General features: G+C 70.6%; 41 protein-coding genes (1 of these 41 running past the window's edge). 27 read left to right on the top strand and 14 right to left on the bottom strand.

Annotated features, from left to right (window positions below; translation table 11 throughout):
• The 3 genes from EIZ44_RS09045 to EIZ44_RS09035 all read left to right on the top strand — a co-directional run.
• Positions 1-4,211, top strand: the 3' end of a protein-coding gene (locus tag EIZ44_RS09045; protein ID WP_134728256.1) for a non-ribosomal peptide synthetase. Its footprint begins 8,011 nt before the window's first position; the window shows 4,211 of its 12,222 coding nt (coding positions 8,012-12,222); its start codon lies off the left edge, out of view; the stop codon is at positions 4,209-4,211.
• Positions 4,212-4,237: 26 nt separating this feature from the next.
• A complete protein-coding gene (locus EIZ44_RS09040; RefSeq protein WP_167754055.1) occupies positions 4,238-8,803 on the top strand; it encodes a non-ribosomal peptide synthetase in 4,566 nt (1,521 codons plus the stop codon).
• A gap of 118 nt (positions 8,804-8,921) precedes the next feature.
• The gene (locus tag EIZ44_RS09035; RefSeq protein WP_134728254.1) at positions 8,922-13,262 is read left to right on the top strand and encodes a non-ribosomal peptide synthetase; all 4,341 of its coding nucleotides are present in this window, start codon (positions 8,922-8,924) and stop codon (positions 13,260-13,262) included.
• A 45-nt stretch (positions 13,263-13,307) separates the two neighbouring features.
• Here the strand turns inward: EIZ44_RS09035 and EIZ44_RS09030 are convergent, their stop codons facing one another.
• Positions 13,308-13,595 (bottom strand): response regulator, encoded by a 288-nt coding sequence (locus tag EIZ44_RS09030; RefSeq protein ID WP_134662803.1) that lies wholly within the window; start codon positions 13,593-13,595, stop codon positions 13,308-13,310.
• Between the two features lie 1,247 nt (positions 13,596-14,842).
• On the opposite strand from EIZ44_RS09030, the gene EIZ44_RS09025 reads away from it, so the two are divergent.
• Positions 14,843-14,971, top strand: a complete 129-nt coding sequence (locus EIZ44_RS09025) for a DUF1905 domain-containing protein (RefSeq protein ID WP_205673097.1) — start codon at positions 14,843-14,845, stop codon at positions 14,969-14,971.
• A gap of 205 nt (positions 14,972-15,176) precedes the next feature.
• Here EIZ44_RS09025 and EIZ44_RS09020 read toward each other — a convergent pair whose 3' ends face one another.
• From EIZ44_RS09020 to EIZ44_RS09000, 5 genes are all read right to left on the bottom strand, one after another.
• Positions 15,177-15,953: a hypothetical protein gene (locus EIZ44_RS09020; RefSeq protein WP_134728253.1), complete on the bottom strand. Its 777-nt coding sequence runs from the start codon at positions 15,951-15,953 to the stop codon at positions 15,177-15,179.
• Between the two features lie 7 nt (positions 15,954-15,960).
• Positions 15,961-16,233, bottom strand: a complete 273-nt coding sequence (locus tag EIZ44_RS09015) for an acyl carrier protein (protein WP_134728252.1) — start codon at positions 16,231-16,233, stop codon at positions 15,961-15,963.
• Positions 16,234-16,256: 23 nt separating this feature from the next.
• On the bottom strand, positions 16,257-17,960 hold the full coding sequence (locus EIZ44_RS09010; protein WP_134728251.1) for a fatty acyl-AMP ligase: 1,704 nt from the start codon (positions 17,958-17,960) through the stop codon (positions 16,257-16,259).
• A 71-nt stretch (positions 17,961-18,031) separates the two neighbouring features.
• Complete coding sequence (locus tag EIZ44_RS09005; protein WP_037806263.1) at positions 18,032-18,826, bottom strand: hypothetical protein; 795 nt, start codon at positions 18,824-18,826, stop codon at positions 18,032-18,034.
• 614 nt (positions 18,827-19,440) lie between these two features.
• Complete coding sequence (locus EIZ44_RS09000; RefSeq protein WP_134728250.1) at positions 19,441-23,820, bottom strand: RHS repeat-associated core domain-containing protein; 4,380 nt, start codon at positions 23,818-23,820, stop codon at positions 19,441-19,443.
• Positions 23,821-24,082: 262 nt separating this feature from the next.
• Between EIZ44_RS09000 and EIZ44_RS08995 the strand changes: the two genes are divergently transcribed.
• From EIZ44_RS08995 to EIZ44_RS08985, 3 genes are all read left to right on the top strand, one after another.
• Complete coding sequence (locus EIZ44_RS08995; RefSeq protein ID WP_134728249.1) at positions 24,083-24,907, top strand: DUF4097 family beta strand repeat-containing protein; 825 nt, start codon at positions 24,083-24,085, stop codon at positions 24,905-24,907.
• Positions 24,908-24,936: 29 nt separating this feature from the next.
• Complete coding sequence (locus EIZ44_RS08990; protein WP_134728248.1) at positions 24,937-28,002, top strand: ATP-binding protein; 3,066 nt, start codon at positions 24,937-24,939, stop codon at positions 28,000-28,002.
• An 82-nt stretch (positions 28,003-28,084) separates the two neighbouring features.
• On the top strand, positions 28,085-29,299 hold the full coding sequence (locus tag EIZ44_RS08985) for a cytochrome P450 (RefSeq protein ID WP_134728247.1): 1,215 nt from the start codon (positions 28,085-28,087) through the stop codon (positions 29,297-29,299).
• A 31-nt stretch (positions 29,300-29,330) separates the two neighbouring features.
• Here EIZ44_RS08985 and EIZ44_RS08980 read toward each other — a convergent pair whose 3' ends face one another.
• From EIZ44_RS08980 to EIZ44_RS08960, 5 genes are all read right to left on the bottom strand, one after another.
• Positions 29,331-29,930 (bottom strand): TetR/AcrR family transcriptional regulator, encoded by a 600-nt coding sequence (locus EIZ44_RS08980; protein ID WP_134728246.1) that lies wholly within the window; start codon positions 29,928-29,930, stop codon positions 29,331-29,333.
• A gap of 29 nt (positions 29,931-29,959) precedes the next feature.
• Complete coding sequence (locus EIZ44_RS08975) at positions 29,960-31,057, bottom strand: hypothetical protein (protein ID WP_134728245.1); 1,098 nt, start codon at positions 31,055-31,057, stop codon at positions 29,960-29,962.
• A complete protein-coding gene (locus tag EIZ44_RS08970) occupies positions 31,054-32,514 on the bottom strand; it encodes an FAD-dependent oxidoreductase (RefSeq protein ID WP_134728244.1) in 1,461 nt (486 codons plus the stop codon). Before EIZ44_RS08970 ends, EIZ44_RS08975 begins: the two co-directional genes overlap by 4 nt.
• 95 nt (positions 32,515-32,609) lie before the next feature.
• Positions 32,610-33,818 (bottom strand): metal-dependent hydrolase family protein, encoded by a 1,209-nt coding sequence (locus EIZ44_RS08965; protein WP_134728243.1) that lies wholly within the window; start codon positions 33,816-33,818, stop codon positions 32,610-32,612.
• Entirely contained in the window at positions 33,815-35,317 is a 1,503-nt protein-coding gene (locus EIZ44_RS08960) for a peptide MFS transporter (RefSeq protein WP_134728242.1), read from the bottom strand. Before EIZ44_RS08960 ends, EIZ44_RS08965 begins: the two co-directional genes overlap by 4 nt.
• Before the next feature lie 180 nt (positions 35,318-35,497).
• Here EIZ44_RS08960 and EIZ44_RS08955 point away from each other — a divergent pair, with 180 nt between their 5' ends.
• Positions 35,498-36,436 (top strand): Lrp/AsnC family transcriptional regulator, encoded by a 939-nt coding sequence (locus tag EIZ44_RS08955; protein ID WP_134728241.1) that lies wholly within the window; start codon positions 35,498-35,500, stop codon positions 36,434-36,436.
• A 47-nt stretch (positions 36,437-36,483) separates the two neighbouring features.
• Here the strand turns inward: EIZ44_RS08955 and EIZ44_RS08950 are convergent, their stop codons facing one another.
• The gene (locus EIZ44_RS08950) at positions 36,484-37,935 is read right to left on the bottom strand and encodes an amidase (protein WP_037806280.1); all 1,452 of its coding nucleotides are present in this window, start codon (positions 37,933-37,935) and stop codon (positions 36,484-36,486) included.
• Between the two features lie 57 nt (positions 37,936-37,992).
• Positions 37,993-38,670 carry a GntR family transcriptional regulator gene (locus EIZ44_RS08945; RefSeq protein ID WP_134728240.1) on the bottom strand — a complete coding sequence of 226 codons (678 nt, stop codon included), beginning with the start codon at positions 38,668-38,670 and terminating at the stop codon, positions 37,993-37,995.
• A 227-nt stretch (positions 38,671-38,897) separates the two neighbouring features.
• Here EIZ44_RS08945 and EIZ44_RS08940 point away from each other — a divergent pair, with 227 nt between their 5' ends.
• The 15 genes from EIZ44_RS08940 (at position 38,898) to EIZ44_RS08870 (ending at position 52,941) form a co-directional block, all read left to right on the top strand.
• The gene (locus EIZ44_RS08940) at positions 38,898-40,067 is read left to right on the top strand and encodes an acyl-CoA dehydrogenase family protein (RefSeq protein WP_037806283.1); all 1,170 of its coding nucleotides are present in this window, start codon (positions 38,898-38,900) and stop codon (positions 40,065-40,067) included.
• On the top strand, positions 40,064-40,891 hold the full coding sequence (locus tag EIZ44_RS08935; protein WP_037806285.1) for an HpcH/HpaI aldolase/citrate lyase family protein: 828 nt from the start codon (positions 40,064-40,066) through the stop codon (positions 40,889-40,891). The genes EIZ44_RS08940 and EIZ44_RS08935 overlap by 4 nt, the downstream gene beginning before the upstream one ends.
• On the top strand, positions 40,888-42,036 hold the full coding sequence (locus EIZ44_RS08930; protein WP_134728239.1) for an acyl-CoA dehydrogenase family protein: 1,149 nt from the start codon (positions 40,888-40,890) through the stop codon (positions 42,034-42,036). The genes EIZ44_RS08935 and EIZ44_RS08930 overlap by 4 nt, the downstream gene beginning before the upstream one ends.
• A gap of 9 nt (positions 42,037-42,045) precedes the next feature.
• Positions 42,046-42,780: a 3-oxoacyl-ACP reductase FabG gene (gene fabG / locus EIZ44_RS08925; RefSeq protein ID WP_134662822.1), complete on the top strand. Its 735-nt coding sequence runs from the start codon at positions 42,046-42,048 to the stop codon at positions 42,778-42,780.
• A complete protein-coding gene (locus tag EIZ44_RS08920; protein WP_134728238.1) occupies positions 42,777-43,643 on the top strand; it encodes an HTD2 family dehydratase in 867 nt (288 codons plus the stop codon). The genes fabG and EIZ44_RS08920 overlap by 4 nt, the downstream gene beginning before the upstream one ends.
• Positions 43,636-44,850: an acetyl-CoA C-acetyltransferase gene (locus EIZ44_RS08915; protein ID WP_134728237.1), complete on the top strand. Its 1,215-nt coding sequence runs from the start codon at positions 43,636-43,638 to the stop codon at positions 44,848-44,850. Before EIZ44_RS08920 ends, EIZ44_RS08915 begins: the two co-directional genes overlap by 8 nt.
• Positions 44,847-45,299 carry a MaoC family dehydratase gene (locus EIZ44_RS08910; protein ID WP_134728236.1) on the top strand — a complete coding sequence of 151 codons (453 nt, stop codon included), beginning with the start codon at positions 44,847-44,849 and terminating at the stop codon, positions 45,297-45,299. Before EIZ44_RS08915 ends, EIZ44_RS08910 begins: the two co-directional genes overlap by 4 nt.
• A complete protein-coding gene (locus EIZ44_RS08905) occupies positions 45,299-46,987 on the top strand; it encodes a CoA-transferase (protein ID WP_134728235.1) in 1,689 nt (562 codons plus the stop codon). Before EIZ44_RS08910 ends, EIZ44_RS08905 begins: the two co-directional genes overlap by 1 nt.
• Entirely contained in the window at positions 46,984-47,796 is an 813-nt protein-coding gene (locus EIZ44_RS08900; protein WP_037806292.1) for an enoyl-CoA hydratase/isomerase family protein, read from the top strand. Before EIZ44_RS08905 ends, EIZ44_RS08900 begins: the two co-directional genes overlap by 4 nt.
• A complete protein-coding gene (locus EIZ44_RS08895) occupies positions 47,793-48,941 on the top strand; it encodes a CoA transferase (protein WP_134728234.1) in 1,149 nt (382 codons plus the stop codon). The genes EIZ44_RS08900 and EIZ44_RS08895 overlap by 4 nt, the downstream gene beginning before the upstream one ends.
• A gap of 110 nt (positions 48,942-49,051) precedes the next feature.
• The gene (locus tag EIZ44_RS08890; protein ID WP_037806294.1) at positions 49,052-49,273 is read left to right on the top strand and encodes a DUF6480 family protein; all 222 of its coding nucleotides are present in this window, start codon (positions 49,052-49,054) and stop codon (positions 49,271-49,273) included.
• A gap of 57 nt (positions 49,274-49,330) precedes the next feature.
• Complete coding sequence (cpt, locus tag EIZ44_RS08885; RefSeq protein ID WP_240691252.1) at positions 49,331-49,864, top strand: chloramphenicol phosphotransferase CPT; 534 nt, start codon at positions 49,331-49,333, stop codon at positions 49,862-49,864.
• A gap of 68 nt (positions 49,865-49,932) precedes the next feature.
• A complete protein-coding gene (locus tag EIZ44_RS08880) occupies positions 49,933-51,363 on the top strand; it encodes an MFS transporter (RefSeq protein ID WP_240691251.1) in 1,431 nt (476 codons plus the stop codon).
• A complete protein-coding gene (locus EIZ44_RS08875; RefSeq protein WP_134728233.1) occupies positions 51,360-52,577 on the top strand; it encodes an AI-2E family transporter in 1,218 nt (405 codons plus the stop codon). The genes EIZ44_RS08880 and EIZ44_RS08875 overlap by 4 nt, the downstream gene beginning before the upstream one ends.
• Positions 52,558-52,941 (top strand): hypothetical protein, encoded by a 384-nt coding sequence (locus EIZ44_RS08870; protein WP_037806296.1) that lies wholly within the window; start codon positions 52,558-52,560, stop codon positions 52,939-52,941. The genes EIZ44_RS08875 and EIZ44_RS08870 overlap by 20 nt, the downstream gene beginning before the upstream one ends.
• On the opposite strand, the gene EIZ44_RS08865 is transcribed toward EIZ44_RS08870, so the two are convergent.
• Positions 52,938-53,696 carry an IclR family transcriptional regulator gene (locus EIZ44_RS08865; protein ID WP_134728232.1) on the bottom strand — a complete coding sequence of 253 codons (759 nt, stop codon included), beginning with the start codon at positions 53,694-53,696 and terminating at the stop codon, positions 52,938-52,940. The genes EIZ44_RS08870 and EIZ44_RS08865 overlap by 4 nt on opposite strands.
• A 66-nt stretch (positions 53,697-53,762) precedes the next feature.
• Between EIZ44_RS08865 and EIZ44_RS08860 the strand changes: the two genes are divergently transcribed.
• From EIZ44_RS08860 to EIZ44_RS08845, 4 genes are read left to right on the top strand one after another with little or no spacing between them, the layout of a single operon-like run.
• A complete protein-coding gene (locus EIZ44_RS08860; protein WP_134728231.1) occupies positions 53,763-54,905 on the top strand; it encodes a cupin domain-containing protein in 1,143 nt (380 codons plus the stop codon).
• Positions 54,902-55,732, top strand: coding sequence for a fumarylacetoacetate hydrolase family protein (locus EIZ44_RS08855; protein ID WP_134728230.1), 831 nt, complete (start codon positions 54,902-54,904; stop codon positions 55,730-55,732). The genes EIZ44_RS08860 and EIZ44_RS08855 overlap by 4 nt, the downstream gene beginning before the upstream one ends.
• Entirely contained in the window at positions 55,732-56,334 is a 603-nt protein-coding gene (locus EIZ44_RS08850) for a maleylpyruvate isomerase family mycothiol-dependent enzyme (RefSeq protein WP_134728229.1), read from the top strand. The genes EIZ44_RS08855 and EIZ44_RS08850 overlap by 1 nt, the downstream gene beginning before the upstream one ends.
• 9 nt (positions 56,335-56,343) lie before the next feature.
• Entirely contained in the window at positions 56,344-57,570 is a 1,227-nt protein-coding gene (locus EIZ44_RS08845) for an FAD-dependent oxidoreductase (protein ID WP_205673084.1), read from the top strand.
• Positions 57,571-57,671: the final 101 nt, after the last annotated feature.

The raw sequence follows: 57,671 nt of genomic DNA, 5'->3' as shown, positions 1-57,671 counted from the left end.
TCACCCTGCTCCGGCTGGCCGACGAGGAGTGGGAACTGGTCTGGACCCATCACCACCTGTTGCTGGACGGCTGGTCGATGCCGCTGGTCGTGCGCGAGCTGTTCGGCTGGTACGAAGCGCTCGACGACGACGGCGCCCCGGCGATTCCGGCCGCTCCCGCCCGCCCGTACCGGGACTACATCGCGTGGCTGCGGGACCAGGACCCGGCGGAGGAGTTCTGGCGCGCACGGCTCGGCGGCTTCGCCGCCGCCACTCCGCTTCCGGCGCGCACACCCGGCAGGACCGGGGACGGGTACCGCACCGCGGAGATCCGCCTTCCCGAGGACGCGACCGAACGACTGCGGCAGTTCACCCGCGACCTGGGCATCACGACCAGCACACTGGTGAACGCCGTCTGGGCGGTGCTGCTCGGCCGGCACAGCGGGGAGGAAGACGTCGTGTTCGGCGTGACGGTCGCCGGCCGCCCGCCGGAACTGCCCGGCGTCGAGTCGATCGTCGGCCTGTTCATCAACACGCTGCCCGCGCGCGTCCGCCTGCCCCGGCGGCAGCCGGTCGGCGAGTGGCTGCGAGAGCTGCACCAAGACCTGCTGGAAATGCAGAGCAACGCCTACAGCCCGTTGGTGCGGATGCAGGCCTGCAGCGCGGTGCCGCGCGGCAGCAGCCTGTTCGAAAGCATCGTCGTGTTCGAGAACTACCCGGTGGACGAAGCCGCGGGCCAAGCCCTCACCGGGGTCGAAGCACGCCAGGTGCACGCCGTCGAGCAGACCGACTATCCGCTGACCTTCAGCTCCGCTCCCGGCCCGCGGCTGCTGCTGTCGCTGCTCTACGACAACGGCCGCTACAGCGCGGATGCGGCCGAAGAGCTGCTCGCCCAGCTGCGGCACCTGCTGGCCGAGTTCGCGAAACACCCCGGTCGACCGGTCGGCCAAGTGTCCATTTTGGACGACAACGCGCACTGGGCCGTGCTGTCCCAAGGAATTTCCCCGGTCTCCCCGGCGTCCGAGGAGCGTCCGCTGCACCGGCTGGCCGAGGAGCACGCCGAGCGCACGCCGGATGCGGTCGCGGTGGTCGCCGACGACCGGCAGCTCACCTATCGTGCGCTGAACGCACGCGCGAATCAGCTGGCCCGGGTGCTGCGGCGGCACGGCGTCGGTCCGGAGACGCGGGTCGGGCTGCTGCTCGACCGCTCCCCCGGCCTGCTGGTCGGGTTGCTGGCGGTGCTCAAAGCCGGCGGCGCGTACGTGCCGCTCGACCCGGACGCGCCTGCGGACCGGAATCACCGGCTGATCGCCGACGCCGGAATCCGGCTGCTGGTGTCCGACCAGGACCTGAGCGATGCGCCCGTGCCGGCGATCTCGGTCAGCTCCGGCGGTTCCGAGTCCGCGGAGAACCTTCCCGGCACGACCTTGCCGGACAGCCTGGCCTACGTCGTGCACACCTCCGGTTCGACCGGACGTCCGAAGGGCGTGCAGGTCAGCCACCGCAACCTGAGCGCCGCCGCGGCCGCCTGGCGCACTGCGTACGCGCTGTCCGAAGAGGATCGGCACCTGCAGATGGCGGGCGTGACGTTCGACGTGTTCACCGGCGACGTCACGCGCGCGCTGAGTTCAGGCGCGGCTCTCGTGTTGTGCCCGCGCGAGTTGCTGCTCGACCCGGCCACGCTGGCCCGGCTCCTGGACGAGCAGCAGATCACCGCGGCCGAGTTCGTGCCAGTGGTGCTCCGGTACGCAGTGGAGGCCGTGCAGTCGTCCGGCGGCCGGTTGCCCGCACTGCGGTTGCTGGTGTCCGGCGCGGACGCTTGGCCGGCGCGCGACCGCGCGGCCGCCGCGCGGATCGGCGGCGAGCACACCCGTGTCATCAACTCCTACGGCGTCACCGAAGCCACTGTCGACAGCACGTGTTTCGACGGCGAGCTCACCGAGGCCGGCGACGCGCTCGTCCCGGTCGGCCGTCCGCTCGGCGCTACCAGGGTGTACGTACTGGACCGGTCCGGCGCGCCGGCGCCGCTCGGCGCGCCCGGCGAACTCCACCTCGGCGGACCGCAGGTGGCCCGCGGGTACGCGGGTCTGCCCGGCCTGACCGCTGAGCGGTTCGTGCCCGATCCGTGGGGCGGTCCGGGCGACCGGCTCTACCGCACCGGCGACCGGGCCCGCTGGCGCCCTGACGGCGAACTGGAGTTCCTCGGCCGTCTCGACGAGCAGGTGAAGCTGCGCGGCGTGCGGATCGAACCAGGCGAGGTGGAGGCGGCGCTCGCCGCGCATCCGGCCGTGCGCGCCGCGGCCGTCGCGGTCCGGGCCGATGCTCGCGGGGAACCCCGGTTGGCCGGTTACGTCGTCGCGGACCGCGACGACGCTCTGCTGGCGGAAGTCCGGGCGACGGCTGCGCGACTGCTGCCCGCGTCGATGATGCCCTCCGTTCTCGTGGTTCTGGACGCCTTGCCCCTGACCGCGAACGGAAAGCTCGACCGGTCCGCGTTGCCTGCCCCGGAGGCGCCCGAAGCCACCGAGGATTACGACCCCCCGGAAACAACCGCCGAACGCGCGATCGCCGAGGTCTGGGCGAAAGTGCTCGGCGTGCCGCGAGTGTCAGCGACCGACAGCTTCTTCGCCCTCGGCGGCGATTCGATCGTCAGCCTTCAGGTCGTGGCCCGGACCCGCGCCGCAGGCTGGGCCGTCAGCCCGAAGCAGGTGTTCGACCACCAGACTGTCCGGGCGCTGGCGGCGGTCGCGGTCCCGGCCTCGCCCGCGTCGCACGCCGAGCAAGGCGTGGTGACCGGCTCGCTACCGCTCACTCCGGTCCAGGCGACGTTCTTCGCCGAACAGCACCCGGCCCCGCACCACTACAACCAAGCGGTGCTGCTCCGTGCGCGCGGTCCGATCGACACCGAAGCCCTCGAACGGGCGTTGCGCCTGGTGGTCCGGCACCACGACGCGTTGCGGATGCGATTCCGGCGCACCGAAGACGGCTGGGCGCCAGAGCAGGCCGGGCTGTCCGGACTGCCGGCGCGACTGCTCACCGTGGAAGACCTCGCCGCGGCCGACGATCCCGCCGCGGCGGTCGAGGCCCGCGCCGCCGCCGCGCAGCGCACCCTCGACCTCGACGCCGGGCTGCTTCTGCGCGCGGTGTGGTTCGACCTCGGCACCGACCGTCCCGGCCGGTTGCTGCTCGCGGTGCACCACCTCGCGATCGACGGCGTCTCGTGGCGAATCCTGCTGGAGGACTTGGCCCACGCGTACATCCGGGAACGCGACGGGGCCCCGGTCGAGCTGCCGCCCAAGACCACGGCGTTCCGGGACTGGGCGCAGGCGCTCGCCGAACACGCGCACAGCGACGAGGTCGGCGCGCAGACCGGCCACTGGCTCTCCGTCGCGCGAGCAGGGGCCGAATCCGGTCTCCCGCTGGACCTGCTGCCCGAGGCGGACGAGGGTCTGGAGGACGTCAACACCCGGGCCCAGCTGGCCGCGGTGACCCGCGAACTGGACGAGGAAACGACCCGGCTCCTGCTGCACGAGGTGCCCCCGGCATACCGGGCCCGGATCGACGAGGTGCTGGTGACCGCGGTCAGCTCCGCGATCGCGAGCTGGGCGGGCGAGCCCTCGGTGCTGGTGGACCTGGAAGGCCACGGGCGCGAGGATTTCGGGGCCGCGCTGGACGTCTCCCGCACCGTCGGGTGGTTCACGAGCGTCTACCCGGTCCTGCTGACGCCCGATCCGCACGACCCGGCGGCCGCGCTGCGGCACGTCGGGCAGCGGATGCGTGAGGTGCCGCAACGCGGCCTCGGCTACGGCCTGATCCGCCATTCGCGCACCGGGGACCCCGCCGCGGCGCAACTGGCGGACCTGCCGTCCGCGGCGGTCTGCTTCAACTACCTCGGACGGCTGGACGCCGGATTCGGCGGGGCCGGGCCGTGGGAGCCGGCCGCCGAACCGGAAGGTCCGGGCCAGGACGCCCGCGCGCCCCGGCCGTACCTGCTGGAGGTCGACGCCATGGTGCTTTCCGGGCGGTTGCGGTTCACCTGGTCCTACAGCGACCGCCTGCACACCGAGGCGACCGCCGCCGGGCTCGCCGACCGCTGCGCCGCCCTGCTGCGGACCCTGGTCGAGCGCCGCCGCGACGCGGAGGCGGCGGGCTGGCCGGCCCCCGACGTGACCGGGGTCGCTTTAGCCCCCGGCGAGCTGGACGACCTGCTCGCCGGTTTCCGGACGCCATGACGATCTCCCCAGGAGCGCCGCCAGCGATGCCCGAGCAGACGACCGTCGAGAGCATTCACCCGCTGTCCCCGCTGCAGCAGGGCATGTTGTTCCACGCCCTCTACTCCCCGCACGACGACGTCTACGTCGAGCAGTTCAGCTGCCGCTTCGACGGGCCGCTGGACGTGCCGGCGTTCCGCGCCGCCTGGACGGGCGTCGTGGCTCGGCATCCAGCGTTGCGCACGTCGTTCCACTCCCTCGAAGGCGAGCAGCCGGTGCAGGCGGTGCACCGCGCCTTCGAGCTGCCGTGGACCGAACACGACTGGCGGACCGTCGAACTCGCTCCGGACCGCCTGCCTGAGTTCCTCGCCGCGGACCGGGCGGCGGGCATCGACCCGGCCGCGCCGCCGCTCCACCGGTTCTCGCTGCTGCGGGTGGCCGACGAGGCGTACGTGTTCGTGTGGACGCACCACCACCTGCTCCTGGACGGCTGGTCCATGCCGCTGGTGCTGAGCGAATTGGCCGCGAGGTACGCGGCGCTGCGCCGCGGCGAGGACGCCGACCTCCCGCCGGTGCGGCCCTATCAGGACTACCTGACCTGGCTGGCCGAGCAGAATCAGGCGAAAACCGAGGAGTTCTGGCGCACTCGCCTCAGCGGGTTCGCCACCGCCACCCCGTTGCCGCTGCGCGCCGCGGAAGCGGTGCCGGCTCAAGGATTTCTCTCCGTCGAAGAAGTGTTTTCCGAGGAGTCGACGGCGAAGCGGATCGCAACCGCACAGGCCGGCGGGCTCACCATCGGCACCGTCGTACAAGCAGCGTGGTCCTTGGTGCTCGCCCGGTTCAGCGGCGTCTCGGACGTCGTGCACGGCGCCACGACTTCCGGTCGTCCGCCGGAACTGCCGGGCGTGGAAGACATCGTGGGCATGTTCATCAACACGCTTCCCGTACGCACCCGGGTCGAGGGCCGGCGGCCGGTCCTGGAATGGCTGCGCGAAACACAGGCGGACTTCGCCGCCGCACGCGGGCACGAGCACATCTCCCTGGTGCGTGCGCAAGGCTGCAGCGATGTGCCGCGCGGCGAGCCGCTGTTCGACAGCCTCGTCGTGGTCGAGAACTTCCCGATCACCGCCGCGGCGGACAACGCTTTCGACGGCGTCGCGGTCACCTCGGTCCAGGCCACCGAACAGACCAGCTACCCGCTGACGGTCGTTGCGCTGCCGGGGCGTTCGTTGCGGTTGCGGCTGCTGTGCGACCGGCGCTGGTACACCGAAGAGACCGCCCGCGCGGTCGTCGGCGCGCTGCGCGCCGCGGTGACGGGCCTCCTCGAAAACCTGGACCGATGCGTGAACGACGTGCCGATCATGTCCGACGACGCAGCAGCGGCACTGGTCCGGAAGTGGAACGCAACCCGCGACGACTACCCGCGCGACCACAGCGTGCCCGCTCTGGTCGCGGAACAAACTGCACGCACCCCCGACGCCGTAGCGGTCGTGCACGGCGAACAGCACCTCACCTACCGCGCGCTGGCCGCCCGCGTCGCCCGCCTGACTGGCGCGTTGCGCGCGCTGGGCGTCACGCCGGGTTCCTGCGTGGGCGTCTTTCTCGAGCGCTCCCCCGAACTGATCACCGCATTGCTCGGCACTCTCCGTGCCGGTGCGGCGTACGTCCCGCTCGCTCCTTCCTACCCGGCACAGCGCCTGGCGTTCATGGCTGAGGACAGCGGAACCTCCGTCGTTCTCACCGTAAAAGCGTTGCAGCACAACGTTCCAGACGGAGTGCGCACCCTGCTCCTGGACGATCCCCGAACCTGGCCGACCGGCGACGAAGCGGCGGTCACGGCAACCGCGAATGCGCCCGCGTACGTGATGTACACGTCCGGTTCCACCGGAACTCCCAAGGGCGTCACAGTCCCCCACCGGGCGATCGTCCGGCTCGTCCGCGACACCGATTACGTTTCGCTGCGAGCCGACGACCGGATCGCCTTCGCGGCTACCACCGCCTTCGACGCGGCGACCTTCGAGCTGTGGGGAGCCTTGCTGTCCGGTGCCGCAGCGGTGGTCGTGGCGAAACAGCAGGCACTGGACCCGGTCGGCTACGCGGCGCTGATCCGCGAGCAGGCGATCACGACGCTGTTCATGACCACCGCGTTGTTCAACCAGTTCGCCGCAGGCGCGCCGGACGCGTTCGCGCCGATGCGCCAGGTGCTTTTCGGCGGTGAGGCCGTAGATCCGGCCGCCGTCCGCACGGTGCTCGCCGCTGGCGCGCCGCGGCGCCTCCTGCACGTCTACGGCCCGACCGAGAGCACCACCTTCGCGACCTGGCACGTGGTCGACGCCGTGGGCGATCAGGACCGCACAGTGCCGATCGGCACTGCGATCGCCAACACCACCGCGTACGTGCTCGACCGTGCGGCTCGGCCGGTGCCGGCAGGCGCGGCCGGCGAACTGTGCCTCGGCGGAGACGGCCTGGCGCACGGCTACCGCGGTCACCCTGCACAGACCGCGGACCGTTTCCTGCCGGATCCGTTCGGGCCGCCGGGAAGCCGGCTCTACCGCACCGGCGACTTGGTCCGCACCCACGCCGACGGCGCGATCGTCTTCCTCGGCCGCACCGATCACCAGGTCAAGCTGCGCGGCTTCCGGATCGAACTGGACGAGGTGGCCGCCGCCCTGCGCGCAGCCGACTCGGTCGCCGACGCAGCAGTCCTGCTCCGCGAGGACGTCCCCGGCAATCCGCAGCTCGTCGCGTATGTGACCGGAGCCCCGCCGCTGGCCGAACTGCGCGCCCACTGCGCCCGCACGATGCCCGACCACATGATCCCCGCCGTGTTCGTGCCGATGCCGAGCCTTCCCTTGACGGACAACGGAAAGCTGGACCGCAAGGCCCTCCCCGCACCCGAGTGCCGCGCCGACGACCCCGACCCCGGCTATGTCGCGCCGCGTCCGGGCACCGAGGAACTGGTCGCCGAACTGTGGGCGCACGTACTGCACGTCGACCGGGTGAGCCGGGACGCCAATTTCTTCGATCTCGGCGGACATTCGCTGACCGCGACTCAGTTGCAGACCCGGCTGCGCCGCGCGTTTGCCGCGGACGTGCCGCTCCGCGCCATCTTCACGGCCGCCGACCTCGCCGGTCTCTCCGCTGAAATCGACGCGCTGCGCCGCGACCAGGCCGTCGCGTCGGAGCCTCCGCGCCCGGTCGACCGAACCACGCCGTTGCCGCTGTCATTCCCCCAGCGGCGGCTGTGGTTCCTCGAACAGTGGGAACCGGGCACCGCGCTCTACCACATTTCCGGCGCGCTTCGGCTGCGCGGGAGACTCGACGTGCCCGCGCTGCGCGCTGCCTGGCAGGCCGTCGTCGACCGGCACGAAGTACTGCGCACCCACGTGTCCGCGACGTCAGCGGACGACCCCCGGCAGACCGTGGCCTCGCGGATGCCCGCCGCTATCCCCGTGGTCGACCTGACCGCCGCAGAAGCGCGGGAAGTCGTGCGAGCCGTGCTCGAAACGCCGTTCCGACTCACCGAGGGCCCGTTGTGGCGGCTGATGCTGGTCCGCACGAGCCCGGAGGAGCACATCTTCGCGCTCTGTCTGCACCATCTGATCGCCGACGGCGAGTCCATCGGCTTGCTCCTGCACGAACTCGGCGCGCAGTACCGGGCGCGCGGCCGCGCGGATCTGCCCGCGCTGCCCGTGCAGTACGGCGATTACGCGGCATGGCAGCACCGCACCCTTACCGACGACCGGCTCGCCGCGGACCTCTCCTACTGGCGCAAGACGCTCAGCGGGCTCCCGTCCGTCACCCTTCCCACGGACCGGCCGCGCTCGGCCGACGCCGGTGCCGAGGCCGCCCGCTGCGCCGTCGCGCTTCCGTCCGAAGTGGACGGAAGGCTCGGCGCGCTCTGCCGGCAGGCGGGCGTGACCCGGTTCATGGCGCTGTACGCGGTCTTCGCCGCCGCGCTGGCCCAGACTCGCGACCTCTCCGAGGTCGTGGTCGGCACCCCGACCGCCAACCGCGACCACCAGGAGCTGGAGGGACTGATCGGGTTCTTCGTGAACACCCTGGTGCTGCGGCTGGACCTCGGCGGCGACCCGGCGTTCCGGGACCTGCTCGGACGCACCCGGGAAACCTGCCTCGGCGCCTACGCGCACCAGGCGGTCCCGTTCGAGCGCCTCGTGACCGAACTGGCCCCGGACCGCGCCGCCGGCCGCCTGCCGCTGTTCCAGACCTGGTTCGTCGTGCAGGACGCGCCGGCCGCGGCCGAGGCGTTCCCCGGCATCGAGGTGTCGCCGGCAGGCGACCCGGACCGGCTCGCGCGTTACGACCTGCGGCTCGACGTGCAGCGGTCCGGCGGCGAAACGCGCGCGGTGTTCGAGTACAAGGCCGCCCTGTTCGAACCGGCGGCGATCGCGCGGCTGGCCCGCCGGTTCGTCAGCGTGCTCGAACTGGTCACCACCGACCCGGAGATCCGGTTGTCGGCGGTGACCCGCCGGCTGGCCGAGTCCGAAGACCGGCTGCGCCGCGAACGCAAGAACGGGATGAGCCTCGCCGGGCTGCACCGGCTCAAGAACACCCGGCGCGCGGACGCCCCGGAGCGCAGGGGCCGCGCATGAGCGCGACAACCGGTCCGGTACCGCGCCCGAACCTCGGCCCCGTGCCCGGTGAAAGCCGCGTTCGCCGCCGTCCCGCCCCCAGCCCTGCCCAGGGGCCCGTACAGAAGAGGGTGCACTAGTGACCGCCACCGAGGGCTACCCGCTCTCCCCTCAACAACGCCGCCTGTGGGAACTTCAGCGCAGCGGCCCGTCGCCCTACCGCAGCTGGTGTGCGCTCCGGCTGGCGGCGGGCACGACCGCCGAACAGGTCGCCGCGGCGCTGGCCGAAGCGGCGGCGCGGCACGAGATTCTCCGCACCGAGTTCCGGCGCCCGGCGGAGGCGTCCATCCCGCTGCAGGTCATCGCCGACACCGCGGACCGCCCGGAGGTGCCCGTGCACGATCTGCGCTCGGTGCCCGCCAACACGCGGGACGAGGCATACGCCGCAGTGAAAGCCGCGTTCACCGGGACACTCGGCACCGGCGCACTCAATGCTGCCCTGGTCCTGCTGACCGACGACGCCCGCCTGCTGCTGCGGCTGCCCGCCCTCTGCGCGGACGAGGCATCGGTGCGAGTGCTCGCACAGGAAATCAGCGACCGGCTCATCGGCGCCGGTGCGGGGACAGAACCGTTGCAGTACGCGGATTTTGCCCCGTGGCAGGACGAACTGCTCACCGCATCGGAGTTCGACCTCGAACGGGAGTATTGGCAGCAGCGGCTCGTCGCGGCGGATCTGCCCTTCGCCCGCACGTCCAGCGCGGGCTTCGCCCCGGCCGCGTTCTCCGTCGACCTCGGCTCGTCGCTGGGCGAGGCGGGCCCCGCCGTCGCGCTGGCCAGCTGGCATTTGCTGCTGCGCACGCTGACGGGGCAGGACGAGCTGGCGATCGGCGTGCGGCTGCCGAACCGGGTGGCGGACGAGATGGCCGGTGCGATCGGCCCGTACGAGAAGTACGCGCCGTCGCTCGCCCGGCCGCAGGCCGGCGAAACCGTCGCCGGATTCGTCGCGAAGGTCGCGGGCGAACTGGCCGAAATGGCGGATTGGCAAAGCTATTTCGACCAGACCCGGTGGGCCGCCGGACTCGACCGGACCGGCGCGATCGCGGCGGGCTTCGACTGGCGCCGCGGCGAATCCGGCGTGCTCGAAGAGGCCGAAGCGATCACCGAACGGTTCACCGTCCGGCTGTCCGGTCGCGAATACGACGACCGGACCCGGCTGTCCGTCTGGTTCGACTCTTCCATCGTCGACGCCGCCGACATGCCGGTCCTCGCCGAGCAGTACGTCGCGGTCCTGCGCTCGGTCCGCAGCGACGGCGCACAAGCCGCACTCGCCGTGCGCGTGCCAGCCGCCGGGCCGGCGCCGGCCCGGCAGGCTGACCCGGCACCGCCGGTCCACCGCCGGTTCGAAACGCACGCCCAGCGCGATCCCGGCGGCATCGCGGTGCGCTGCCTGGACGAATCGGTCACCCGGGCGGAACTCGACGCGCGCGCCGACCGGCTGGCGCGCAGGCTGCTGGCCGCGGGAGCCCGGCCCGATACGCCGGTCGGGCTGTGCCTGGACCGTACCGTCGACCTGGTCGTCGCGGTGCTGGGCATCCTGAAGAGCGGTGCGGCGTACCTGCCGCTCGACCCGGCCGTACCGCTGGCCCGCCGGCGCGCCATGCTGGACCAGGCCGGTGCCCGGGTGGTCGTCGCCTCCGCCGGGCAGACCGGTCTCGCCGGTCCGGACCGGGCACTCGTCACCCCGAACGGTGCTGAAGCACCGGCCGTCGCACTGCCCGCCGCCGGGAATGCCGATGCCCGGCTCGCATACGTGATCTTCACCTCCGGCTCCACCGGTGCCCCCAAAGGCGTCGCGGTGAGCCACGCCAACCTCGCCGCCTACGTCGACGACGTGACCGCTCGCCTCGGCCTGTCCGGCAGCGCGAGCTACGCCATGCTGTCCACGCCGGCCGCCGACCTGGGCAACACCATGCTCTTCGCCGCCCTCAGCACCGGCGGCACGCTGGACCTGCTGCCGGCCGAGCACACAGCTGACCCCGCGCGCCTCGTCACGCATCTGCGCAAGCATCCGGTCGACTGCGCGAAGATCGTGCCGTCGCATCTGCGCGCGCTCCTCGACGCACCCGACGCGGCCGCGGTGCTGCCCACGCGGTGTCTGGTGCTCGGGGGCGAGGCGGCCGACTGGCAGCTCATTGCCGACGTACGCCGTCTCGCGCCGGACTGCCGCATCCTCAACCACTACGGTCCGACCGAGACTACGGTCGGCGTGCTCACGCACGAGCTGCACCCGGACGATTCGCGGGCGTTCCGCACCGTCCCGCTGGGCACCGCGCTGCCGCACAGCCGGGCCGAGATCCTGGACGAACGGCTCGAGCAGGTCCCTTCCTGGGTCGCGGGCGAGATCCATCTCGGCGGCGCCGGCGTGGCCCGCGGCTACCTGGGCCGTCCGGGTCTGACCGCGGACCGCTTCGTGCCGGACCCGTTCGGGCCGCCTGGCGCGCGCATGTACCGCACGGGCGACCGCGGCCGCATGCTTGGCGGCGGAATCACCGAATTCCTCGGCCGCGCCGACGAGCAGCTGAAACTCCGCGGGTACCGGGTGGAACCCGCGGAGATCCAAGCCGTGCTGTGCACCCATCCCGCGGTCCGCCAGGCCGTCGTGACGCTCCGGGAGGAAAGTTCGACGCTGGCCGCGTACGTGGTCGCCCCCGGCGCCGAACCCGGGCAGCTGCGCGAGCACTGCGCCGAGCACCTGCCCGACTACATGGTGCCTGGCGCGATCCTGGCGATCGAGGCGATCCCGTTGACCGCCAACGGGAAAATCGACCACAGCGCATTGCCCGCCGCCGGGCCCGGCGCGGTCGCCTACCAGCCGCCGCGCACCCCGGCCGAGGCGACGTTGGCCGAGATCTGGCAGCAGGTGCTCCGCATCCAGCGGGTCGGCCGCGACGACAACTTCTTCGCGTTGGGCGGCGATTCGATCCTGGGCATCCAGGTCATGTCGCGCGCAGCCAAGGCGGGCCTCGCGGTCACCCCGAAACTGCTGTTCCAGCATCCGACTGTCGGCGAACTGGCCGGCGTGGCCACCGCGGCGGACGGCAGCGCGACCGGCGCGGAGCAGGGCCCGGTCACCGGGGCGGTGAAGCCCACGCCGATCCAGCGCCGCTTCCTCGCGCAGCGGCTGCCCGCCCGCCACCACTACAACCAGGAAGTCCTGGTGGCGCTGAAACAGCCGCTCGATCCGGAACCGCTGCGGATCGCGCTGCGTGCCCTGATCGACCACCACGACGCTCTGCGCGTCCGGGTCCGAGGCGACGAACTCGACCTCGCCGGACCGCTGCCCGCCTCCGCCGATCCGCTCGTCACCGTCCGACTGGCCGACCTGCCCGCGGCCGATCGGCGCAGTGCGTTCGAGAAGGCCGCCGAGCACACCCAACGCTCGCTCGATCTCGCCTCCGGCTGCGTGTTCCGGGCCCTTCTGGGCGATCTCGGCGACGACGGGCACCGGCTGCTGCTGGTCGCGCACCATCTCGGCGTCGACGGAGTGTCGTGGCGCGTCCTGATCGCGGACCTGGTCGCCGCGTATCAGCAAGCAGCGGCCGGGACTGCGGTGCAACTGCCGCCGAAGACCGTCTCCTACCGTGCCTGGGCGGAGCGGCTCGCCGAAGAGGAAGACCGCCACACCGCGGAAATCCCCTTCTGGACGGACCTCCTCTCCGGCCAGTCCGCGCCGCCGCGCTCCGGTGAGAACACCTATGGCGTTTCCGAGACCGTCACCGTGACTGCGGACGAGGACACCACTCGCGATCTCGTGCGTTCGGCTGGCGCTACCTCGGTCCCCGCGCTGCTCCTGGCCGCGCTGGGCCAGACGCTCACCGAGTGGTCCGGCGCGCCGCGGATCGTCGTCGACGTCGAAAGCCACGGCCGGGACGCACTGGCCGACGACCTCGACGTGTCCCGGACCGTCGGATGGTTCACCGCCATCCACCCGGTGGCGCTCGACGCTGGAGCCACCGCACGATCGGTCAAGCAGTCTCTCGCCGAAATACCCGCCAACGGCGTCGGATACGGCCTGCTGCGGTACGGAACCGACCCTGCGGCCGCGGCGCTGCGGGCCATGCCCGAACCGTGGGTCCGGCTCAACTACCACGGCCAACTCGTCGCCGACCCGGCCGCCGACGCCCTGTTCGACACCGCCCCGGAGAACCCTGGCCCGTCCGCGGACCCGGCCGGCGTCCGGCCGTACCTGCTGGACCTCACCGCCGCGGTCGCCGGAGGCCGCCTCCGAGTGGACTGGACGTATTGCCCGGCCGTGCACGCGCCGGACACTGTGCGGACACTGGCCGAGGCGTTTCTGAGCCGCGTGCGCGAGGAGGTCTCGCACGGCGGCGCAGGCTGGACGCCCGCCGATTTCCCGCTGGCCCGGCTGGACCAGGGCGCGCTCGACGCCATCGCCGGCCTGCTGGACGAACTCGGCTGACCGGACGCGGCGGCCGCTGCCGGAGCGGCCGCCGCGTCCGGGCGCTCATGCCGACCTGGGCGAGCCCGCCGGGTCCTCGCCGAATCCGGCAGCCAGCCGGTACACCCGTTCCGGCGCGCCGACTTTCCCGTAGCGGCACGACACCTGCAACGAGCCGATCTGCGCCAGGTAGCGCACGTAACGCCGAGCCGTGACCACGCTCATCCCGGTCGAATCCGCGATGTCCGCGGCCGACACCTCGCCGTCGGGCGCGCTGCGCGCCACGTCGATGACGCGATCCACGGTGATCGCCGATATGCCGTTCGGCGGATCGATGCCCGGATCGATGCTCATTGTCCCCAGCTCCTCGTCGCTCGCGTCGCGAGGTCGATCGAAGGGCGCCGCGCGTCCCCGCGCCCGGTCGCCGACCATCGATTGGCTGCACGCCACCACATCCGGCGGACCGCCCAGATTCCGCCGGAGCAGGCGCCTGCACCCCCAGACCCCCTGATCGCATACGATCCTACGCCGCGAATATAAACGGCCGTCAACCCCGCAAACGCAGTCTGCTCCGCCTGGAATACGCGAAGCGGCCGAGCGCGGAGCCGAGAAAGCGCGCCTGCCACCGCATTCGCGCAGATCCCCCGGCGAGTCCGCGCCAACGGAATTCGGCCGCATCGTTCGCGAAATGCAGAACAAAAGCAAGAAGACGGTAAACTACACTCGGTGATACCGACCAGATCGGACATAAGACGATCGGAACACGGAGAACTTGAGCACCAGGAATTGCCCGCTTCGTCGGTGAAATCCCTTTCGTACGGTCGTTTTGCCGCACGCTGCCCTCGCGCCCTCGGCAGCACTCGGCACTGCCCGCCGAGCGTTGATCTCCTCCGGTGAACACTGGACGACACCGCCGGAAACACCGGAGAAAGACACGCGCGATGCGCCGAGCGCGATCAATAAGCCCGGACCAATCAGTCAACCGGACCGGCGATACGGGATGCCCCAACAACGCACTGGTCCCGTTTTACGCCGATCGTTCGAAATGGTCATTGCTTGACCATCCGGCAAACGGCGCAATGATTATGACCCGATTAATCCGGCCCGCTTCGGCGAACCGTCGCCGGGTGCGAACCACCCCGAACCCGATCGGGCCGCGGTGACCAGAACAGCGTTGCCGCTCGGGCGATAACCGCATCTGTGCACGTACTCTGCTCCGATGTTCGGCGGATGCCGGAAAAGCACCGCGGTCTCGAACGGCGTTCAGTGTCCGCGCCCGCCAGGTCACGTTCGAGCCGCGTTGTCGCAGATGCACCAGCCACGCCTCGACCGCGCTGCGGGACACGGTCGTGCAACTGTGGTGTTGCCTTAAAATTTCGCGCCGACTGGTGCAGGCGCCAAAGGCGGTCTTCGGCCGGCTGCGTGGCGACGGGGATCACCCGTGCCACACCCGTCCGGAGCATCGCCGGGCCACATCCGGTCCACCAACACGCGGCGCGGGCGAACGTTCCGTGCAGCGAGCCGATCCTGTGGCCTTCCTCGCCCGGCCGTAGTCCCCGCGCCCAGTACCGCCCCCCGAGTGCCGGAGGCCAGCAGTCCGCATCGAAACGTCGGCGGACCGAGACCTGGACCTTCGGCGCGTGCTGCCGGTCAAACGCGCGGTACGCAAGGCGGAGAAGCTCGATCCTGGCGACGTCGCTCAGGTGACCGTGACGGTGCTCGATCTCTGATTTCGGCGGAGCCTGGCTTGATCACTGCGGCGAGCCGTGGAGCGTTGGCCGGGCCGGAAACGGGAGCACGAACTGCAGAGGATGTCCCGCATGGACTCGTGTCGAGCCACGCGGTGCGACGCCCTCGGCCAGGTGCCCGGCTCGGTCTCGGGCGCGCTGACGGCGTTCTCGACAGACCCGCGAGCCGGGCGCGGGTGGGCCAGGTTCAATTGCTCCACGCGGGGCTGTCGTTAGGCGGGTAGGGAGAACTCGAAGCGCCCTTCACCCATTCGTCCACGTCCTGCCGGTCCCAAGCGAGCAGGATCTCGGCGTTGCGGATGCAGAGGCCGTAGTCGAGATTCCCGAACAGGCGGCTGACCGTCAGGTGCTGGTTGAGCTGCTGGTAACCCTTGCCTGTCTGGTATTCCATCTGCACCGTCGTCTGCAGCCGCCCGAGGCGGAGGTTTCCGTTCACCACCGTCAGGACTCCCTGGTGCACGTTGCTGTTCTTCTCCTGCAACCCCTTGTTCTCCACCGCCAGCTGGCCGATCTTCTTGATGGAATTGACGATGCCGGTGAGCGTGTCCGGGGTGACCAGTCCGCCTACCAGCTGGGTCACCGCCGAAATGACCGGCGACAGGGAAAGCGACGAGATGGACACGCTGCGGCTGTCTCCGGTGATGCCGGTGAGGAACGGCATGGTGGTGAACTGGTTTCCGAAGACGATCCACCGGAAGAGATCGAATATCGTCGACGACTGGTCGAAACGAGCAGAATCCGCGGTCTTGCGCATGATCGTGGCGGCCACCGACTGCCACGAACCGAAGGGGGCCAGCGGTCCCAGGCTGGGCAAGCCGGTGTTGTCTCCGCCGCAGGCGTTGCCGACTCCTGCTTCCTGGTTGAGGTCGCGGCTGTCGCAGCCCAGCACGTCCGGCCTGCCCTCCGCCCACACGGCGATCTCGAACGCTTCCCGCCGCGACTGCTCGTCGCTTGAAGTGCCCACGGCCGGCTCACGACGCTCGCGCGGCGTACTGCTCGCGCGAATCGCAGATCAGGCGCTCAATGTCGTGCACCGTCCGTACCTGCGGGATCGCCTCGAAGCCCAGGTTGACCCGGAAGCCGAGCTCGACCGCGCCCACCAGGCTGAGGACCTTCACCGAGTCGACCCCGGGCAGCTCTGCCACCGTCGTGGTGTCGTCGAGCTCCGCGCCGCCGAGTTCCAGCTTTTCGCGGATCAGGGTGTACAGCTGTTCTCGCTCTCGAGGGGGTAGACGGGTGTCCATGGTTGCTCCTCCCAAAGGGGTGCTCAATGCGCTTCGGAAAGCGCGCCGCGGTGGAGAAATCCCTGCAGATACTGCTGTCGTGTCGTGTTTCGCCGGACCTTGCCGCTGGACGTCTTGGGCAGTTCCCCTGGCGGCACCAGGAGGACGTCGGCCACGGGCAGGGACAGCGTCGTCTGGACGCGGCCGCGGACCCGCCTCGCCACTGCGGCGGCGTCGCCGTCGCGGAGTTCGGCGACGATCACGACCTCCTCGGTCGCCCGGCCGGGCCGGGTGAAGGCGACGACGTTGCCCTTGCGCAGGCCGGGCACCTCGGCCGCGGTCCATTCCACGGTCTGGGGGTCGTGGTTGCGCCCGTTGACGATGAGCAGGTCCTTCTTCCGGCTCGTCACGTAGAGGATGCCGTCTGCCAGGTAGCCGCAATCCCCCGTGCGCAGGCCGCGCGGTGTGAAGCTTCGCCGGGTCGCTTCCGGGTCCTCGTGATATCCCGCCGCCACGCTCGGTCCCTGGAAGACCACCTCGCCGATGTGCCGTTCCGGCAGCGGATTCCCGTCGTCGTCCACGATGAGGACGCGATGGCCCGCGACGGGACGTCCGCACGGCACGAACGCCACGTGCTCTTCGGAGGCTGAGGCCGGTCGCGCCAGGCTGTGTGCGTGGTAGGGCTCCGTTTGGATGACGTCTGGGGCGAGCGGGACTCCGAGCTCGCCGAACGAGATCGCGAGCGTCGCCTCTGCCATGCCGTAACACGGGACGACCGCCCCCGGACGCAGTCCGGCCGTCGCGAAGTGCGTCGCGAAGGACCGTAGTGTCTCGGGGTGGTTGGGTTCTGCGCCGCAGCCCACGACTCTCAGACAGGACAGATCCAGTTGCCGCAACTCGTCGGCCGGGGTGTGCTTGATCGCCAACGCCAGGCCGAAGTTCGGCGCGAAGGTCACGGTCGCGCGGTGACGGCTCACCGTTTCCAGCCAGAGCCTCGGCGAGAGCGCGAAGCGCAGCGTCGGCAGGAAGGTCACCGGGCAGCGCGCCAGCAGCGGTGCCAGCACGAAACCGACCAGCCCCATGTCGTGGTACATCGGCAGCCAGCTCACGCCCCGGTCGCGGCCGCGGTCGAGGCGAAGGGCGCCGATGATGGCCGCGCAGTTGGCGAGCGCGCTGGCGTGCGTGACCCGTACGCCCTTGGGGGCCGCCGTGCTTCCCGAGGTGAACTGCAGGAACATCACGTCCTCGGGAAGGATGTCCTCGGACTGGGGCGCGTTGCGCGGCAAGGGTTCGGCGAAGAGGTCCTCCGGATCGAGGACCTGCATGCCGGCCACAGCGTGCACGAGCGGGTTCAGCAGGTCTGCCAGGCTGCGGGGAATCAGGAGGGCGCGTGCTCCCGCGGCGCGGAGGATGTGCGCGGAGTCCTCGCAGTACGCCTCGAACTTGCCGAGGCCCATCGGCGGGCTCATCGGGACCGGGACGACGCCGACCGAGACCGCGCCCAGGAAAGCGAGGACGAATTCCTGCTGCTCGGGAACGATGAGCGCGACGCGGTCTCCCTTGCGCAGGCCGCTCCGGAGCAGCTGCCGCCCGCGGCGCAGAGCTTCCCGCGACAGCTCTGCCCAGCTCGCGAAGCGCTCGTGGGCGAAGGTGAAGCCCCCGTCCGGATGGCCGAGATTGTCGGCGAGGACTTGGGCGAAGGTCGAGACCGTTCGGCGCTCGGGAGGCCGCGGTTGCGGGAACACCATGGGACCTGCCTGGGGTCAGGGGCTCCCGGGGCCGCGACCCCGGGAGCCCGCGGAACACGGGACGAACCGGCTCAGTGCTTCCAGGCGGGGCTCTCGTTGGGCGGTTTCGAGGAGCTGGCGGTGTCCTTCTCCCAGTCGTCCACGTCCTGGCCGTCCCACTTGAGCAGCGTGTCGGCGTGGCGCTTGCACTTCTCGAAATCGAGGACGCCGTAGCCGCGGTAGACGTAAATAGTCTGATTCAGCTGCTCGTACCCCTTGCCCGATTTGTACTCCATCTCCACCGCGGTCCGGACGGCTCCGAGGTACAGCGAGCTTTGATGCCGTGACAGGACCCCGACCTGCTGGTTGGAGTTCTTCTGTTTTCTCCCCTCGTTCTCGAGCGCGAGCTGGCCGATCTTCTGGATGGTGGTCACGATGCCTTGGAAGTTCTCCGGCGTCATGATGTTCTCGACCAGGTCCGACACCGCTTCGACGGCCTTTTTCAGCGACGTCTTGCTGATGGACGCGTCACGGTTGTCGAAGGTGTAGGTGAGGAAGAACGGAATCGTGGAGAATTTCTGCAGGAAAACGCTCCACGCGACCGGGTCGAATTTCTCGCTCCCCGGGTTGAAGCCGCTGAGCGTCACCGCCCGGTGCACGATGGTGCTGCCGACCGACTCCCACGAACCGAACTTCGACAGCGGACCCAGGTCGGGCAGCAGGCTGTTGTCCCCCGCCGCCTTGTTGCCCACGCCCTGGGCGTTGCTGTCCGCGTCGAAATCCTGCAGCGCGGACCTCGCGGCGGCCTCCAGTTCGGGATACGACGTCTGCCACAGCGCGATCTCCAGGGCCTCCCGGCCCAGGTGCGACTGGCTGATCTCGGTCATGACTGCTCCTTGTCCACGGGTGACGGATGAAATGTTCGCGGCGCGGAATCGCGGAAAACGCAGGGAGGAATATTCCACTGGAACGGCAGGTGCGAACCGGCGAGAATCCAGTGCAATAAACGTGCTGCCAACAGTCGGAGCGGGCGGATGTGCCACCGCGAACGCGGGCGCAGTGGTCTATTCCATGACAGCACCTCTCCGCGATTTTCGATCCGCCCGCGCCTCAGCGCCGCGAGGAAACATGCTCCGCCTCCGGGAGAGGCCGGCGAAAGGCCATTGCCACGAATGCCAGGAAAAACATCCGTCCGAGTGCTCGCCGACTACCGGGCATCGCGTCGCCCGGCTTCCCTTTCCCTGGCCGGAATTCATCAGATCGAGCCCCTCGCGGGCCGTTCCCCGGCGACATCGCGAGATATCGCTTCGCGAAAAACTCCTCGATCGCGCACGACGGGCACCCCGGGCGCACACGCGTAATTCGCTCGGGTTCGAAATGCATATTCCGGCGGGCTCCCCGAATTGGAGCAGGGCCTGCTCCAACCGAGTGGCCCGCCACGGGGCTGAAGGGCTCGGCAGACCTCGCGTGCGCGCGGCCCGCCGAGCCTTTCAGCAGCGGCTCAGGTGTGCCCGCCGAGCTGGATCATCTCGACCCGCTTCTCGTCGTCCAGCACCCGGAAGGTCGCGCGCTGCTTCCCGCCGAGGCGGATCTGGAACTGGTTTCCGCTCAGCTGCTTGTAGTTCATGTCGCCCGCTTCCTCGGCGGCCTTCTTCGGATGCCACTTGTTGTTGTGGATGTAGTTCTGGAACGTATCGAATTTCGCCTGCTCGGCCGCGGTCAGCGGCTGGTTCCCGAACCGCATGTCCTGTTTGCTGAACGTCCACTTGCAGTCGTTGAGGCCGAGCGGGTCGACCAGCAGCGTCGGGTTGCTGACGTACATCTGGGCGTTCGTGCCGCCGGTCAGCCCGACCGGGTCGGCGCTGAGGTAGCGGGCGAGGGCCGGGTCGAAGTAGCGGTGGTAGTTGTAGTGCAGGCCGGTCTCGGCGTCGAAGTACTGGCCGGGGAACCGCAGCGGCGTGACGTCGTCGCCGCGGCCGGATTCCGCGCCCCAGATGGTGCGCGGTCCGCTTCGGGCGACGGAGCCGTCCAGGCCCACCAGTTCGGTCGGCGTTCCCACGAGGTCGGTCACGATCGCGTGGTAGCGGCGGTCCACCACCTGCTGCGGGGTGTTCGCGTCCAGCACCTTCTCGCCCTGGATCAGCGGCAGGTCCGTCTCCGGTTCGAACTCCCAGTTCCGCAGCCGGCGCAGCCCGCCCGGACCGCGGTGGTGCTCCTCCGCCAGCCGGGACCCGTCCCAGGTGAAGTCGACCTGTTCGACGACCTCGCCGGTGGCCGACAGCCGCTGCTTGGCGGTGCGCCGCCGCATCGCGTCGTAGCGGTAGCGCCAGCGGTGTCCGTCCACTGTGGTCACTGCGACGAGCCGGTCGTCGGCGTTCCATTCGTACTGCGTGGTACGCGCGCCCGGGCTGATCAGGCGGATCAGCCGTCCTTGGGCGTCGTGCTCGTACTGGTTCGCCCCGGCGCGGACGATCCGGTTTCCGGCGAACTCGCGCGCACCGGAGTGCGGACCGCTGACCGCGGACGAGTTCGCCGCGACGACGTTGCCGGTGGCGTCGTAGCGGTAATGCTCGGTCCCGGCCGTTCCGGTGACGCCGGTGATCCGGCCGAGCGCGTCGACGTCGAACCGGCGGGTGCCCGCCAACGCGTCGTCGACCGCCCTGAGCGTGCCGTCCGCCCGGTAGTCGTACGAACGTCGTTGCTGCGCGGCGTAACCGCCCGACAAGGTTTGCGCGGCCAGCGTGCCGACCGCGTTCCAGTGGTGCCGGATGACCGTCGTGCCCCACGAGCGATCGGATTCGCGGCCGAGCAGGTCGCGCCCCAGCGTCATGGCGTGCCCGTCGACCCGCACGCCGACGAGGCTTCCCGCGGCGTCGAAACTCCACTCGCTGGCGGTGCCCGAGGGCAGGATCCGCTTGACCCGCCTGCCGAGCGCGTCGTACTCCGAGCGCAGCACCCGGCCGTTGCAGCTTTCGGCGAGGACGCGCCCGCAAGCGTCGTAGGTCCAGGTCAGCTCCGTGTCGGCGTTGACCGCGCGGACGACCCGGCCCGCCCGGTCGTAGTCGTAGCGGCTCGTGCTGTCGCCGGCCTGCTCTTCGACCAGGCTGCCCAGCGCGTCCCAGCCGAACCGGGTGATCTCGCCCGCCCCGTTCACGCGGCTGACGAGCTGGCCCGCCGCGTCGTAGGCGTAGCGCAGCACCCGGCCGTCGAAATCGGTTTCCTCGACCAGGTTCCCGGCCGCGTCGTACCGGCAGCGCCAGTAGTTCCCGCGCTCGTCGCGCACGGAGACGAGGCGCAATTCGGTGTCGTAGCCGAATTCCAGCCGGGTGCCGTCAGGGCGCACTTCCGCCGCAGGCAGGTCGAAGTGGGTCACTTCGGTGACCGTGGTCTGGCCGAGGGCGTCGACGTGGGTGCGCAGGTTGCCCTCGCCGTCGTAAATCCACCGTTCGGCAGTTCCGTCCGGCAGCGTCTGCCACGCCGGTTCGCCGCTGACCGTCCACCCGAGTCGCGTGGCGTTGCCGAGGGGATCCACCACAGCCGAAATGCGCCCGAAACCGTCGCGCTCGAACCGGGTGGCGGCGCCGGTCGCATCGGTGACCGAGATCGGCAATCCGGCCGCGTCGGTGGTCACGGCGCGAACCCCGCCGAGCGCGTCCGTGATCGACGACAGGTGTCCGTGTTCGTCGTAGCTGTAGCTGGTGGCCTGTCCCGCCGGGTCGATCAGGCGCGTGAGGTTGCCGCGCGCGTCGTACTCCCGTCGGGTGACCGCGCCGTCCGGCTCGATCACCGTCACCGGAAGGCCGAGGTCGTTGTACTCGGACCGGGTCTGCGTACCGTCCGGCCGCGTCACCGCCACCGTGTTCCCGGCCTCGTCGTACTCGTACCGGGTCACCCGGCCCAGCGGATCGGCGCGCGCGAGCAGCCGGTCGAACTCGTCCCACTCCGAGCGGGTCTCGTTGCCCGCCGGATCGACCTCGCGCAGGGTTTGCCCGCGTTCGTTGAGGTGGTACGCGGTCTGCTCGCCCAGGGAGTTCGTCCACCGCGTCACGCCGTCCGCGTAGGACAGCGAGCCGCTGAAGAATCCGCCGGAGCCTTCAGCTCGCACGACGCGGCCCTCGCCGTCGTAGCTGTAGCGGTACCAGGCTCCGTTGCGGTCGGTCCAGCTCGTCATCCGGCCTTCGCCGTCGTAGGCGAACCGCAGCGGCGCCCCGGAAGCGTTGACCACCTCGGTCAGCAGGCCGTGCCGGTAGCCGTACCGCAGCAGCGGCAGATCGGCGCCGCCGTCGGCACCGCACAGGTGAAACGCGCTGATCAGCCCGTCCGCGGACTCGACCCGCACGCGGTACCCGCCGCTGTGCCGGACCTCGGCGAGCGTGCCGGCGTCGTCACGGACGAACTCGACGCGGTGCCCGTTGCGATCGGTGATCGCCCGCAGCGGCAGCACCGGGCCGCCGCGGCCGAAGTGCAGCGTCCGGCCCTCGTCGGGGAGAGTGATCGTGTACCCGTCGCCGGTCAGCGCGAGCCGCCGCCGCGGTCCGGCCAGCGGCATGGCCTCCGGCGCCGGGTGCGGGTAGAACAGCAGCGTGCCGTCGTCGGACGCGAACGACACGCCCTCGTCGTCCACCTCGATCCGCTGGTCCACAGTGGACGCCCAGTTCGGGCCGAAGGACTGCCCCGCCCGATACGACGAGAGGTGCACCCGGCGCAGCACCAGCGGGAGCACGCCCGCCAGTTCGACGTCCGTTTGCGGCAGCACCACGTCGCCGCTGGCCACGTCGATCGGATCGCCGCAGGTGTTCATGTTCTTGTCCGGCACGCGGTCCTGCTGCGGCCCGCGGCTGTTGTCCCGGATGTTCGGCCCGGAGCCGCCGCGCGACCCGGAACCGCCGCCGTGCGAGCCGCCCCCGGACTGCCCGCCGCCGGGAGAGTGCACCGGACCGTCGTTGCCGCCGCCGCGCGTGCCGTCGGTCTCCGGTCCCCGGCCGCCGGAACCGCCTTCGTGCCCGCCGGAGTTCGCCGGCGGCGAATCCGCGCTGGAGGTCGTCGTGCTCTCGTTCTTGCCGCCGCCCTTGCCCGGCGAACCCTTCGGGGTTTCGATGTCCTTCGGCTTGGGACTCGGCTTCGGCTTGCCGCCCTTGATCCCCTTCAACGCCTTCCCGGCGTCGGCGAACAGCGTCCCGGCCTTCTTCAGCAGCGGCATCAGCGCCTTGAGCGCCTTCACCAGCTTCGTGGTGACCTGGCCGATCTTCGACGCCGTCTTGGCGACCGCGGAGATCACCTGCGGCACGACCCAGGTCATCCCGATCCCGAGCGTGAACACGACCTGCAGCGCCCACGAGATCAGGTGCCCGACGAGGTCGGCGATGGTGTCGCGGACGAGAGACCGGACCGCCGCGACGATCTCGCCCGCGGTCTTCACCCCGCTCGCGGCGCCCTCGCTGCCCTTCTGCGCGCTCGCGATCAGGGCGGAGGTGTCCTCGGCCTTCTTGCGGTAGCTGTCGGCCGCTTCGCCGTGCCAGTCCTGCAGATCCTTCTTGACCAGCTCGGTCAGCTCCGCCGAGACGCTCTCGAGCTCCTTCGCGACGTTGGTCCACGTCGCGGCCTGGGACTTGATCTCGTCCGCGTTGCCGGTGAGCGCGTCGAGAGCTTCCTTGAGCGGACCGACGTGCTCCATCAGCCAGCCGACCCCGGCGGCGAAGATCGCGCCGAACGGGTCCATCACCGCGGTGAGCACGTCCAGCGCGGTCCCCACCGCGCCGATCGCGACCGCGGCCCAGTTCTTGCTCTCGATCGCCTCTTTCAGCCCCGTCGCGTCCTCCAGCAACGGGACCCCGGCCATCGCCGAAGTCTCCTTCACCGGTGCGACCAACGGATTACTCATGCGACGTACAACCCCCTTGCGGCCGGGCCCGATCCCGGCGAACTCCCCCGGAAACCTAGCGGCACGCGGCAACCGTCCGCCCGCGGCACCGCGAGTCCCTGCCCGAACGAAGTCCCGATGTTGCCCGAGCACCGATCCGGTCCGCGCTGACACCGTGCCTGACACGGCCGCTTCCCCGGCGTCTGAGCCGTGACAGCAGCGTGTCCGCCCAGCGGGCGAATGTGGTCACAACGAACCGCTGAACCAGCCAGGGAGACCGGAAATGTCCACGTTCACCACCCCCAACCCCATCACCGCCGCGCTGACCACCGCGGGTGCTCGCGTCCGGATCACCGCGGGCGAGCGCGCCGAGACCGTCGTGCGAGTGCAGCCGGTCGACGCGGCGAACTCGACCGACGTGAAGGTCGCCGAGAAGACCAAGGTCGAGTTCGCCGACGGGGTCCTCACTGTGAAGACCACCAAGTCCGGACGCCAGACCGGTTCCGTCGATATCGCGATCGAACTGCCCGCCGGGTCCAAGATCGTGCTCAACACGGCTTGGACCGAGGTGCAGGCGGACGGCGCCCTCGGCGACTGCGAGGTCAACATCGGCTCGGGCCAGGTGCAGCTCGACCGGGTCGCCGCGTTGCGCGGGAACCTCGGCGCGGGCGGGCTCGCGGTCGGGCACGTCGGCGGCGACGTGGTCATCGAGGGCAGCGCGGCGGGCCTGCGGCTGGGCGAGGTCGACGGCGAGATCCGGTACCAGGGCACCAGCGGCAAGGTCTGGATCGGCCACGCGCGGTCCGACGTGGACCTCGGCGGGTCGAACGGCAGCTTCGACATCGGCACCGCGGACGGGAGCGTCGTCGCCAAGGCGGCCGACTGCCCGATCCGGATCGGGCGGGTCACGCGCGGTCAGGTGGAGCTGTCGAACGCGGCCGGCGGGATCGAGGTCGGCGTCAGCGCGGGCACCGCCGCCGACGTGGACGCGAAGAGCACGAAGGGCGCCGTGCGCAACACCCTCGGCACGCCGGAGAGCCCGCGCGGCGCGCTCAAGGTCCACGCCCGCACCCGGCTCGACGACATCGTCGTCTATTCCGCTGCCTGACCACCCGATCGGATGGCAGGATCGGACGGGTGCAGATCAAGATCCTGGGTCCGTTCGAGGTCCGCGACGGCACGACGGCCGAGGTGCCGGGCGCCCGGTTGCGCGGGCTGCTCGTCGCCCTCGCGCTCCGGCCGGGCCAGGTCGTGCCGAAGGCGTCGCTGATCGACTGGATCTGGGGCGAGCAGCCGCCGGCCGACGCCGCGAACGCCTTGCAACGCCTGGTTTCCCGGCTGCGCAAGGCGCTCCCGGGCGCCGTGGTCGAAGGACTGACCGACGGGTACCGGCTGGCGATCGACGCCGACGCGGTCGACGCGGTGCGCTTCGAGCGGCTCGTCGCCCAGGCCCGCGACCACGGGCCTGGGCGGCTGCGCGAGGCGCTGGAGTTGTGGCGCGGTCCGGCGATGCAGGACGTCGGATTGCAGGACAGCGACGCGTTCGACGCGGCGGCCACGCGGCTGGAATCACTGCGGCTGACGGCCATGGAGGACCGGTTCGAAGCCGAGCTCGATCTCGGCGGCGGCGCGGATCTCGTCCCGGAGCTGACCGACCTGGTCGCCGCGCACCCGGTGCGGGAAAGGCTCGTCGCCGCGCTGATGCGCGCGCTCGCCGCCGCGGGCCGCAACACCGAGGCGTTGCAAGCGTTCCAGCGGATCAGGGAAACGCTGGCCGACGAACTGGGCGCCGACCCGTCGCCCGAACTGTCCGCGCTGCACGTCGCGTTGCTGCGCGGCGAGGTGGGACGGCGCGAGGAGACCCGCAAGACCAACCTGCGCGCCGAATTCACCAGCTACATCGGGAAAGAAGCCGATGTAGCCGCGGTCCGCGACCTGGTTTCGCGGCATCGGCTCACCACCTTGACCGGGCCCGGCGGCTCGGGGAAGACCCGGCTGGCCACGGAAACCGCCCGCACGCTGGTCTCCGGCCTGCACCACGGCGCGTGGCTGGTCGAACTGGCCGCGGTCGGGAGCGGGGACGACGTCGCGCAGGCCACGCTGTCCGGGCTCGGCCTCCGCGACGCGCTGCTCGGGGAAGCGTCCGCCGCGGACCCGGTGGACCGGCTGGTCTCCGCGATCCGGGACCGCGAAACGTTGCTGGTGCTGGACAACTGCGAACACGTCATCGAGTCCGCCGCCGCGCTCGCACACCGGCTGCTCGGCGAATGCCGCGGACTGCGGATCCTCGCGACGAGCCGGGAACCGCTGGGGATCACCGGCGAGGCATTGTGGCCGGTCGAACCGCTCGCCCGCGCCGAGGCCGTCCAGCTGCTGCGCGATCGGGCGACGACGCGGAACCAGGACCTCGCCGACGACCGGACGCTGGTCCGCATCTGCACCGCGCTCGACGGGATGCCGCTCGCGATCGAACTGGCCGCGGTCCGGCTCCGCACGATGTCCGCCGAGCAGCTCGCGGACCGCCTCGACGACCGGTTCCGGCTGCTGACCGGCGGCAGCCGCACCGCTCTTCCCCGGCACCGGACGCTGCGCGCGATGGTCGACTGGAGCTGGGAACTGCTCAGCGACGGCGAACGGCTCGTGCTGAGCAGGCTGTCGGTGTTCGCCGGCGGCGCGAGCCTCGAGGCGGCGGAACGGGTCTGCGCGGGAGAACTCGTCGACGAGTACGAGGTGCTGGACCTGCTCGCCGCGCTCAGCGACAAGTCCCTGCTCGTCGCGTTCGGCGAAGGCGCGCCGCGGTACCGGATGCTCGGCACCATCAAGGAGTACAGCGCCGCACGCCTCGCCGAGGCCGGGGAGACCGAGCTCGCCCGGCAAGCGCATCTCGCGTACTTCACCGAACTGGCCGAAACTGCGGAACCCCGCTTGCGCCGCGGCGAGCAGCTGGAATGGCTCACTGTTCTCAAGGCAGAGCACGACAATCTCGTCTCGGCCATGCGCGGCGCGCTTGCCGCGGGTGACGCGCATGCCGCGATGCGGCTCGCCGCAGCCTGCGGCTGGTACTGGTGGCTTGTGGGCCGCAAGGCCGAGGGCATGGAACTGATCGCCGCCGCGATCGCGATTCCCGGCGAGGTCCCCGACGGGACCAGAGCCATCGTGTACGCGCTGACCTCGATGTTCGCCACGTCCGGCCCCGGCGACATGCCGGAAGCCGCGCAGTGGATCCACAAGGCGTACGAGTTCGGCAAACACGGCCGGCACCTGCACGCGGCGCTCCGGCTGGTGGTGCCGCTGGAGATGATGCTGCGCGACACGGACGCGCTCCTGCCCGCGTGGGAGTCGCTGCTGGACGACGAGGACCCGTGGGTGCGCGCGTTGTCCCGGCTGCACATCGGCAAACTGCGGATGATGCTCGGCCAGGACTGCGAATCCTGGTTCGACGAATCGCTGGTCGAGTTCCGGGTGCTCGGCGAACGGTTCGGGATCTCGTTCGCGCAGACCGAACTGGCCGGCTGCCTCGCCATGCGCGGCGAATTCGGCGAGGCGAGCGAGCATTTCGACCAGGCGATCGCGGTCGTCGCCGAGCTGGACGCCCTCGACGACATCGTCCAGCTGCGCATGCGGCAGGCGCGGCTGCACTGGCTCGCGGGAGACAAGGACGCTTGCGCCGCCGCGGTCGCCGAGGCGGAAAGACTCGCGGAAGGCGTCACGTGGCCCGGGACGCTGGCATCGCTCGCCCTCGTCCGGGCGGAACTGGCGCGGTGGAACGGCAACGCGCAGGACGCTTTCGACCAGTTCGGCCACGCGATGAGCCTGCTCGGCGACGAAGCGCAGCAACCGCATCTGCGCGCCGCGGCCCACGACTTGCACGCGTGGTTCGCGACCGATCTCGAGGAGGCGCGCGAACACCGTGCCGCTGCTTGCGACGCGGCAGCGGAAACCGGACGCGCGCCGGAGATCGCGCAGGCGGTCGTCGGGGTCGCCGACCTGGCGCTGCGGCGCGGGCAGTACGAGCACGCCGCACGGCTGCTGGCCGCGAGCGCGCAGGTGCTCGGCCGGAAAGACCTGTCGAACCCGGACGTGCCGCGGATCGAGCAGGAGGCGCGCAACCACCTCGGCGACGCCGCGTTCGACCAAGCCGCCCGGGAAGGCGCCGCGGGTGTGTGGACCGACCTGGTCACGGAGCCGCTGACGCGGGCCTGATCCCGTGTCAGCGCCGTGACGGCTCGGTGTCTGGGCGCTCGGAGATCGTGGTGACATCAAGCCACCACGAGAGGATTTCCCGATGAACCAGCAGGTTTCCCCGGTCAACGGCCTGCCGATGGACCGCGACGCAGGCCCGTTCGACCCGCCGTCGGCGATCACCGCGCTGCGCGAAACCCGCCCGGTCAGCCCGATGCTCTTCCCCGACGGCCACGAGGGCTGGCTGATCACCGGGTACGAGGCGGTCCGCCAGGTCATGTCCGACGCCCGGTTCAGCAACCGCCTCGACCTCGGCGTGGTCCACGTGCCGTACGAGACGCCGGGCATGCCGGTCGCCACCGAACCGTCGCCGCAGATCCCCGGACTGTTCATCAGCATGGACGCCCCCGACCACACCCGGTTGCGGCGCAAGCTCACCGGCGCCTTCACGGTCAAGCGGATGAAGCAGCTCGAAGACGGCATCATCGCGATCACCGAACAGCAGCTGGACGCGGTCGCCCAGCTCGCGCCGCCGATCGACCTCGTGCGGGAGTTCGCGCTTCCCGTGCCGTCGCTGGTGATCTGCGAACTGCTCGGCGTTCCTTACGCCGACCGCGAAACCTTCCAGGCGAACTCGTCGAAGTTCATGGAGCGCGACGTCAACCTCGAAGACAAGATGGCCGCCTTCGGCGCGATGATGGGCTACCTCGGCCAGCTGTGCACGGACAAGCGCGCCGAACCGGGCGAGGACATCCTGTCCGACCTCGCCCGTGACGAGGACCTCAGCATCGAAGAACTGACCGGCATGGCGTTCCTGCTGTTGCTGGCCGGGCACGAGACCACCGCGAACATGCTGTCCCTCGGCGCCTTCGCGCTGCTCGAGCACCCGACGCAGCTGGCGGAACTGCGCGCCGACCCGACGCTGTTCGGCAACGCGGTGGAAGAGCTGATGCGCTACCTGTCGGTGGCTGACATCTTCTACCGCTACGCCACCGAGGACATCGAGGTCGGCGGCGAGACTATTCCGGCTGGCTCGACTGTGGTCGTCTCGCTGCTCGCCGCCAACCGCGACCCGAAGCATTTCGAGGACCCCGACACGATCGACCTGCACCGCAAGGTCCGCGGGCAGGTGGCGTTCGGCCATGGCGTCCACCAATGCTTGGGACAGCAGCTGGCTCGCATCGAGATGCGCGTGGGGTTCGAGGGCCTGTTCCGGCGTTTCCCGGACCTGCGGCTCGCGGTTCCGGCTGGGGAGGTGCCGTTGCGGACCAACATGAATATCTATGGGGTGCACGAGCTTCCGGTCACCTGGGGCTGAGCGAGCGCCACGTTCACCATGGCGCCGGGCGTCAGCCGCGCAGTGCCGGGCCGATCCAGCGGCGCACCAGGTCGCGCAGTTCGTCGTCGGTCGCCGGTGGTGTCGACGGGTATTGCAGGAACGACATGAACAGCCGCATCAGGATCTCGGCGAGTTGCTGGAGTTCGGCGTCGGTGTGCACGCCCGCGGCGGACCAGTCGGCCTCGGTGTCTCGCAGGATTCGCGCGCCGAGGGAGAAGGACGGCGGCGTGGCGGTCCCGGCGGTGAAATAGTCGGCTTCCCCGGCCTGGAGCAGCAAACCGAGGTAGGGCTCGTCGGGCAGGCTGCGGACGGCGAACACGACGGACTCGACGGCGATCTCGACCGGGCTGTCGAACGCGGACAGGTGCCGCCGCATCCGTTCGGCGAACTCCTCGGCGCCCGCGTGGGCGACGGCGCGCAGGATTTCGGCCAGGCCGGAGAAGTAGCGGTAGACGGTCTGCCGGGTCACTCCGGCTTCGGCGGCGATGTGGGAGAGGTTGGTCTTGGCCAGCCCGGCGCGGTCGATGCACGCTATCGCCGCCTGCACGATCCGGCGGCGTGCCTCGTCTTCGGCGCCGGGCGGGTCGCCCTGCCATCCGTGGTACCCCATGACCCCATCGTTCCAGACGAGACCGCAGGTCACTGACGGGCGGGGCGAGCGGCGGCCAGCAGCGAACCGGCGGCGAGGAAGCACGCGAGCGCGTACGGTCCGCTCCCGATCGGGGAACCGTCACTGGTGATGCCGTCGCGGGCTCCGAAATAGGCGGGCAGCGCGCCGATCCAGAACACTGCCATCCCGCCCAGGTAGATCGCGGGGTAGTACCGGGCGAACGCCGACTGCGGCTCGCCCGCGCCGCGCTCGCCGGAGCGCAGCTGTGCCACGACGATCCACGCGCCGGCCACCCAGACGAGGCCCAGTTCCGCGCCGAGCACCCACGCTTGCGCGACCTGGTTCGGATGATCGCCGCCGAACAGACTCGCCGGGAGTCCGGCGACGGCCATGGTGAACGGGGTGAGGACGCCCGCCGCGAGGATGCGCGGAACCAGCCGCCAGCCGCGGCGCGGTCGGCCGTCTCCGGCCGGGCTGCCGGTGAAGCGCACCACGAGGTAGGTCATCGCTGCCATCGAAACCGAAGCGAACAACAGCATGCTGGTCATCGGAACCGCGGTGAGCGCGGGCTGGTTGACGATGCGGTCGGCCGGGTTCCAGGCCCACCACTTCAGTTGCGGGCCCACCTGGTCGAAGACCTCGTAGAAGACCTGGCAGGCGAACGCGACGGCGACGGAGCCGATCAGCGGGCCGCGGCGGCGGAAGACCCCCAGCGACCGCACCAGTTCGTAGGCGAGCTGGCTGATCACCGGATAGAACGCCACGATATAAAGCGGCAGCCGGTCCCCCATGAACTGCACGGTGAACCGGTTGTGCGCGAAGATGAATCCGTACAGCCGGTCGAGGCCGAACCATTCGGGGAAGTACAGCGGCGGTTCGGTGACGACGAGATACACCAGCGAAGCCCACCACAGCGCCAGGTTGACCGGATCGCCCGCGCGATAGCGGCGCACGGCGTGCCAGAGCGCGAACACGGCTCCGCCGACGATCAGCACCTCCAGCAGCGGCATCGTCCAGTGCGCCAGGTCCCACGGCGCCCGGACCGAGACCACCGGGCTGACGTCGTGGCAGTCGAAACCGAGCCGCCGGGCGACTTCCTCCGCCTCCGGCCCGCACCCGGCGCTCATCCCGCGACCGCGGCCGGCGAGTAGTCGGTGGCGGGCGGCTCGGCCTGGGGATCGAAGCCGAAGGGCACCCGGTGCCTGCCCAGCATGGAGCGGACGCAGTAGCGGGCCAGCCCGGCGAGCACGCGCGGGGTGCGCATCATCTCGCCCAGCGACTCGTCGAGGTTGAAGACTTTCGCGAAATGCTCGTCGACGACGTCGTCCTCCCGGGCGGCGCCGACGACAAGGCTGAACGCTGGGGCGGAGACGGCCGCGAGGAGGCGACGTTGCCACCCAGGCAGGCATTCGGTGCCCTCCGCGCACTCGTAGCCGCGGTCGCGGGCCATCGCCAGAGTCCAGGGCACCTTGAGCAGGTCGCATTGCGCCGCAAGGAATCGCGCGCAGAAGCTCGCGTCGAGGTTGGTCGCGCGGGCCAGATGCTCGCGCAGCAGCAGCGCCGAACCCGACGCGGAACTGATGCCCTGTGCGTAGAACGGATTGAACGCGCAGATCGAGTCGCCGACGAACGCCAGGCCTCGCGGCGGGCTCGTCCAGCGGTCGTAGCGCCGCCACCGGTTGCCGGTGGACCGCGTCAGATGCACCTCCGAGGACGGCGTGCACCGGTCCATCGCCGCGGCGAACAACGGCGTCCGCGTCCTGCGCGCCGATTCGACGAAGGCGTCGGCCGTCCGCGGCATCTCCAGTCCCCACGAACCCATGCAGGCGATGACCCGGTCGCCCTCGATCGGGAAGAAGTTCACCAGGAACTCGTGCTCCGCGGGATGCCCGCCGCGGTCCTGGGTCGGCATCAGCACCAGGTGCCGCCACCACCAGGACTCCGGACGGCTCTCCGGCGGCGGCAGCTCGTACCAGCGCGACGTGTAGGTGACCTTGGCGTCGAGGGTCCGCACCTCGGGCTCCGGCCAGCCCGCCGCCGCCAGCCAGTTCGCGACGGGCGAGCCGCGGCCCATCGCGTCCACGACGAAGTCGGCGTCGAGATGCTCCTCTCCCCCGGGCCGGGCGATGTCGACACCGGTGACCGCCCCGGGCGCGGTGCCAAGGCCGCGCACCGCCACGTGTTCCCAGATGTCCACATTGGACAGTTGGCGCACCTTGTCCCGCAGCACGCGCTCGATGAGGACGCGCGAGCTGTAGACCATCGTCATCGCACTGCGTTTGCGCGCCGACCAGCCCTCCCGGTCCAGGTAGGCGGCGTCCATCGACGGCATCAGGTGCAGCCCGCCCGCCGCGACGAGGTCGTCCTCGAAACCGGGGAAGAGCGCGGTGATCGCCCGGCGGCCCGAGTTCAGCAGGAAATGCGGGTGCTTGCTCTGCGGCACCCCGCGCCGGTGCTCGGCCCCCTCCGGCAGCTCGTCCCGCTCCAGCACGAGGACCTGATCGAAATACGGGGACAGCGCCCCGGCGGCGCACAGGCCCGCGACGCTTCCGCCGAGGACGACAGCGGTCTTGCCGAGCTTCATCCGAACCAGCTCCGCTCGTCATTCATACAACTTTCGAGATAATGTATGAATGATGAACCGGTGTGTCAATCGGCCCGGTCAGCGAGCAGCCCCGGCTACCCGCGGTCGGCCGCGTGCACCAGCCGTCCGTCCTGGTACACCGCGAGGATCCGTTTGCCCAGATCCCGCACGTCGAGCGGATCGCCGTCGACGACGACGAGATCCGCGCGCTTGCCGGGAGTCAGCGAGCCCAGCGAGGAACCGAGGCCCATCAGGTTCGCCGCCGACAGTGTCGCGGCGTGCAGGGCGTCGGCCGGGCGCATGCCCTGTTCGACAAGGAGTTCCAGCTCCAGCAGGTTCTCCCCGTGCGGGTACAGCGGCGCGTCGGTGCCCATCGCGATCGGGACGCCCGCCTCGACCGCGCGCCGAACGCTGCTTTCGGTGCGTTCCTTGATCTTCTCGACGATGTGGTCGGGATAGCCCGCTGCCCCGGCTTCGACCGCCTGCCGTAGACCGACGCCGGCGCTCAGGGTCGGGACCAGCCAAGTGCCGCGCTCAGCCATCATCTCGAGCGTCTCGTCGTCCAGGAAATGGCCGTGTTCGATGGAACGGACCCCGTTGCGGACGGCCGCCCTCGCCCCGTCGCCGTGGGCATGGGCCATGACGTGCAGTCCCGCCGCCGCGGCCTCGGTGACCATCATGGCGATCTCGTCGTCCCGGAAATGCGCGATCTTCGGCCCGGCGCCGCCGGACACGACGCCTCCGCTCGTTGCGGCTTTGATGACGTCGGCGCCCGCGCGGACCAGCTCCCGGACCTTGCGCCGGATCTCCTCCGGGCCGTCCACCACCACGGGCGGGCGGCCCGGGTGCGGCGGCAGCAGGTCGACCACGCAGGTCGAGGGCCACCACGGGTCGCCGTGCCCGCCCGTCTGGCTCAGCATGTTCAGCGAGATCTGCATGCGGGGCCCGGCGATCAGGCCCCGTTCCTGCGCCACGCGCATCCCGAGGTCGGCGCCCGCGGCGTCCCGGACGGTGGTGACGCCCGCGGCCAGCGTCCGCGCCATGTTCCGCGCGCCTTCGTAGAACTGGAGCGAAAACGGCTGTTGCACGCTCTCGAAGAGGTCCGAACTCGTCATCGTGAGGTGCACGTGGCAGTCGATCAGGCCGGGCAGCACTCCCCGGCCGGTGCAGTCGACTTCCTCGTCGCCGTCGAGGCCGGTTCCGACGTCGACGATCCGGCCGTTTTCGACCGCCACGTCCGCCGAATCCGCGCACCGGGACGTCGCGTCGAAGAGAGTTCCGCCGCGGAAGACAGTGCGCTTCACCGGCCCGCCCCGTTCACGGCCGCCTGGTCGTGGTCCATCGTGGTCCCCCTTCTCGCTGCTTGCTTTCGGATGAGCGGAGCCAACGCGAACAGCAGCAAAGCCAGCACGACCGCGCCGGCGCCGAGTGCGCCGAAGTAGCCTGCCGCCGAACGGGCGTCGTAGAACTTCACCAACTGGGCGCCGATGCCCTGCCCGGCCGCGTTCGACGACAGCCACAACCCCATCGTCTGCGTCGCGAACGCCGCGGGCGCCAGCCTCGTCGTCGCGGACAGCCCGATCGGCGAGAGGCACATTTCGCCGATGGTGACCACGGCGAGGCTCCCGGCCAGCCACAGCGGGTTGGTCTGCCCCGGATGCGCCGCGGGCATCACCATCAGTAGGTACGACAGGCCGGCGATCGCCAGTCCCGCGGCGAATTTGTGCGCGGTCGACGGCGAACGGGGCGAGCGGTCCAGCCGCAGCCACAGCATCGCGAACAGCGGCGTCAGCACGATCAGCACCAGCGAGCCGACCGACTGGAACCACGACGCCGGGATCGCGAACCCGAACGCGTCGAGGTCGGTGCTTTCGCCCGCGTACTGCGCGATCACCGTCGCGCCCTGTTCCTGGATGCACCAGAACGCGACCGCCGCGACGAACATCGGAATGTAGGCGCGGACCCGGGCGCGTTCGGCCGCGGTGGTGCGCGAACTGCGCAGCATGACCGTGAAGTAGCCGACCGGAAGCGCGATCGCCAGCACGCTGATGAGGTTGACGGCGCCGTCTGCGTCGAGGATTCCGGTGCTGACCGACACCGCCGCCAGGACGGCCAGCACCGCGATTCCGGCGACGACCGCGACGAGCCGCGACCGCGGGACCTCGGCCAGCCGCAATGGGTTCTTCGGACTGTTGCTCACCGGGTTGAGGCGCCGCTGCGACCGGAGATAGACCAGGAGACCGGCCGCCATGCCGACCGCGGCGATCCCGAAACCGGCGTGGTAGTCGTAATCCTGGCCCACCGTGCCGACGACGAGCGGAGCGGCCACCGCGCCGACGCTGATGCCCATGTAGTAGATGCTGAACCCGGAGTCGCGCCGCGGATCGCCGGCCGCGTAGAGATCGCCGACAGACGAGGAAATCGCCGGTTTCAGCAAGCCGGTTCCGACGGCGATGAAGACCATCGAGGCGAACAGCGCGCCGGCGCCCGCCGGGACGGCCAGGCAGATGTGCCCGCACATGATCAGAAACCCGCCGGCAAGGGTGGTCCGGCGGTCGCCGAGCAGCCGGTCGCTGATCCAGCCGCCCAGGATCGCCGCCAGGTAAATGGCCGACCCGTAGACCGCGATCAGCGGTTTCGCACTCTCCGGCCGGAGGCCGAGGCCGCCGTCGGACAGCCGGTCGGTCATGTAGTAGAGCAGCAGCGCGCGCATGCCGTAGTAGGAAAACCGCTCCCAGGCCTCGGCGAAGAACAGCCCCACCAGACCGCGGGGCTGACCGAAGAACGCCCGTTCTTTCCCCATGCCCACCGCACCTTCCGCGTCGACCGCAGCTTCGATGGGAGCAGACGGTACATCTGCCGAATGCGGCAATCAATAGCCGATTCGGCGAGCTTAGCTCGTCTCGGCCGCCGCTTCGTCTTCCGACATGCCTCTCCTGGAGAAGATTCGCCGACCGTGGAGGTATCGGCTAGGTTCTTCCCCGTGCCGGGAAACCCTGACGACGTCGACGAGCTGCTCGTCCGCGCGCTGCAACAGGACGGGCGCGCGTCGTTCGAGACGCTGGCCCGGCTGGTCGGGCTCGCCCGCTCCACCACGAAGGCGCGGGTGCAGCGGCTGATCGAGGAGGGCGGGCTCCGGCTGATCGGCGCGATCCATCCGGCGGTGTTCGGGCTCCATCAGCTCGGGCACGTGATCGTCGAGACCGAGGGAGCCGCCCGCCCGGTCGCCGAGCGGATCGCGGCGCTCGGCGAAACCTCGTTCGTCACCACGACCGCGGGCCGGTTCGCGGTGACGGCCGAACTGCGCGCCGCCGACCTGGAGTCCTTCGCGGCGGGGCTGGCCCGGGTGCAGGCCGTCCCCGGCGTCCGGGCGGTGCAGGCGATCACGTACCTGCGGGTCTGGAAGGACCCCTATTTCCCGCCGGGACCGCTGGAGAGCCCCGGACCGCTCGCGGACCTCGAACTGGACGACGTCGACCACCTGCTGCTCGCGCAGCTGCGCGACGACGGGCGCGCGTCGTTCGCCGAACTGGCGAAAGCGACCGGCCTCTCCCCGGGAGCCGCGCGGGCCAGGGTGCTCCGGCTGCTTGAGTCCGGTGTCGTCCACATCGGAGCGCTGGTGCGGCTCAGCCGCTCGACGCGCACCCACACCATCGGGTTCGCGGTGCACGCGACCGGCGACACCGAACCGGTCGCCCGCCGGATCGCGGAGTTCGAGAACATCGACTGTTTCGCGACCGGAGTGGGATGGTGCAACGGAATCGGCAGCATCCAGGCGCAGTCCCCGGACGAGGTGCTGGACACGCTCGAACGTCTGCGGGAGCTGCCCGGCGTGCGCGCGATCGAGTCCTGGAGCCACCTGCGGGCGGTCAAGGAGGAGAATGACCGCCCGCTCACCGCCGTCGGCACCGGGCAGGGCTGAGGAGCCCGTCTATCCACTGTGGATGCTCAGAAACCGCTGCCGCTCAATCAGTTCGGTGCCCGGAAGCCCCCGATCCGCTCCTCCAGCAGCTCAGCCAGCCGCAGCGGGGTCCGGTCCTCGAACATCGGGCCGACGACCTGCACCCCTACCGGCAGGCCCTCCGGCGAGAAGCCCGCGGGCATCGCCGTGGCGGGCAGGCCCGGCATGGTCGCCACCCCGGCCCAGACCAGCTGGTCGAAGAACGGGTACTCGACGCCGTCGATGTCGATCCGGCAGGCCAGCAGGTCGGGGTTGTGGTCGTGCGGGAACGCGGGCGTCGGCGTCACCGGGCAGACCACGGCGTCGAACTCGGCGAAGAACTGTCGCCAGCCGTGCCGGTGCAACTCGCGGCGGTGGTTCACCCCGAGCCAGTCGCGGTGGCTGAGCACCAGTCCGCGCAGGCGCGCCGCGTCCAGGCTTTGGTCGGTTGCGCTCAAGGCGGCGGCACGAGTCTGCAGCTCCTCGTAGGCGTCGACCGGGAAGCGCGCGACGGAGCCGGAGAACAGCAGCTGGGTGTAGAGGGTCGCGGCTTCGGCCAGGTCGGGCAGCAGCGGGCTGTGTCGTTCGACCCGGGCGCCGGCGTCGGCGAGTGCATCGGCTACCCGGTTCACTCCGGCCCGCACCGCGGTTCCGGTCGGGATGAAGGGGTGCTCGTCGAGGATCAGGACGCGGAAGTCGCTCAACTGCTCGTGGCGGGCGGGCGGCAGGGCCAGGTCGTGCGCGACGCCGTAGGTCAGCGGGTCCGGCCCGGCCATGACGTCGAGCAGCATCGCCAGGTCGCGGGCGGTGCGCGCCATCGGCCCGACGACGGCGAGGTCCAGGTCGAGCGGCAAGGGCAGTTCGTTCGGCAGGACCATGCCGCGGTTCGCCACCAGGCCGAGGGACGGCTTGTGCCCGTAGACACCGCAGAAATGCGCGGGGGTGCGCAGCGAGCCACCGATGTCGGAGCCGATGGACAGGGTGCCGAAGCCCGCCGCCAGTGCCGCTGACGATCCGCCGGAGGAGCCGCCCGGAGTGCGGTCGTGGTCCCAGGGGTTGTTGGTGGTGCCGTAGACCGGGTTGGAGCTCTGCAAGCCTTGGAGTCCTAAGGGGACGTTGGTCTTGCCGAGGATGACCGCGCCGGCGTTCTTGAGCCGCGACACCTGGACCGCGTCTTCGGCGGGCATGAAGTCCCGGTGCTGCGGCATGCCCCAGGTCGTGGGCAGCCCGGCGACGTTGTAGCACTCCTTGACAGTCACCGGGATTCCGAGCAGCGGCCGGTCTTCGCCGCGGGCGCGCGCCCGGTCGGCCTCTTGCGCGGCGATGCGGGCACGGTCGAAGTCCGGTGTGCAGATCGCGTTGAGTGCCTTGTCTTCCCGCTCGATGCGGGCGATCGCCTCGTCGGTCAGCTCCGCCGAGGTTGTTTCGCCTGCCCGCATGGCGGCCGCGAGTTCTCCGGCCGACTGAAAGTTCCGCTCCATGAATTCGACCGTAACGGGTACCCGGTGGAGCCATAAAACATTAATTCGCGCAACGGGTCAGTGGTCCCAGAATCCCTGTTTTTCCAGCAACGCCACCGCCCGCTCGCCCGCGTCGGCGAGGTGCTTCTCCACCAGGGCGCGCGCCCGGCCGGCCGAGCGGGCGGACAGTGCGTCCAGGATCAGCCGGTGGTCGTCCCGGGCCTTGACCGGCCAGTCCTCGTGTGCCTCGTAAAACCCGTGCGACACGGTTTTGACGAGGATTCCCAAGAGCGACAGGAGACGGCGCGAGTCGGCGGCGTAATTGATTCGCCGGTGGAACTCGTAGTTCAGCCGTTCCTGCTCGCCACTGTCCACTGCGGACTCCATCCGGTCCGCGAGGTCGTGCAGCGCCTGGAGGCTTTCCGGGGAGAGGTTCTTCGCCGCGCGCTCCGCGGCCAATCCGGACACGACGCCGAACACGCGGAAATGGTCCCGGATGTCGTCGCGCGTCATCCGGGCGACGAACGCGCCCCGGCGGGCGATGTGCTCCACCACGCCCTCGTGGTCGAGCGTGATCAACGCTTCGCGGACCGGGAGTTTGCTGATGCCGAGTTCGTCGGCCAGCGCTTCCTGGTCGATCTTCGCGCCGGCGCGCAACTGCCCGGAGAAGACCCGCCGCCGGATTTCCTGCGCGGCCATCGCCTTGAGGTTCGCCGGGCCGGTGCGGCGCGGTCCGGCACTCGTGGTCTCGGGCATCGCCACTACCTTCTCCCTCCTCGTGAGCGGCTGTATCGGATCAAGTATTACACGACCGGGGCACGCTCGGGCGGCTCTGTCACTCGCGCCCGAAGCGCCCGTCAAGCGAAGAAACCGCCGTTGACCTGGGGCAGCATGCGGGCCGAGCGTCGCCCGGGAGTGTGAGCCATTCGATGATTTCTGATAAAGTATTTTCCAGCGAGGCGGTCTGGGTCATAGTGGGAGGCATGGCAGCAGCGGTTACCCCCGAGGACTTCCGGCCCATCCTGGAGCTGGTGCGCGACTTCGTCCGGGCGAAGGTCGTCCCGCGCGAGCAGGAGATCATGGACGGCAACGCCATCCCCGACGACCTGCGCGGGCAGGCCGCCGAGATGGGCCTGTTCGGCTACGCGATCCCCCAGGAATGGGGCGGGCTCGGGCTCGACCTCACCCAGGACGTCGAGCTGGCGATGGAGTTCGGCTACACGTCGCTCGCGCTCCGGTCGATGTTCGGCACCAACAACGGCATCGCCGGACAGGTGCTGGTCGGCTTCGGCACCGACGAGCAGAAGAGCCAGTGGCTGGAGCGCATCGCATCGGGCGAGGTCGTCGCGTCGTTCGCGCTGACCGAGCCCGGCGCCGGGTCCAATCCCGCCGGGCTGCGCACCAAAGCGGTGCGCGACGGCGACGACTGGGTGATCGACGGGCAGAAGCGGTTCATCACCAACGCACCGATCGCGGACCTGTTCGTCGTCTTCGCGCGCACCCGTCCCGCGGACGACTCCGGGCCGGGCATCGCGGTGTTCCTCGTGCCCGCAGACACGCCGGGCCTGGAAGTCGGGCCCAAGGACAAGAAGATGGGCCAGGAAGGCGCCTGGACCGCGGACGTCACCTTCTCCAACGTCCGAGTGCCTGCTTCCGCGCTCGTCGGCGGCAACGAGGACGACGGGTACCGCGCCGCGATGACCTCCCTCGCGCGGGGTCGCGTGCACATCGCCGCGCTCGCCGTGGGTTCCGCGCAGCGGGCGCTGGACGAGTCCGTCGCGTACGCCGCTTCGGCGACGCAGGGCGGTCAGCCGATCGGCGATTTCCAGCTGGTGCAAGCAATGCTGGCGGATCAGCAGACCGGGGTGATGGCCGGCCGCGCGCTGGTGCGGGAGACCGCGGCGCGCTACGTGTCCGGTGAGGACCGGCGGATCGGGCCGTCGGCCGCGAAGCTGTACTGCACGGAGATGGCGGGCAAGGTCGCCGACCTCGCGGTGCAGATCCACGGCGGCACCGGCTACATGCGCGACGTGCCGGTCGAGCGGATCTACCGCGACATCCGGCTGCTGCGGCTTTACGAGGGCACCAGCGAAATCCAGCGCCTCATCATCGGCGGCGGCCTGGTCCGGCAGGCGAAGAAGGCCCAGAAATGACCAGCCGCGCGGCCACGCGGGCGCGGGAAGCGACGACCCTCCTGTTCGTCCCGGGCGACCGGCCGGAGCGGTTCGGCAAGGCGATGGCGGCCGGGCCGAGCCTGGTCGTGCTCGATCTGGAGGACGCCGTCGCGCCGGAGCGCAAGGTGTACGCGCGGGAACAAGCCGTCGCGTGGCTCGAGGAGAACCCCGAGTGCGCGGTGCGGGTAAACGCCGCCGGCACCGCCTGGCACGACGAAGACCTCGCCGTGCTCAGGCGGCGCCGGTGCACCGTGATGCTGCCGAAGGCCGAGCCCGCGACGACGCGTGCCGCGGCCGAGCAGCTCGGCGTCCTGCCGGTGGTGATCGCGCTCGTCGAAACCGCGCGCGGCGTACTGGACGCGCGGGAGACCGCCACCGTGCCGAACGTGCAGCGTCTCGCGTTCGGCAGCTTCGACCTCGCTGCGGAGCTGGGGGCCGATCCGGCGGACCGGGACGCGTTCGTCGCCGCGCGGGGCGCGCTCGTGCTCGCCTCCGCCGCGGCGGGACTGCCCGGGCCGATCGACGGTGTCACCGCGGACCTGGACAACGAGCTGCACCTCACCGACGAAGTCCATTACGCACGGCGGCTCGGCTTCGCCGGAAAGCTGTGCGTGCACCCGAAACAGGTGCCCGTCGCCGCCGCGGCGCTGCGTCCGACGCGCGAGGAAGTCCGCTGGGCGCAGTCGATCCTCGACGCCGGCGCGGACGGCGCGGTCGCGGTGAACGGGCAGATGGTCGACAAGCCGGTGCTGGAGCGCGCCCAGCGCGTCCTCCGGCAGGCACGAGAAGGGAACGGGCGATGACGCTCACCGACGACGAACAGCAGATGGTCGCTCTGGTCGCGGAGTTCGTGGACGAACGGGTCCGGCCCCGGGTCCGCGAATTCGAAGCCGACGACATCTACCCCGCCGAGTTCATCGACGAGATGAAGAAACTCGGCTTCTTCGGGCTGCTCGTCCCGGCCGAATACGGCGGCGTCGACGTCAGCACCGCCTGTTTCGCCCGCGTCACCGAAGAACTCGCGCGCGGCTGGATGAGCCTGGCGGGCGCGATCGGCGGGCACTCGGTCATCACTTATCTGATCAAGACCTTCGGCACGCCGGAGCAGCGCGAGAAGTACCTGCCCGCCATGGCCGAGGGGCGGATCCGGGCGACGATGGCGCTGACCGAACCCGGCGGCGGCAGCGACCTCCAGGCGATGCGCACCCAGGCCGTGCCCGGCGACGAGGGCTACACGATCACCGGCTCGAAAACCTGGATCTCCAACGCCGCGCACTCCGGCCTGATCGGCCTGCTGTGCGTCACCGACCGCGACGCGAAACCCGCGCACCGCGGCATGAGCGTCCTGCTCGTCGAACCCGGCGACGGCCTCACCATCTCCAAGAAACTGCCCAAACTCGGCTACCGCGGCGTCGAAGCCTGCGAACTCGTCTTCGACGGCCAGCAGGTGCCCGCGGACGCGGTTCTCGGCGGCACGCCGAACCAGGGCTGGTCGCACATGATGCGCGGACTGGAAGTCGGCCGGATCCAGGTCGCCTCGCGCGCGCTGGGCGTCGGGCAGGCCGCGTTGAACGACGCCGTCCGCTACGCCCAGGAACGCGAGTCCTTCGGCAAGCCGATCTGGAAACACCAGTCGGTCGGGAACCTGCTCGCCGACATGGCCACGAAGATGCGCGCCGCCCGGCTGCTTACCTTGGACGCCGCGGAGAAGCTCGACGCGGGCGAACGCGCGGACATGGAAGCCGGGATGGCGAAACTGTTCGCGTCGGAAACCGCGATGCAGGTCGCGCTCGACGCCATCCGCGTCCACGGCGGCTACGGCTACTCCCGGGAGTACGACGTCGAACGCTACTTCCGCGACGCGCCGCTGATGATCGTCGGCGAGGGCACCAACGAAATCCAGCGCAACGTCATCGCCGCGCAGCTCGTGGCGCGCAACAAGATCTGAGGGAATCCCATGACTCTGCTCAACGGCCGGACCGCTGTCGTCACCGGCGGCGCGCAAGGCATCGGACTCGCCATCGCCCAGTTGTTCGTCGCCCAGGGCGCCCGCGTGGTGCTCGGCGACATCGACGGCGACGCGGCCGCGAAAGCCGCGGACAGCCTGGACGGGGAAGCGGTCGGCGTCGCCTGCGACGTGACCAAGTCCTCCGATGTGGACGCCCTGCTGGCGGCTGCCGCCGAGTCGTTCTCGCCGGTCGACGTGTTCGTCAACAACGCAGGCATCACCCGCGACGCGACGATGCGGACCATGACCGAGGACGAGTTCGACCAGGTCATTTCCGTGCACCTCAAGGGAACCTGGAACGGCACCCGCAAGGCCGCCGCGATCATGCGCGAGCGCAAGAGCGGCGCGATCGTGAACCTGTCGTCGCTGTCGGGCAAGGTCGGCATGGTCGGGCAGACCAACTACTCCGCCGCGAAAGCCGGGATCGTCGGGCTGACCAAGGCCGCGGCGAAGGAGATGGCGCACCACGGCGTCCGGGTCAACGCGATCCAGCCCGGCCTGATCCGCACCGCGATGACCGAGGCCATGCCGCAGAAGGCGTGGGACCAGAAGATGGCCGAGATCCCGATGCGGCGCGCGGGCGAGGTCGGCGAAATCGCTTCGGTGGCGTTGTTCCTCGCCTCCGACCTGTCCTCCTACATGACCGGCACGGTGCTCGAGGTGACCGGCGGGCGGTTCATGTGACCGGCTGGGAACCGCACGCGGTCGCGACCGCGGAGCTGGTCGACCCGGCCCCGGTCGCGGCGCTGGCCGCGCTCTTCGACAACGGGCTCCCCGCGCCGCGCCCGGGCGACGACCTGCCGCCGCTGTGGCACTGGGTCGCGCTCCCCCGCTGGCCGGTCTCCTCCGGGCTCGGCCCCGACGGGCATCCGGCGCGCGGCACGTTCCTGCCGCCGGTCGACCTGCCGCGGCGGATGTTCGCCGGCGGCGAGGTGAGCGTGCACCGGACCCCGAAGATCGGCGAGACGGTGACCCGGCGGTCCATTGTGGACTCGGTGACCGAGAAGTCCGGCCGTTCCGGGAAGCTGGTGATCGTCGTGGTGCGGACCGTGCTGTCCGGGGTGGACGGTTCGCCGCTCGTCGAGGAACGGCAAGACCTGATCTACCGCGAAGCGGGCGCGACCACCTCCGAGGCAGCGCCCGTGGAACCTGCGGTGCTCGCGGGAGCCCCGTTCCTCCGCACCGAAGACGGCTGGGACTTCGCCACTGACCCCACCCTGCTGATGCGCTTCTCCGCCGCCACCGCGAACGCGCACCGCATCCACTACGACTGGCCGTACGCGACCCGGGTCGAGGGCTATCCCGGCCTGGTCGTGCACGGGCCGCTGATGTCGCTCGCGCTGGCCGAGGTGCTGCGCCTGGACTCCCCCGGCGCCCGCGTGACCCGGCTGGCGCACCGCAACCTGGCCCCGCTGTTCTGCGGCCAGCCCGCGCACCTGCGCACCGAACCGCGTCCCGGCGGCGCGACCCTGACCCTCGTCGGGGACGCCGGACCGCGCACCAGCCTCGAAGCCGATTACCACGAGGAAGGCACTCCCCATGCGTGACGCCGTCATCTGCGAACCTGTCCGCACCCCGATCGGCCGCTTCGGCGGTTCGCTCAAGAGCGTGCCCGCCGCCGACCTCGGCACGATCGCGCTGAAAGGCCTGCTGGAGCGCACCGGCCTGCCCGCCGACGCGATCGACGACGTCATCCTCGGCCACTGCTACCCTAGCGCCGAAGCCCCCGCGATCGGCCGCGTCGTCGCGCTCGACGCCGGGCTGCCGGTCACCGTGCCGGGCATGCAGGTCGACCGCCGCTGCGGTTCCGGACTGCAGTCGGTGCTGCTCGCCGCGCTCCAGGTGCAGGCGGGCGCGAGCGACCTGATCGTCGCGGGCGGCGCGGAAAGCATGTCCAACACCGTCTTCTACGCCAACGACCTGCGCTGGGGCGCGGGCGGCGCGGGCGTCCACCTGCACGATTCGCTCACCCGCGGCCGCCAGACGCCGGGCGGCAAGCACTACCCGGTGCCCGGCGGGATGCTGGAGACCGCGGAGAACCTGCGGCGGCAGTACGGCATCACCCGCGAGGAACAGGACCGGCTCGCCGCCGCCTCGCATCAGCGGGCCGTCGCCGCGCAGCAGTCCGGGGTGTTCGCCGAGGAGATCGTCCCGGTGCCGGTCGAGACGCGGAAGGGCACCGTCGTCGTGGACACCGACGAGCACCCGCGGCCGGACACGACCGTCGAAACGCTCGCCAAGCTGCGGCCGGTGCTGGGCAAGCAGGATCCGGAGGCGACGGTCACCGCGGGCAACGCCAGCGGCCAGAACGACGCCGCCGCGGTGTGCGTCGTGACGACCCGCGAACGCGCCGCCGAACTGGGCCTGCGCCCGCTCGTGCGGCTGGTCTCGCACGGCGTCGCCGGGGTCGAGCCGAAGGTGATGGGCATCGGGCCGGTGCCCGCTTCGGCGCTCGCGCTGGAACGCGCCGGGCTGAAGATCTCCGACATCGACCTGATCGAACTCAACGAGGCGTTCGCCGCACAGGCGCTGGCGTGCACCCGCGAATGGGGCTTCGGCGAGTCCGACTTCGACCGGCTCAACGTGCACGGTTCCGGGATCTCGCTGGGCCACCCGGTCGGCGCGACCGGCACCCGGATTCTCGCCACCATGGCGCGGGAAATGCAGCGCCGCGAGGCCCGGTACGGGCTGGAGACCATGTGCATCGGCGGCGGGCAGGGCCTGGCCGCGGTGTTCGAGCGGGTCACGGCATGACCCGCGTTTTCGGCTTGGCGGACGAGGTGCGGGCCGCGATCGGCGAGGAGATCGGGCCGACCGGATGGTTCGCCGTCGACCAGGCGCGGATCGACGCCTTCGCCGAGGCCACCGGCGACCGCCAGTGGATCCACACCGATCCCGAGCGGGCCGCGAACGGGCCGTTCGGGGCGACGATCGCGCACGGGTTCCTCACGCTTTCGCTCATCCCGTACTTCAGCGCGCAGCTGGTCCGGCTCGATTTCGGATCCGCGCGGATCAACTACGGGCTGGGCAAGGTCCGCTTCCCGGCGCCGGTTCCCGTCGGGTCACGGCTGCGCGCGAGCGCGTCGTTCGCCGAGGTGAAAGACGGCGCCGCCGGGGTCACCGTGACCACGCGGTACACGGTGGAACTCGAAGGCGCGGCGAAACCGGCGTGTGTCGCCGAAACTTTGGTGGTTGTGGCCTGATGACCGAGTTCTGCCAGCTGAACGAAGCGGTCGCACGCCATGTGCGCGAGGGCGACGCGCTGCACGTCATCCTCGGGCACAGCCGCTGGAGCGCGCTTGTCCGGGAGATCGCGCGACAGCACTGGCACCGGCCGTCGCGGTTCACGCTGATCATGGCGAGCCTGTCGTCGCTCGGCGCGGTGCTGTTCCGCTCCGGGTGTGTGGAGAAGGTCGTGACTGTCTACTCGGGAGACTCGTTTCCCGTCTTCACGCCGAATCCGGTGTTCCAGCAGGCGTACGCGGACGGTTCGGTCGAGGTCGAGAACTGGTCGTTCCTGAGCTACATCCAGGGGTTGCGCGCCGCGGCCACCGGCGTGCCGGCCGTGGTCACCGGCTCGGTGCGCGATTCTTCGATGGCTGAGAACCCCGGTTACGCGGAGGTCGACACGCCGTTCGGCCGCGTCGGGCTGGTCACGCCGCTCACCCCGGACGTCGCGATCGTGCACGCCGCGGTCGCCGACCGGCAAGGCAATCTGGCCATCGCGCCGCCGATGTTCGAGGGCTCGATCGGCGCGTTCGCCGCGCGACGCGGAGTCCTCGCGACGGTGGAGAAGGTCGTCGACGACCTGCGGCCGTGGGCTTCGTTCGTCCGTGTTCCGGCGCACCGCGTGCTGGCCGTGGTCGAGGCTCCGTTCGGCGCTCATCCCGGCGGGGTCTTCCCCGGCAGCGAGAACGCTCGGTTGCCCGTCGACGGTTACGCCGAGGACGTCGAGTTCTGGATCGCCGCCCGGGAAGCCAGCCGTTCGGCGGACTTCGACGCCTGGATCCGCGAATGGATCCTCCTCGACCACGACGCCTACCTGGCGAAACTCGGTCAAGCGCGGCTGGATCGGCTGACCCGCACGCTCGGGCAGCCGACCCCGCCCACCGGCCGCGGCGACCACACCGGACCGGTGACCCGGCCGGAACGCGCGGCGACCTGGCTCGCCGCACTCGTCCGGTCGCGGATCGCCGAAACCCGAGCCGACGGCGTACTGGCCGGCGCCGGGCTGGCGAACCTCGCCGCCTGGGTGGCCGTCGAACAGGCGAAGGCGGACGGGCACGAGGTCGCGCTCGCGGCCGAACTCGGCCTGTGGGACTACTCCCCGACGCCCGGCGACCCGTTCATCTTCAGCTTCGCCAACTTCCCGTCGTCCTCGATGCTGCTCGACACCGAGCAAGCGCTCGGGACGCTCATGAACGGCCCGGCCACGAAGTCGATCGCCTGCGTCGGAGCGGCGGAAATCGACCGCCGCGGCAACATCAACACCACCCGCATCGACGGCGGCCCGTACCTCGTCGGTTCGGGCGGCGGCAACGACGTCGTGACCGGCGCCGACGAGACGTACGTCGTCGGGACGATGAGCCCGCGGCGGTTCATCGAAAGCTGCAGCTACGTCACCAGCCCCGGCGCGCGGGTCCGGGCGGTGGTCACCGACCTCGGGATCCTGACCCCGCGCGACGGCGAACTCGTGCTCACCGCGATCGCGCCCGGACCGGAGCCGCTGGCCGACCGCATCGCGCACGTCCGGTCGCGCTGCGGCTGGGACCTCGCGGTGGCGGACGACCTGAGCGAACTGCCCGAGGTGACCGCGGACGACGTCGAGCAGTTGCGGAAATACGACCGCGAGGGCTTGTTCCTCGGCGACGGCAGGAAAGGAGCGGCATGAGTCGCTACGCACAGTTCGAGAACCTGCGGGTCGACGGCCCGGACGAGGACGGCGTCGTCGAACTCGTCCTCGACGCCCCGAATCTCAACGCGGTGAGCGAAGCCGCGCACGCCGATCTCGCCGACGTCTGGCGCGAGTTCGACCGCGACCCGGCGGTGAAAGCCGTCCTGCTGCGCGGCGAAGGCAAGGGCTTCTCCGCCGGCGGGTCCTTCGATCTGGTCGAAAAACTCGCCACCGACTTCGAAGCGCGCTCCCGCACCATGCGCGAGGCCCGCGATCTGGTCTACAACGTGATCGACTGCTCGAAGCCGATCGTCTCGGCGATCCACGGCCCCGCCGTCGGTGCCGGACTCGTCGCCGGAGTGCTCGCGGACGTCTCCGTCGTCACCGCCAACGCGAAGATCATCGACGGCCACACCCGGCTCGGCGTCGCGGCGGGCGACCACGCGGCGGTGTGCTGGCCGCTGCTGTGCGGGATGGCGAAAGCCAAGTACTACCTGATGACCTGCCGCCCGCTCAACGGCGCCGAAGCCGAGCGGATCGGCTTGGTGTCGCTGTGCGTCGAGGACGAAGCCGAGCTGCTGCCGACCGCGCGGGAGATCGCCCACGAGCTGGCATGCGGCGCGCCCACTGCGATCCGGTGGACCAAGCAGAGCCTCAACCTCTGGTACCGGCAGCTCGCGGGCGCGATCTTCGACTCCTCGCTGGCACTGGAGTTCTACGGCTTCGGCGGTCCCGAGGTGCACGAGGGCCTGGCCTCGCACCGCGAACGCCGCAAGCCGGACTTCTCCCGGGTGCACGACGCATGAACCCCGCACTGCTGGCGGGATTGCGGGTCGTCGAGCTGTCCGCCTACGTCGCCACGCCGCTGTGCGGGCTCACGCTCGCCCAGCTCGGCGCGGACGTCGTACGAGTCGAACCGCTCGGCGGAGCCGCCGACCGCACGCGCTGGCCGTTGTCCGACTCCGGGACCAGCCTGTACTGGTCCGGGCTGAACAAGGGAAAGCGCGCGGTCGCCGTCGATCTGGAGTCCGAAGTGGACCGCCGCCGGGTCGCCTCGCTGATCCTCGACGGCGGCCCGTGCGTGGTCGTGACGAACACTTCGCGGCACGCCGATCTCGGGTACGAAGCGCTGAGCGCGCAACGGCCGGACCTCATCCACGTCCTCTTGGACGGCCGAGCCGACGGCGGCGCTGCGGTCGACTACACCGTGCAGGCCGCGACCGGCTTCCCGCTGCTCACCGGCACCGGATCCGAGCCGGTCAACCACGTGCTGCCCGCCTGGGACGTCTGCGCCGGGCTGTACCTCGCGGTGGGCCTGCTCGCTGCCGAACGGCACCGGCAAGTCACCGGCCGCGGCCGATCGATCCGGGTCGCGCTGGAGGACGTCGCCCTCGCCACCGCCGGGAATCTCGGCTATCTCGCCGAAGCGCAGCTGACCGACCATTCGCGGACCAAGTCCGGCAACGAGATCTACGGCACCTACGGCGACGATTTCGAGACCGCCGACGGTGTCCGCGTGATGATCGTGCTGCTCACCGAACGGCACTGGCAGAAAATGCTCGCCGCGACCGGGCTGTCCGACGCCTTCGCCGGGTTGAGCGAGGCACTGGAGATCTCGTTCGCCACCGAGTCCGACCGGTACCGGCACCGGGACGTGATCACGCCCCTGCTGGCCCGGTGGTTCGGGCAGACCTCCTACGCGGAGGTGGCGGAAGTGCTTACGCGGCACCGGATTCTGTGGGAGCGCTACCGCAGCTTCGCCGAACTCGGCCGGGACGGCGGGGCGGCGCTGCGGGAGCTGGCTCTGTTCGGGAGGGTGGACCAGCCTGGGGCGGGGACGCATTGGGCACCGAAGTCTCCTGTGCAGGTGGACGGGGCGCGGCTCGATCCTCAGCCTGCTCCGGAGGTCGGCCAGCACAATGCTGCGGTGCTGCCTCCGACTCAGGCATAGCTGTCGCCTGCCGTCGGCGCCCTCCCGTTCGGGCGGGGACAAACGCACGTTTATCCCCGTCCTATGCGGCAAACCCTCCGGTGACCGCACCGACGACGAGGAGACCGGACATGACCGCACCCGGGCCCGAACCGGACGACGTGCCGGGTCTCGAACCGGGCGGTTCCGTACCGCCCGGCGACACCCCGCCCGACGCCGGGCAGACTTCGGGGCTTTCGCATCCGCAGCCGATGCCGTCGCGCAAGCTGCCCGCCCGGTGGCTTGCCATCGTGGCGATTCTCGTGCTGGTGGTGGCCGCGTTCTTCGTGCTGCGCGCTGTCGATTGGTTGTAGTGCGGCGTTCGGGGAAATTCGTTTCTAGCGTTGCTGCGGTGTCTCTACTGTGCCGTGGTGACGACTAACGTGATCATGCTCAACGGCGGTTCCAGCTCGGGGAAGTCCGGGATCGCTCGGTGCCTGCAGGCGGTTCTGCCGGATCCGTGGCTGGCCTTGGGGACGGACACACTAGTTCAGGCGATGCCCGCGGCCATGCGGGCTTCGAACGCCGGGATCGAGTTCGCTCCGGACGGCCAGGTGCTCGTCGGGCCGGAGTTCCGCGCGCTCGAAGCAGCATGGATCGAGGGGGTCGCCGCGATGGCTCGCGCGGGTGCCAGGGTCATCGTCGACGAGGTGTTCCTCGGCGGAACGGAGTCGCGAAACCGGTGGCAGAAGGCGTTGGGCGGCTTGCGGGTGCTGTGGGTCGGCGTCCGCTGCGACAGCGCGGTCGCCGCGGGTCGTGAAGTCGCCCGAGGCGATCGGGTCATCGGCATGGCGGCCGCCCAGGCTGAGGTAGTCCACCGGGGCATGGTCTATGACCTGGAGGTGGACACCACGCGTACCGAGTCGCTGGAGTGCGCTCGGACGATCGCCGCGCAGGTCGGCTGATCGGCCCGTCTCCGCCGAGCGGTTTGCGAGTGATCTCCGCCGGGAATTCGCGCCGCGAGGTGATCGACGTGGTGCGAACCGATGTGCCGGCGAGGATGGACCGGCTGCCTTGGTCGTCGTGGCATTGGCTGATGCTCGTCGGGCTGGGCACGGTGTGGATCCTCGACGGGCTCGAGGTGACCATCGTCAGCGCGCTGTCCGACCGGCTGACCGAACCCGGCAGCGGGCTCGTGCTGTCCGAGACCCAGGTCGGGCTCGCGACCTCGTGCTACGTCACCGGCGCGGTCTGCGGTTCGCTGGTTTTCGGGTATCTCACCGACCGCTGGGGCCGGAAACGCCTGTTCCTGCTGACCCTCGGCCTCTACCTCCTCGCCACCGTCCTGACCGCGTTTTCCTTCGCCCCATGGTGGTTCTTCCTCATGCGGTTCCTGACCGGCGCGGGCATCGGCGGCGAGTACGCGGCGATCAACTCCGCGATCGACGAACTCGTGCCCGCCCGCTGGCGCGCCACGGTGAGCCTCGCGGTCAACGGCTCCTACTGGTTCGGCGCGGCCGGCGGTGCGGCGCTCAGCCTGGTGCTGCTCGACGTCGGCCTGATCCCGGCGTGGCTCGGCTGGCGGCTGGCGTTCGGGCTGGGTGCGGTGCTCGGCCTGTTCATCCTGATTGTCCGTCGCACCGTCCCGGAAAGTCCGCGCTGGTTGTTCACGCACGGCCGTGCCGAGGAGGCCGACCACGTTGTCACCGGCATTGAAGACCGCGTCCAGAAAACGACCGGCGAACGGCTCGAACCGGTCGACGACACCATCGAGGTCGAGAAACGCACCCGAACCAGCCTGACCGAGGTCGCGGTGACACTCGTGCGCAGCTACCCGAGACGGACGTTGCTCGGGCTCGCCCTCTTCGTCGGGCAGGCGTTCCTGTACAACGCCGTCTACTTCACCCAAGGCCTGGTACTGAGCCGGTTCTTCGGCGTTTCCAGCGGATCCGTCGGGCTCTACCTGGTGCCGCTCGCGGCGGGCAGTTTCGTCGGCCCGCTGGTGCTCGCCCGGTTCTTCGACTCGATCGGCCGCCGTCCGATGATCGTCACCAGCTACCTCGGCTCCGGCGTGCTGCTGGTCGGGACCGGGCTGCTGTTCCAAGCCGGAGTGCTCTCCGCGGTCACCCTGACGATCGCCTGGTGCGCGGTGTTCTTCCTGGCTTCGGCCGGAGCCAGCTCCGCGTACCTCACGGTGTCGGAGATCTTCCCGCTCGAAGTGCGTGCGCTGGCGATCGCGATCTTCTACTCCGTCGGCACCGGCCTCGGCGGGATCATCGGGCCGGTGTTGTTCGGCAGCCTGGTCGAAACCGGCGTCGTGGGAAACGTCGCTTTCGGCTACTACCTGGGCGCGGGCATGATGATCGCGGGCGGCCTTGCCGAGGCGGCGCTGGGGATCCGGGCTGAACGGCGCTCGCTCGAATCGATCGCCCAGCCGTTGTCGGCCAAGGCGGCGACGGGATGAACGCCCCGGCGCGCAAGATCGCGGGCGCGAACCGCCATCGACGCCGGGACGCCGCCGACGCGGTGCCGTGGTCGCTCCGGGTCGCGGCGGCGGCCAGCTGGCGGTTCCTGGTCGTCCTGACCATGCTCGGGGTCATCGCGTGGACGCTCGGCTACCTCGCGCAGGTCACCGTCCCGATCGGGATCGCGCTGCTCCTGTCGGCATTGTTCGCGCCGCTGGTGGAGCGGCTGGTGCGCTGGCACGTGCCGCGCGCGCTGGCGACGCTCGTCGCGATCGTCGTCGGGCTCGCCGTCCTCGGCGGGGTTCTCGCGCTGGTGATCACCACGGTCACCGCGAGCCTTCCGCAGCTGGGCGACCAGGTCGGAGCCAGTCTGGCGCGCATCAACAACTGGCTCCAGCACGGTCCGTTGCACCTGCCGCAGGTGCAGCAACTGCTCGACAAGGCGGTCAGCGCGATCCAGGGCAACACCGCCGAACTCACCGGCCGGGTGCTCTCCACCGCGGCGACCGTCGGCGGCGTGCTGACCGAGATGCTGCTGACGCTGTTCGTGCTCGTTTTCTTCCTGTACAGCGGCAATCAGGTGTGGCGCTTCCTGCTGCGGATCGTGCCGGTCTCCCTTCGCGACGAAATCGACGTCGCCGGCCGCCGCGGGTTCGCCTCGCTGGTCAGCTACGTGCGCGCGACCGTCGCGGTGGCCTGCGTGGACGCGGTCTGCATCGGCGTCGGCATCTGGCTGGTCGGCGTCCCGCTCGCGGTGCCGCTGGCGGCGCTGATCTTCATCGGCGCGTTCGTGCCGATCATCGGGGCGGTGGTGACCGGCGCGGTCGCCGTGCTGATCGCCCTGGTCGCCAACGGATTCGTCGCGGCGGGCATCGTGCTCGCGATCGTCGTCGCGGTGATGCAGCTCGAAAGCCATGTCCTGCAGCCCTTCCTGCTCGGCCGCGCGGTCCGGCTGCACCCGCTGGCCGTGGTGCTGGGCATCGCGCTCGGCCTCGAGGTCGCCGGGATCGTCGGGGCCCTGCTCGCGGTGCCGATCCTCGCCGTCGCCAAGGCCGCGTTCGGGTCCCTGCTGCGCGACCCGCATCTGGACCCGGTCGGCATCGACCCGCTGCAGCCGGCCAACGCGCGCACGACCGGACGATCAAGGGTTTCGGCCGTGCGGAGGCGGGTAACCGCACGTCGGAGGGACTCTGATGACGAGCTTGATCACTGACAGCGCAGACGGCACGGCACCGCGGCGAGGACCTCTCGAACGCGGGTTTCCGCTACCCCGGTCCGCACCGCCGACGGTTTCCTCGACGCTGCACCGGCTTTCCTCGATGGCGTCCTTGCGCGCGTGGGAACAACGCTCGACGCCCGCCCTGATGCACCAGGCGATCCTGGACGGCGTGAACGCTCGCCATGCCGCCGAAGCAGCGCACTTGAGCGTCGAGGAAGCACACGTGCGGTGGGGCGATTGGGCGGCGAAACAGCTGGCCCCGCAGCGTCCCGGGGTCGCGGCAGAGCTGCCGGTGCAGCAATTCCTCAACGTGCACGCGGCTTTCGCGGCGGCACTCGCCGGAGAAGACGCGCGTTAACCGCGCAGGTCCGCCTCCAGCGCCGCTGCGGTCGTGCGCAGTGCCGCCACCAGCGTCGGCAGCTGGTCCTTCCGGTACCGCACGCTCGGCATCGACACCGACAGCCCGGCGGCGACCACCCCGTCCGCTCCGTGCACCGGCACGCCGACCGCGACCACTCCCCGTTCCGACCGGCCCTGGTTCAGCGCGAACCCGCTGCGCCGCACACGCGCCAGGTCAGCCCGCAATTCCGCCGGGTCCGGCCGCTCGCCAGGCTTGTCGACCGCGTAGAGCTCCTCCACCTGGTCCGGCGGCAGCTCGGCGAGCAGCAGCAGACCGGCCGTCGTCTGATGCACCGGGAAAACCATCCCTTCGCGTGAACCTACCCGCAGTGCCTGCGAGCATTCGACGCTCGCGATGAACCGGGCCGTGTCCCCGGTCCGGACGGTCAGGTTCACCGACTCGTCCAGCAGGTCCACCAGCCGCCGCAGGTGCGGAAGCGCCGCCGCGCGCAGCTTCGACGCGGCCGACTGCGAGTGCGCGGCCAGCTCCAGGACCGGGCCGACCCGGTAGGCGCGGTTGGCGTCCTGAACGGCGAAATCGCGGTAGACCAGCATCGCCAGCAGCCGGTGCGCGGTCGAGGGCGCGACGCCGATCCGCTCGGCCACTTCGGACACCGTCAACGGGCCTTCGAGCTGCAGCATCGCCGCGATCCGCAGGGCGTTGTCGACGCTCGCCACCGCGTACGGCGGCGGTGCTTTGAACCGTTTGTCCATCGGGGCTGCCTTTCCGCACACCAGAATCCCGTTTTCCGCAGACCGGGACGCGCCCACCATAACCCCATGACCAGCACTCCAGCGCGAACTCCCGTTCAGCTCGCCGCGGTCGACGCACCGGACCAGCCCGCGGTCACGCCCGCGCTGCGGGACCTCTACCGCGGCTTCGAACAGGAGCTGCTCGTTCCGTTGTGGACGGAGATCGGCGACCTGATGCCCGCGCACCCGCGCTCGCGGGCCGTGCCGCACCGGTGGCAGTGGGCGAACCTGCTCCGGCTCGCCGAGCAGGCGGGCGAGATGGTGCCGGTCGGGCGCGGCGGCGAACGGCGCGCGATCGCGCTCGCCAACCCCGGCCTCGGCGGCCGTCCGTTCGCGACTCCGACGCTGTGGGCGGCCATCCAGTACCTGATGCCCGGCGAGGACGCGCCCGAGCACCGGCACACGCAGAACGCGTTCCGGTTCGTCGTCGAGGGCTCGGGCGTGTGGACCGTCGTCGGCGGCGACGCGGTTCCGATGCGCCGAGGCGATTTCCTTCCGCAGGCGGGCTGGAACTGGCACGCGCACCACAACGCCACCCGCGAGCCGATGGCCTGGCTCGACGGCCTCGACATCCCGTTCCAGTACGGCATCGACGCGCAGTTCTTCGAGTTCGGCCGCGAAGCGATCAGCGACGACGAGCGGATCACCCCCGAGCGGTCCCGTTCCGAACGGCTGTGGGCGCACCCGGGCCTGCGGCCGCTGTCCGTCGGCTCTGTCGCGCCGGGTTCGCCGTTGCTGGCGTACAAGTGGGAGCACACCGACGCCGCCCTGCGGGACCAGCTGCAACTGGAGAAAGAGGGCTACGGCGGAACGGTCGAGCCGGGTCACGCGGCGGTGCGGTTTTCCAACCCGCACAACGGTTCCGACGTCCTGCCGACCATCCGCGCCGAGTTCCACCGCGTGGCCCGAGGCACCGGGACCGCACCCGTGCGCGAGACCGGCTCGTCGGTCTGCCAGGTGTTCGACGGCTCCGGCACGGTGACCGTCGGCGACACATCGTGGGCGGTTTCGCGCGGGGACCTGTTCGTCGTCCCGTCGTGGCAGCCGTTCTCGGTGAAGTCGGAGGCCGGTACCACCGATTCCGACTCCGGCGCCCTTGATCTGTTCCGTTTCTCGGACGCGCCCGTCTTCGAGGCGCTCCACCTCGACCGTCAGGAGACCCTCCGATGAAACTCGCCACCCTCCGCGTCGACGGCGGCACGCGCGCCGTCCGCCTCGACGGAGACGTCCTGGTCGACCTCGGCTCCCCCGATCTCGGCGCGCTTTTCGCCCAGGACGGCTGGGAAGCGCACGCCGCCCAGGCGACCGGCCGGACCTGGCCCGCCGAGGGCGCGGACCTCGCCCCGGTCGTGCCGCGTCCGTCCAAAGTGGTCTGCGTCGGGCACAACTACACCAACCACATCAAGGAAATGGGCCGTGAGCTGCCCGCGTACCCGACGCTGTTCCCCAAGTTCGCCGACACCCTGACCGGCCCGGCCGACCCGATCGTCAAGCCGCCCGAGACCGACGCGCTCGACTGGGAGGTCGAACTCGTCGTCGTGGTCGGCAGGACCGTGCGGCGCGCGAGCGAGGACGAGGCCGCGGCGGCGATCGCCGGGTTCACCGTCATGAACGACGTCTCGGTCCGCGACTGGCAGTTCCGCACCATCGAGTGGACGCAGGGCAAGATCTGGCAGTCCTCGACGCCGGTCGGCCCGTACGTCGTCACGCCGGACGAGGTCGGCGGCGTCCGGCCCGCGCTCGAGGTGAAGACCACAGTGGACGGTCGCGTCATGCAGCAGGACGACACCGGCACGCTGCTGTTCGACCCGGTGCACCTGGTGCAGTACATCTCCACGATCGTCCAGCTCAACCCCGGCGACCTGATCGCGACCGGCACGCCCGCCGGGGTCGGCCACGCCCGCGATCCGAAGATCTACCTGACCGGCGGCGAAACCGTCGTCACCGAGGTCGCCGGGATCGGCGCGTGCGTGAACCAGATCGTGAAGGAATCCTGATGGCACCCGGCGACGCGCGGAACTGGGTCTCGTTCGGGACCGAGCTTTTCCTCACCCACGCGAAAGACCTGTCCGGATCGAGCGCGCTCCCCCGCTGGTCCCGCAAGCACCTCGCCGCGCACGTCGCGGCCAACGCGGACGCCCTCGGCAACCTCGTGCACTGGGCGCGGACCGGCGAGCGCATCCCGATGTACGCCTCGCCGGACCAGCGGAACGCCGATATCGAAGCGGGCTCACAGCGGTCCGAAGCCCAGCTCACGTCGTGGCTGCGGGATTCGGCGCGCTCGCTGGAATCCGCGATGGCCGCGCTGACTCCGGAGCAGTGGCAGGCCGAGGTCGTCACCGCGCAGGGCCGGACGGTTCCCGCCACCGAAATCCCGTGGCTGCGGGCCCGCGAGGTGTGCGTGCACGCGGTCGACCTCGGCACCGGACTGGCGTTCGCCGACCTGCCGGAGGCGTTCCTGTCCGCGCTCGCCGCCGAAATCCAGGCCAAACGCGGCCTCGACGCGCTGCCGGACGGTCCGCTGCCCGACGTCGCGGCGTACCTGGCCGGGCGGCCGCATTCGCTGACCGGGGTCCCCGACCTCGGCCCCTGGTTGTGAGGAGATCCCATGGACACCCCTGACGTGCTCGTCGTCGGCGGCGGGATCGGCGGGCTGAGCACCGCGTTCGCGCTGTCCCGGCTCGGGCTGCGGGTCCGGGTCCTGGAGCAGGCGAAGGAATTCGGCGAGGTCGGGGCCGGCATCCAGCTCGCCCCCAATTGCACCCGGATCCTCGACGCCTACGGCCTGCTCGACACCGCGAAGGCGCGCGGCGTCGTCCCGGACCGGATGGCCATGCGCGACGCCGTCGACGGCCGCGACCTGACCGCACTCGACCTGCGCGACCTCGAACGCCGCTACGGCTTCCCGTACCTGGTCATCCACCGCAGCGACCTGCACCGGCTGTTCCTCGACGCCTGCCGCGACGCGGGCGTCGAACTCCTCACCGAGCAACGGATCGTCTCGTACACGCCGGACCCCGCGACCGCGGTGACCGACGACGGCACCGTGCACACCGCGCCGGTCGTGATCGCCGCTGACGGCCTGCACTCCGTCGCCCGGAAGCATTTCGCGGACGACCAGCCGGTCTCGTCCGCGTACGTCGCTTATCGCGGCACCGTGCCGATCGCCGAGGTCGGCCGTCCAGTCGATCTGTCCGAGGTCGTGGTGTACGTCGGGCCACGGTGCCACTTTGTCCACTATGGACTTCGCGGTGGTGATTTGCTCAATCAGGTAGCCGTTTTCGAGTCTCCGAAGGCCGTGGCGGGCCTCGACGACTGGGGCACGCCGGACGAGCTGGACGCCGCCTTCGCCGCCACCTGCGACGAGGTGCAGGCCGGGATCCCGCGGATGTGGCGGGACAAATGGTGGCGGATGTACGACCGCAACCCGATCTCCACCTGGGTCGACGGCCGCCTCGCCCTGCTCGGCGACGCCGCGCACCCGCCCCTGCAGTACCTGGCCCAAGGCGCGATCATGGCCATCGAGGACGGCTGGGTCCTGGCCGAGCACATGAAGCGGCTGGGAGATTGGGACAGTGCACTAGCCGCGTACGAGGCGGTCCGGACGGAACATTGCCGCCGGGTCGTGCTGACCGCCCGGGCCTGGGGAAACCTGTGGCATCTGGACGGTGTCGCGCGGGAGCGGCGCAACACTTTGCTGCGGGCCCGCGCGGCGGACGATTACGCGTTCACTGACTGGCTCTACGGGCCGACAGCCCTGTTCCCCGAGGACGAACCAGCGATGTTCGAGCCGGTCCCGCTGTCCACAGCGGACGATCTGACTGCCACCCGATAACCCAACACCAGCGGCCGACGGCGGAGTGAGCGGTGCGTGAGGGGAACCCTGAGGGAATCTGATTCCCTCAGAGGGTGTTGCGGAACCTGGGTGGTTAGTTG

This window comes from Amycolatopsis nivea, assembly GCF_004522235.1.
Taxonomy (GTDB): domain Bacteria; phylum Actinomycetota; class Actinomycetes; order Mycobacteriales; family Pseudonocardiaceae; genus Amycolatopsis; species Amycolatopsis nivea.
Note: the sequence above shows the minus strand (reverse complement) of the source record. Positions and strands in the feature narration are given on the sequence as shown.

Coding starts and splice junctions, on each gene's coding strand:
- EIZ44_RS08855 (WP_134728230.1), top strand. CDS start 54,902: ATGAAACTCGCCACCCTCCGCGTCGACGGCGGCACGCGCGCCGTCCGC.
- EIZ44_RS08970 (WP_134728244.1), bottom strand. CDS start 32,514: ATGAAGCTCGGCAAGACCGCTGTCGTCCTCGGCGGAAGCGTCGCGGGC.
- EIZ44_RS09015 (WP_134728252.1), bottom strand. CDS start 16,233: ATGGACACCCGTCTACCCCCTCGAGAGCGAGAACAGCTGTACACCCTG.
- EIZ44_RS09030 (WP_134662803.1), bottom strand. CDS start 13,595: ATGAGCATCGATCCGGGCATCGATCCGCCGAACGGCATATCGGCGATC.
- EIZ44_RS08895 (WP_134728234.1), top strand. CDS start 47,793: ATGAACCCCGCACTGCTGGCGGGATTGCGGGTCGTCGAGCTGTCCGCC.
- EIZ44_RS09000 (WP_134728250.1), bottom strand. CDS start 23,820: ATGAGTAATCCGTTGGTCGCACCGGTGAAGGAGACTTCGGCGATGGCC.
- EIZ44_RS08915 (WP_134728237.1), top strand. CDS start 43,636: ATGCGTGACGCCGTCATCTGCGAACCTGTCCGCACCCCGATCGGCCGC.
- EIZ44_RS08960 (WP_134728242.1), bottom strand. CDS start 35,317: ATGGGGAAAGAACGGGCGTTCTTCGGTCAGCCCCGCGGTCTGGTGGGG.
- EIZ44_RS08975 (WP_134728245.1), bottom strand. CDS start 31,057: ATGAGCGCCGGGTGCGGGCCGGAGGCGGAGGAAGTCGCCCGGCGGCTC.
- EIZ44_RS08985 (WP_134728247.1), top strand. CDS start 28,085: ATGAACCAGCAGGTTTCCCCGGTCAACGGCCTGCCGATGGACCGCGAC.
- EIZ44_RS08900 (WP_037806292.1), top strand. CDS start 46,984: ATGAGTCGCTACGCACAGTTCGAGAACCTGCGGGTCGACGGCCCGGAC.
- EIZ44_RS08845 (WP_205673084.1), top strand. CDS start 56,344: ATGGACACCCCTGACGTGCTCGTCGTCGGCGGCGGGATCGGCGGGCTG.
- EIZ44_RS08995 (WP_134728249.1), top strand. CDS start 24,083: ATGTCCACGTTCACCACCCCCAACCCCATCACCGCCGCGCTGACCACC.
- EIZ44_RS08935 (WP_037806285.1), top strand. CDS start 40,064: ATGACCAGCCGCGCGGCCACGCGGGCGCGGGAAGCGACGACCCTCCTG.
- EIZ44_RS08860 (WP_134728231.1), top strand. CDS start 53,763: ATGACCAGCACTCCAGCGCGAACTCCCGTTCAGCTCGCCGCGGTCGAC.
- EIZ44_RS08870 (WP_037806296.1), top strand. CDS start 52,558: ATGACGAGCTTGATCACTGACAGCGCAGACGGCACGGCACCGCGGCGA.
- EIZ44_RS08890 (WP_037806294.1), top strand. CDS start 49,052: ATGACCGCACCCGGGCCCGAACCGGACGACGTGCCGGGTCTCGAACCG.
- fabG (WP_134662822.1), top strand. CDS start 42,046: ATGACTCTGCTCAACGGCCGGACCGCTGTCGTCACCGGCGGCGCGCAA.
- EIZ44_RS08980 (WP_134728246.1), bottom strand. CDS start 29,930: ATGGGGTACCACGGATGGCAGGGCGACCCGCCCGGCGCCGAAGACGAG.
- EIZ44_RS08850 (WP_134728229.1), top strand. CDS start 55,732: ATGGCACCCGGCGACGCGCGGAACTGGGTCTCGTTCGGGACCGAGCTT.
- EIZ44_RS08865 (WP_134728232.1), bottom strand. CDS start 53,696: ATGGACAAACGGTTCAAAGCACCGCCGCCGTACGCGGTGGCGAGCGTC.
- EIZ44_RS09005 (WP_037806263.1), bottom strand. CDS start 18,826: ATGACCGAGATCAGCCAGTCGCACCTGGGCCGGGAGGCCCTGGAGATC.
- EIZ44_RS08910 (WP_134728236.1), top strand. CDS start 44,847: ATGACCCGCGTTTTCGGCTTGGCGGACGAGGTGCGGGCCGCGATCGGC.
- EIZ44_RS08950 (WP_037806280.1), bottom strand. CDS start 37,935: ATGGAGCGGAACTTTCAGTCGGCCGGAGAACTCGCGGCCGCCATGCGG.
- EIZ44_RS09040 (WP_167754055.1), top strand. CDS start 4,238: ATGCCCGAGCAGACGACCGTCGAGAGCATTCACCCGCTGTCCCCGCTG.
- EIZ44_RS08940 (WP_037806283.1), top strand. CDS start 38,898: ATGGCAGCAGCGGTTACCCCCGAGGACTTCCGGCCCATCCTGGAGCTG.
- EIZ44_RS08930 (WP_134728239.1), top strand. CDS start 40,888: ATGACGCTCACCGACGACGAACAGCAGATGGTCGCTCTGGTCGCGGAG.
- EIZ44_RS08945 (WP_134728240.1), bottom strand. CDS start 38,670: ATGCCCGAGACCACGAGTGCCGGACCGCGCCGCACCGGCCCGGCGAAC.
- EIZ44_RS08875 (WP_134728233.1), top strand. CDS start 51,360: ATGAACGCCCCGGCGCGCAAGATCGCGGGCGCGAACCGCCATCGACGC.
- EIZ44_RS09010 (WP_134728251.1), bottom strand. CDS start 17,960: ATGGTGTTCCCGCAACCGCGGCCTCCCGAGCGCCGAACGGTCTCGACC.
- EIZ44_RS08905 (WP_134728235.1), top strand. CDS start 45,299: ATGACCGAGTTCTGCCAGCTGAACGAAGCGGTCGCACGCCATGTGCGC.